The following is a 57671-nucleotide window of genomic DNA, read 5'->3' as shown; positions in this document are numbered from 1 at the left end:
TGAACAATTTGCAAAAATAGGGGTCACAATGCCACCCAAAGAAGTGATTGTGGAAGAATTACCTGAGCTATTACAACAAGAGAAACCAGGTGAAATTGTATGTCTTTGTCGTTCTATTACAAAAGGTGAAATAGAAAATGCTTTCAATAGACCTTTTGCCTCTTTTACTTTAGATGGTGTTAAAAGAAGGACTGGTGCAATGCTTGGTGAGTGTCAAGGTAACTGCTGTATTCCAAGTATAATAGAGATGATAAACAAAGCGAAGCCTACTAAACAAGAAATCTATAAAGGATTACAATCTTCAATTGTTTTGAAGAGGGGGAAAAAATAATGGATTATGATGTAGTCATAATTGGTGCAGGAATATCGGGACTTACTGCAGCAAAAGAGTTAAAAAAACAAGAAATTGAGAGGGTCTTACTTTTAGATTTTCAAAAAGATATAGGTGGATTTTTATCTCCATTATTTAATCAACCTGAGTTCCATGAAGAAAAACAATTGCTGGAATGGGCAAAATCATACCCTCCATATGAAGTTTGGTTTAACTCGACTGTCATTGGATTTTTCCCTGATGAAACGAATAAAGAAAAACATGAATTATATGTTCAAACCCCAAATGAAACCATCACGTTAAAAGCTTCGATTGTGATTATAGCTTCAGGTTCTTTACAGCAGCCTAGGGAAAGTATGAAAATTCCTGGATCAAGACCTTTAGGAGTGATGACTTCTTTACTAGCTTTAAAATTAATGAGTAAAGATTATATACCTGGAGAAAAGATGGTTCTATTTGAGAAAAACCGAATCGATAAGGCTGTCTATTCTATTTTGGTCGATGACGGAATGGATGTAAAAAAGTTACCTTATCATGATAATCGTCTGATTAGAGTTGAGGGAAAAGAAAAAGTTATATCAATAGAAGTGGAGTGTGATTCAAAAGGTACTACCGAAAAAATAAAGTGTGATTCTGTTCTTTATTCAGGAGGAAGAATTCCTTGTACGATTTTTCTTAAGCAGACTCCTATAGAAAGAAGTTCGAATAACGAAATCATCGTAAATGACATAGGCGCGACTTCGATTCCAGGGATTTATGCTCTCGGAAGTTGCACGATATTAGGAAATGATGATCATCTTCATTCACAACAAATAGTAAAGGAAGCTATTTTAGATGCTACAAAACGATTAAAGAATAACCAAAATATATAGTTGAGGTGAAAACAGTGAGAGTACAAGATTCTTTTTTACTTTCGGCGACTATTGAAGATGTATGGCAATTATTTATGAATGCAGAAAATTTAGGGAGATGTGTCCCCGGCTGTGAGGAGGTTACTTCCATTAGTCCGACTGAATATAAAGCCAAAATGGAAGTGAAAATTCAATTTATGAAATTGACTTTTGACGCAAAAGGTGAACTGAAAAATTCCATTTTACATGAGAGTATTGAAGTTGAAATGATTGGGAAACCATTAGCTCTAGCTGGTTTATTTCGTAGTCAAATGAAATTAAAATTAGAAGAAATTGAGCCACAAGTAGTTAAGGTGTTTTATGACATGGATTTACAAATGACTGGTCGCTTGGCAACAATAGGTGACGTATTATTAAAGGGAACGATAAAAAAGAATGCAGAACAATTTGTTGAAAACGTACAGCAATTCTTTATCGAAGAAAATGTATAGATGGGTTTAGTAAAAACTGATATTGATATAATCGAATACACACCAGATAAGGGTTAATATTTAATTTTAGGTTTGAAAGTACTTCAATTACAAATACTGTACATGATACTATTTTTAAAAGAGGAGCGATAAAATATATGGCAAAAATTGAAATAGGCGAAGTTTTTACAATTAGTGATGAAAATAATGAAGAACAAGAAGTAGAAGTTCTGGCATCACTTGAAATGGATAACACTGCATATGTTGCAGTTAGTTTTGTCGAAGATTTAAAGGAAGATACGGATGAAGATATCGACATCTTCTTTTTAAAGGTTGATTCAGATGGTGATTTTTCGGCTATTGAAAGTGACGAGGAATTTGATAAAGTATCAGCCGCTTTTGATGAAATACTTGAAGATGCTGAATAAAAAAAAGAACATTTAATCATAGTAAACAAAATAATTAGAGGAAAAGCCATCTAGAGAATATTAGATGGCTTTTCGTAGAGGTTTTAGAAATTATTTTACTCTAGCAAAACCAAAGCCAGAAGCATTATCGTCTCCAGTAGTTGCATAGTATCCGCCTTTAATATCATATAGTTTAGCTCTTCTTTGTAATTCTGCACGAAGCTGGGCATTTGACCAAGCTAAATTAGATGACCAAATTTTTGCAGCTAGACCTGAAACGTGAGGAGTAGCCATCGAAGTTCCACTAATTGTGTTGTAATTTCCATCATACCAAGTAGATTGAATGTCTTTACCAGGAGCAGAAATTTCTACATCACGCTCTTGAATGACATAATCGCCATCAGTTGCAGAATTACCACGTGAGGAGAAGTCAGCAACGCGATACGTACCGTTTTGCTGAACATTTTCTAAAGCTGCTACGGCTACTGCGTTTACAAGTGCGCCAGGATATCCAATTGTATTATCAGCATAACCGCTATTGCCTGCAGCTGCTACCACAAGAAGTCCTTTGTTATATGCATAGTCTACTGCACTAGCAATCATGCTATCCTTTCCGCTTGAACCTAATGACATAGAAATGACTACCTTTGAACCTGTTCTGACTGCTTCATCAGCTGCATGACGAATAGCTCCGGAAATGTCATCAGAGTATCCTGATCCGCTGTCAGTTAAAACTTTATATGCCCAAAGTTTTGCCTGAGGGGCTACTCCATAGATTCCTAATCCATCAGATGCTCCATGTGCAAGGACTGTTCCGGCGACATGGGTACCATGTCCGTTTCGATCGGTACATGTTCCATTAACCATTGAGGAAGAACTTTGCGTAAAATCTTTACATTGCTCGCCTTGTCCTTGTAAATCATAATGATTAATGTAAACACCTGTATCTAATACAGCAACTTTGATGCCTGAACCACCAGAAGTACTTGTAATATATGGATCATTATAAATGGCTTGAATTCCCCATGGAGTGCGATCATCAGGAAGAGAGGTAATGGCTGTGGCCCCGATTTTGTCTTTTGATGCATTTTCAATTCGATCCAAGTGAACTTCTGGAACTTTATCCACACTTAAGTTTTTATTTTTTAATAATGCCTCATATTGTTGTTCATTTACATTTGTCGTAAAACCATCTGCTCCAAAATCCCAGCGTACTCCAAAATTTTGCTTAGCTTGAGACATCTCCGAACCTGGACCTTTGATAACTACCCTGAATGATTCGTTTTTATCAGTGACTTGACCGTTAGCACCAGTTGCAAACATTGAAACCCCCATTGATAACGCTAATAAAGCAGAACCAAGCATTTTTCTTTTTTTCATTTTGTTTCTCCTCTCCACTTTGGTATGTACAGCATTTGTTTGGCTGCAATAATGAGTTTATTTTGAAATTTCAAATAAATCAACGGGAATATGGCGTTTCCAAGTTGGGAAAATTTTTGTGGTAATAAAAAAGAAGGTAGAAAAATTATATTGATATATTGATAGAAAAGACGCTATAAGAAAAAGGAAATCAAAATTGATTTCCTTTGAGTAATAAATTTATTTTTTAGAGTTCATGTTTTCTTTTGAAGCAAATAAGTTTCTGTTATTTAGTACATCATAAATAACGGAAGTTAAACTATATTGCCCTTTGGCATCATGACCTGCTTCCCACATCATCATGCCACCAAAACCATGATCTAAAGCTAATTTAGTCTTTTTCTGAACAGTTGTATCCCCGTTGTAATAGTATGTTGTTCCGTTCATTTTTACCGTATCTTTATGAGCATTAGCAGGGTTATTTTTAATAATAGCTGAATAAGATACCTGATTTATTGCAGGATTGACAGGTTGTGCATAAAAAGGGACTCCAAGTACCAGTTTTTCTTTTGAAAGCTTGTTTCTATCAAAAAGTTTTGTCCAATAGTTTACAATATTCTCTGTATAAGGGTAGGGTGAAAGATTGGCTGCATTGTATCCCCCGTCCCACTGTCCATCATAGGCCATGATGTTTACATGATTAACATATTGAAACATAGTTGGATTGTACACCACATTGTTAATTTCCGTACCTGCCACACTATGAACCTTTGCGTTTACAGCGATTGACAATTCTTTATTTCTAGAATGGAGCTTTTGGCTTAACTCTTTTGTAAAAATCATTAAGTTCTTAGCATCAGTACTTGAACGAGGATGTTCAAAGTCAATATCGATACCATCTAACTTTTCCCGATCGGAAATACTTACTAGCTCATTAACAAGTTTTGTGCGCGAAACAGGTTTAGAAATGGCTGCTTTAAAATAGCTATATGATTCCCCGCCAGAAATATGAAACCATCCACCTACTGCTAACATTACTTTTGTGTCATGTTTATGTGCTTTTGCTACCATCGTTCTTAAGTTTTTGATTGCAAGCTCGCCATTAAGTAAAATATCACCATTCTTTGATGGATGAGCGAATGAGAAAATAATATGAGTTAGTTTAGAGTAATCTACCATGTTTGGGTCTCGGTAATCTTGTATATATCCAATTAATACTCTATCATTTGGTTTTTCTAATTTAGGTTTTTCTTTTTGAATAGGATTTTTGATAGACTTTTGGGCTTGTTTAACTGTAATGTATGGTTTTGATTCATGTTTATTAGTATAGAGAACTCCTGAAAAAAATCCTCCCGTAAAGGTAAAGATTATGATAATTGTAAGGAGGATACCACGTTTCTTATTCATCAATAACTTAACCTCCACTATTATTCTTCAACTATAAAATTGTATCAAAAATAAGAGAGAAGAAGGGGTGGTAATATTATCCTTAACTTATATTTTAGGTGACTTTTTAAAAATAGGAAAAGTTCTTGATCAAGGTGAATATACATTTAAAAAATAAGAAATAGTATTTATCTATTTTTTATTCAAAATGAGAATCAATACTTATTTATAATAATTATAAAAAAGTATTGATTTTTGTTTAATAAGTGTTATCATGTAAACAAGACAATCGATATGAGGTGATGTTAATGAGTACGAATAATAACAGGCTGACAACGTCATGGGGAGCACCAGTAGGTGACAACCAAAACTCAATGACAGCTGGTTCACGTGGTCCAACATTAATTCAAGATGTACACCTTCTTGAAAAACTTGCTCACTTCAACAGAGAACGTGTTCCTGAAAGAGTTGTTCACGCAAAAGGTACAGGAGCACATGGATATTTTGAAGTAACGAACGATCTTAGCAAATATACAAAAGCTAAATTTTTGTCAAAAGTAGGAAAAAAAACTCCGATGTTTATCCGTTTCTCAACAGTAGCGGGTGAGTTAGGTTCAGCTGATACAGTACGCGATCCTCGAGGATTTGCGGTAAAGTTTTATACAGAAGATGGAAATTATGATTTAGTTGGAAATAACACACCAATCTTCTTTATTCGCGATGCAATAAAGTTTCCTGATTTTATTCATACACAAAAACGCCATCCGCAAACACATCTAAAAAATCCAAACGCTGTATGGGACTTCTGGTCATTGTCTCCTGAGTCATTACATCAAGTTACATACTTAATGGGTGACCGAGGTATCCCTGCAACACTAAGACATATGAATGGATATGGCAGCCATACATTTAAATGGGTGAATGAAGATGGTGATGCAGTTTGGGTGAAATATCATTTTAAAACTGAACAAGGCGTTAAGAATATGACGAATGAGGTAGCATCTAAACTTGCTGGAGAAAATCCGGATTATCATACAGAGGATTTATTTAATGCTATTGAAAATGGTGATTTTCCTGCATGGACGCTTTATGTTCAGATTATGCCTTTTGAAGATGCAAACACCTATCGTTTTGATCCATTTGATGTAACGAAAGTATGGTCACATAAAGACTATCCATTAATCGAAGTTGGAAGAATGGTTCTTGATCGTAATCCTGAGAACTATTTCGCTGAGGTGGAACAGGCAACCTTCTCACCAGGAACACTTGTGCCTGGTATTGAAGTATCTCCAGATAAAATGCTTCAAGGCCGTATTTTTGCTTATGCAGATGCGCATCGCTATCGTGTTGGGGCTAACCATAATGCTTTACCTATTAACAGACCACATAGTGAAGTGAAAAATTATCAGCGTGATGGTCAAATGCGATTTGACGGCAATGGAGGAAAATCAGTCTATTATGAGCCAAATAGTTTTGGAGGACCGACTGAATCTGCAGAGAACAAGCAATCAGCATTCCCACTTACAGGTGTAGCGGAGTCAGTAGCGTATGATCATAATGACCACTATACCCAAGCAGGTGACTTATATCGCTTAATGAGTGTAGATGAAAGAACACGTCTAGTTGAAACAATAGTTGGAGCAATGAAGCCTGTTGAAAGTGATGAAATTAAACTTCGTCAAATTGGCCATTTTTATAAAGCAGACCCAGAATACGGTACACGTATTGCAGCTGGACTAGGTTTATCGATACCACAGGAAGTTAAGTAGTTTAGAAAATTTAAAGATTTATATCATTGGTATTCCTAATTTGGATACCAATGGTATATTAATAATAAAGGTGGAACAACAATGGTTGTAACTCGTAATATTTGTCCGAAATGTCAATCTGAAATTAGATTTCTTAAACATTCAATCACATGTAAATGTGGAAGTAAATTCAGAAGAAGAATTCAATAAGGACTTTCCCAACACATGACAGGTCTCATGTGTTTTTTTTTTTGAATTTTAGAATAAGAAAACTCTACAAAATAAGAATTGTATGATCGTCTTTTGATATAATGATAAAAAATGTAGTGCACTAGAATAGAGGTAAGAAAATGAACAAAACAATTGGGATATTAGCTCATGTAGATGCTGGAAAAACAACCTTTTGTGAACAACTTTTATATCATACAAATAGTATTAAACATAGAGGTAGAGTCGATCATAAAGATGCATTTTTAGATAGTCATGAAATTGAAAAGCAAAGAGGTATTACCGTCTTTGCTGATCAAGGAATGTTTGAGTATAAAGGTTCTCGTTATTTTTTAATAGACACCCCGGGCCATGTTGATTTTTCACCAGAGATGGAACGGGCTATTCAAGTGATGGATTATGCCATTATCCTTATTAGTGCTGTTGAAGGGATAGAAGGGCATACAGAAACTGTTTGGCAATTGCTTAGAAAATATCAAGTTCCAACCTTTTTCTTCATCAATAAAATTGATCGGGTAGGAGCGGATGTCAAAAGAGTTATTGAGGAAATACGTCTTAATTTGACTGAGGATGTTTGTGATATTACTGATTCCAATTTCAGTGAAGAGATGGTAGAGAATCTCATTGAATTTATTGCTGAACGAAATGAGGGTCTTTTAGAATTTTATATAGAAAATGGCTACCAAAAAGAAATATGGTTAAACCATTTGCAACAAATGGTGATGGATAATTTAATTTTTCCTTGTTTAAGTGGCTCTGCTCTTCAAGACATTGGAATAGATAACTTTCTAGAGAAATTTAATTTATTGACTGCGACACTATTTTCCGAGGAAGGTCAATTCTCTGGGAAAGTTTATAAAATTCGTCATGATTCAAATGGAACAAGAATTACTTTCATTAAAGCATTAAGTGGAAAATTATCAGTTAGAGACGAGGTAAGCTACGGAAGTTTGGAGCGTCAAACATCAGAAAAGGTAACACAACTTCGTGTATACAACGGAAACAAATTTAAGGTGGTTGATGAAGTATTAGCAGGAGAGCTTTTTGCTGTAATAGGTTTATCGAATACCGCTGTAGGTGATGGAGTAGGAAACATTAAAGAAAAAGTAGAATATGAAATGGTTTCGGCCTTAAGGTCTAAAGTCATTTTTGAACCTACAGTTAATAAGAAAGAGGCTTTAAAATATTTTAGAATGTTAGAATCAGAGGATCCATCCCTAAATGTCATCTGGGAAGAAAAATTTCAAGAAATTTATATTCATGTTATGGGTTTAGTTCATTTGGAGGTACTTGAGGAGATTATATTAGACCGGTTTCAACTAAAAGTGGATTTCGACCAGCCAGAAATTCTTTATAAAGAAACTATTGCATCTGAAGTAATTGGATACGGTCATTTTGAACCTTTAGGACACTATGCTGAGGTTCACCTTAAATTAGAACCAGGGAAGCGAAATAGTGGAATTACCTTTGCAAATGTCTGTCATGCAGATGATTTGTCTATAGGAAATCAAAACCTTATTAAACATCATCTTTTTGAAAAGGAACATCATGGTTTATTAACAGGCTCTCCCATCACTGATATGAAGATTACCCTGAAAACAGGAAGAGCACATAATAAACATACCTCTGGTGGGGATTTTAGAGAGGCAACATTAAGAGCGTTAAGACAGGGTTTAGAAAAAGCAAATAATATCCTACTAGAACCCATCTATCAATTTAATATTAAGGTCGATTTAGACGTTATGGGACGCGTATTGTCAGATATTCAAACAGCCCATGGGAAATTTGATACCCCAAAAACCGAAGGAAATAAAGCTATATTAACAGGAAAAGTACCTGTTGCAACATTTATGACCTATAGTAGTCAACTGGCATCATTTACTCAAGGCAGAGGAGTCATCAGCTTAGTATTTGCTGGATATGAACAGTGTCACAATGAAAAAGAAATAATTGATCTGCTTGATTATAATAAAAATGCAGATCCTGAATATACTTCTTCCTCCATTTTTTGTTCAAAAGGACAAGGGTATACCGTTCCATGGGATGAAGCAGAGGGAAAAATGCATTGTCATTAAAGTTTTAAAAAGGAAAAAGTGATAAATGTTGTTGAAGGAGATCATGACGTGTGTTAATTTTGCATAAAATGGTCACTTATTTAGACTAACCTGAATAAAGCAGGTGAGATTATTGCCAAAACTAACGTATCGTTTAACCAATTTAACGGCTTTTCTTGGTCTTCTATTAATGATACCCTCAAACACACTAAAAGTACTTTTTTATTCTAAAATATTAATGATCCACGTTTTAGCAGGAGTCATTTTATCAGTTACTTTAATTAGTTTAATGTATACTCATGTTCCTGTTGAATTAAGCAACCCGTTTAAGCGTGGTGTAAAAAAATGGAATGGTTTTAAAACTTTACTTTATTTAATACTAACGATTCTATCTGGCATCATAATATCTATTTTTTATATACATTGGATGACATATTTTCATGGATTTATAGGCTTATGGGTTTTGTTAGTTGCCTGGAAACATAAAAAATAAAGACCTTAACTCCTAAATATGGATTAAGGTCTTATCCTTATGAAGCTAAAAATTCACTCTAATAATTTAGGCTAACATTTCCTTAATTTTAGTGATAACATCTTTAGGGCTGAATGGTTTTAAAATATATTGATTTACTCCTAAATCGTATGCATGCTGGATGTCGTTTTCTCCACCCTTTGCTGAAAGCATGATTACTGGTGTGTTTTTTCTCTTTCTTAACTCTTCAAGAACAGTAAAACCATCTTTACCAGGCATTAATACATCTAAAATAATTAAATCATATTCCTCGTCAATCGCTTGTGTTAAACCAGCGTCTCCATTGTCTTTTATATTAATAAAAAAGTTTTCTCTTTCTAGATACATTTTTAATAAGTTACTAATTCTTATTTCATCTTCAATGATTAATATTTTTTTTCTCATAGTCGCCCCCACATGACTAAATAAAGATAACTTGACATAGAACGATAATAATTTAACTTATATATAGTATATATGTTTTTTTCTTATGGAATAGAAAATTTTCTGGAAAGTACGTTAATAAACTTAGAGGAAATACTGAAAAAAGTGCAACAAACATTCAAAAATAAATTAAAATTAATAAAAGGAATATTTGTTTCGCTTATCGAAGTATATGTATGTATAAAGTATTATAAAAGTAGCATTAAATAGAAGATGGAGGCCAACCAATGTATAGTTTCAAAAACGATTATAGTGAAGGAACACATCCTAGAATACTAAACGCTTTAATGGAATCTAATTATGAACAAGAAGCAGGATATGGTGAAGATCGTTTTACACTAGGAGCAATTGAACTATTAAAGCAAAAAATCGGGAGAATGGACGTGGACATTCACCTTTTGTCCGGAGGAACACAAACAAATCTTACAGCACTTTCAGCTTTTTTAAGACCTCATGAAGCTGCTATCGCTGCTAATACTGGACACATTTTAACACATGAAACAGGTGCGATAGAAGCGACAGGACATAAAATCATTTCAATCGAAGTAGAGGATGGAAAATTAACACCTTTACATATAAAAACGGCAATTGACGCTCATACGGATGAACATATGGTAAAGCCTAAGCTTGTCTATATTTCTAATTCAACTGAAATTGGGTCCATTTATTTGAAGAAAGACTTGGAGGAGTTAAGTGATTTTTGTAAGAAACATAATCTTATCTTGTTTATGGATGGTGCGAGACTTGGGTCAGCGCTCTGTGCTACCGAAAATGACCTTCAATTAAGTGACCTTCCTTCTCTTGTAGATGCCTTTTATATTGGTGGTACTAAAAATGGGGCGCTTATAGGTGAAGCATTAGTCATTTGTCGTGATTCACTTAAAGAGGATTTTCGATTTCATATGAAACAAAAGGGTGCTCTTCTTGCAAAAGGTAGATTATTAGGTATTCAATTTTTGGAACTTTTTAAAGATGACTTGTTCTTTGAGCTTGCGTTACACGCCAATAAGATGGCAGGTATGCTAAGAGATGAGATGATTAAAGCGAATTTTAAGTTTTTAACTCATTCTCCTTCAAATCAGATTTTCCCAATACTACCTAATTCATTAATTTCAGAACTTCAAAATAAATACGCTTTTTATGTTTGGGAAAAGGTAGATTCAGATTACTCTGCTATTCGGTTAGTAACCTCTTGGGCAACAAAAGAGGAAGCAGTCCTTGCATTTATAGAGGATATGAAAAAGTTATTGAAATAGCAACTTTTACACCAACGTATATGGAGCTTTATCCATATACGTATTTTTATTTAGTATCTCTAACTTTTTTATTGTCATATTTTCACTATCATGGTATTGTAAATATTAAGTTGTGAACATTTTGTGAACAATTTGAATTTTACATAATTTGATTACTTTTAACACGAGACAGCGCTCCTGTTATCGGTTATGAGCGATCATTTCAAAAAACTTTTGACTGTTGGTGCTTTGCAGCGTTCCTGTGTAAGACAAACCGTCGTAAGGATTTCATCGTGTCCTCTTATTTTCTATTGGACCCTATTAAATCATTACGACGGTTTTTTTATTATAAAAAAGAATCACAATTAAGGGGGAAATTTTTGAATGAAAAGTAAGAAAAATCGTTGGCTTATTGCCTTATCAGGAGTAGGGATCCATATATCAATTGGTTCCGTATACGCTTGGAGTAATTTCACTACACCATTAAAGGACATGTTTGGCTGGTCCGATTCAGAAGTGGCATTAACTTTTAGTATTGCCATCCTATTTTTAGGATTATCTGCCGCTTTTTTAGGACACTTTGTTGAAAAACACGGTCCTAGAAAATCAGGATTATTAGCAGCTATATTTTTTGGAGTAGGGATTGTTGGGTCTGGATTAGCCGTACATTTAGGTTCAAAATCATTATTATATCTTTTCTATGGTGTACTTGGCGGTATTGGATTAGGGGTAGGTTATATTGCACCGGTTTCTACTCTAGTGAAATGGTTCCCAGACCGAAGAGGTTTAGCGACAGGATTAGCGATCATGGGCTTTGGATTCGCTGCTGCGATTAGTAGTCCAATTATGAACAATCTTATTCAATCTGTAGGTGTAGCAAATACGTTTTATATTTTAGGATTATCTTATTTTGTTATTATGACCTTATCATCTCTTTATCTTGAAAAACCCGAAGAAGGTTGGCTGCCTGAAGGTTATAAAGAAAAGATTAATAGTGGAAAATCTAAGCCAAATATGGATTTATCACAACTTACGGCTAATGAAGCAGTTAAAACAAAACGCTTCTGGTATTTATGGCTGATGTTATTTATTAATGTAACATGTGGTATTGCCATTTTAGCAGTAGCAAAACCACTTGCTATGGAAAGTATCGGAATTGATATGGCAACAGCAGCAGCACTTGTAGGGGCAATTGGCATTTTTAATGGATTAGGAAGAATTGGTTGGGCTTCATTATCTGATATTATCGGAAGACCGAATACATATACAACATTCTTTGTTTTGCAGATTGTGATTTTCTTCTTTTTACCAGCAGTGTCCATTAAATGGTTATTTATGGTGATGCTAACGGTTGTTTATACGTGCTACGGTGGTGGTTTCTCTTCCATCCCAGCCTATATCGGGGACCTTTTTGGCACAAAACAACTAGGCGCTATTCATGGTTATATACTAACTGCATGGGCTGCCGCTGGTCTTGTAGGGCCATTATTTGCAGCTTGGATTAAAGATACTACAGGAAGCTATGCAGGAAGTTTAACCTTCTTCTCTGGAATGTTTGTTGTTGCACTAGTCATTTCATTCTTAATCCGCTTAGATATTAATAAATTAAAGGCAAAACTTCCTTTAAAAAAGGCAGTTTAAAAGATTAATGTAAATAGAATGTTTGCATTAAACGGTTTATGTGTTAAAGACTAACTAACTACCAAGGGGATATTCTTAATTGGAGAATATCTCTTAGGTGGTTTTTTACTGATAAGCTCGAATAATTCGATATTTTAGGAGGAACCAAAATGGGAAAAACCAAACATCCAGGACCACAAAAAAAAGCATGGTTACCGGCACCTAAACATTGGGTAAGCCCTATTCCTTTTGGACTAGGAAAAATAAAGCCAAAACATATTCGGGATACAATGAAAATAGCATTTGAAAATAAAGATAATTTTGCTTACGCGACAAGAATTATCACAAAAGGTGTTTGTGATGGTTGTGCTCTTGGTGTATCCGGGCTGTATGACCAAACTTTAGAGGGACCACATATTTGCACCACTAGATTAAATGTCCTTCGATTAAACACAGCACCTGCCATTAAACCTGAAATCCTACATGCGGACATTGATGTGTTAAGAAAATATGATAGCACAGAACTTCGAAAGCTAGGTCGTATTCCATATCCAGTGATTCGCCGACAAGGAGAACGGAAATTTTCTCGTATTACATGGGATGAAGCAATGGATTTAATAGCTGATAAAATGAAAAAGATAGACCCAAAACAATATGCCTTTTACTTAACTTCTAGAGGGATCACAAATGAAAGCTATTATGTAGCAGGAAAAGTGGCTCGTTTTTTAGGTGCCAATAATATTGACAATGCCTCTCGTATTTGTCACTCTCCAAGTAAAACGGCGTTAAAACGTTCGATTGGAGTAGGGGCATCGACAGCTAATTATTTGGATTGGATTGGAACGGATGTTTTATTGTTCTGGGGTAGCGTTGCTTCGAACAGTTCTCCGGTTTCTACAAAATATATGTTAGAAGCAAAGAAAAAAGGAACCAAGATAATAGTAGTTAACCCTTACCGGGAACCTGCTATGGATAAGTATTGGATTCCTTCCAACCCTGAGTCAGCTCTCTTCGGAACAAAGGTTGCGGATGACTTCTATCAAGTTAATATTGGTGGCGACATTGCCTTTATGCATGGAATAATGAAGCATTGGTTTGATATGGAAGAAAAGCAACATGGATCAGCTATTAATCATGAATTCGTGCAAAAACATGTTAATGGCTACGAAGAACTTAAAGCAAAAGTTCATGAGCAAAATTGGGATCATATTGTGCAATCATCTGGTGTTTCAAAAGAACGTATTATGGAATTATCTGAAATATTAGCAAAAGCAAAAAATGCAGTATTTGCTTGGGCATTAGGTTTAACCATGCATTCTTTCGCAACGGATAATATTTCACAAGTTGCTAATTTAGCACTCCTTCGCGGGTTCTTAGGTCGCAATAATTCGGGATTAATGCCATTTCGTGGACATTCATCTGTTCAAGGATCAGGAGAAATGGGAGCTGACCCGTTTGTCCTGCCAGGCGGAGATTTTCACGGTGAAAATATTGAACGCATTGAAAAAATATGGGGCTTTAAACTTCCACAATGGCAAGGGGACATTGTCGGGGTTACACTTGAAAACATCCTTCTTCCTGAAAATCATGAACGAAAGGTTAGGCTTTATTATTTAAGTGGAGGAAATTTCTTAGAGACGATGCCAGATCCTGAGTTTGTGGAAAAGGCTTTATCTGAACTTGAAATTCGTGTTCATCAGGATATTATATTAAATACTTCAACATTGGTGGATGCAAAGGAAGCTGTAATCGTACTTCCTGCAAAAACGAGATATGAACAAGAAGGTGGAGGAACCTCTACTTCTACAGAAAGAATGGTTTATTTCTCTCCAGAGATCGATGGCAACCTTAATCAAATTGAAGAAGCACGTGCTGAGTGGAAAATCTATGTTGACTTAGCTAAACGAGTTAAACCAATGACAGCTCATTTAGTTGACTTTAGAAATGCGGATCAAATACGCGAGGAAATCGCTTTGGCAAATCCAAATTATGATGGAATTCAACATTTGAAAAAACAAGGTGATGTATTCCAATGGGGTGGTGCATGGTTGTGTGAGGATGGAATTTGTCCAACCCCTGACGGAAAAGGTAATTTAATCCAAGTTGATATTCCAGACTTAAATAAAAAGGAAGGTCAATTTCTCTTAACAACTCGTCGAGGCAAACAGTTTAATTCTATGGTCTATAACGAAGTTGACCCAATGAATGGTGCTGAACGTTATGACGTTTTAATAAATTCTGAGGATGCAAAAGAGCGCAGTATTGCTGAAGGAGAAGGAGTGGTTGTATACAACGGATTTGGTGTCTTCCAAGGTAGAGCAAAAATCGCCAATATCTCTAGAGGCAACCTTGGTGTCCATTTCCCTGAGGGCAACTTTCTACTTCCAAAAGGAAGATATGAAAAATATGCGGGAATCCCAGACTATAATATTGCGGTATCCTTGGAAAAAGCGGAACGTTTTAATGCCCGTAAGGACACTCAATATTTAGAAAAAAACATTCCAGACCTTGAAACAGAGGTCAGTTAATGAAGCGAAAGAAACAACATGAAAGGGGGAACTCATGTGGTAAATTCAGTAGATGAAATTATGACATCACGCAGTATTGTTCGATATAATGGGCAAGATTTTTTAGAGGAAGATGATGATATTGCTGTAGAATATCCCTTAACCATTATCTTAGATGGAAAAGAATTTGCGACATTGGTGTGTACCCCAGCAGACATGGAAGAATTAGTTGTAGGTTTTCTGGCATCAGAAGGAATTATACGTGTATACGAAGATATTAAAACGATGAATATAGATGAAGCAAAAGGCTTTGCATATGTTGACTTAGTAAACGTACATTCTGTTCAAAAAGATCAACATTCTAAAAGATTTATAGGCTCCTGCTGTGGAAAGGGCCGTCAATTTTACTTTTATAATGATATGAAAACCGCGAAGACTATAGTTTCAAAACTAACGGTAACCACTGAACAATGTAAAGACTTAATGAGAAAAATGCAAGAAGGTTCTTCCTACTTCCAACAAACTGGTGGTGTACATAATGCTGCCTTATGTACAAAAGATGGAGTTGTTGTATCCCGAACAGATATTGGACGACACAATGCGTTAGATAAACTGTATGGATATTGTATTCTTCATCGAATTCCCTTAAGAGACAAATTAATTGTTTTTAGTGGGAGAATATCATCTGAAGTTCTGCTTAAAGCTGCTAAAATTGGGGTCGGAATCGTCTTATCAAAGTCAGCTCCTACTAACCTTGCTCTAGATTTAGCAAATGAACTTGGAATTACAGCTGTTGGCTTTATTCGTGGCCAAGGCTTCAATGTCTATACTCATCCATCTCGGATTATTAAAAACTAAAAGTAAAATGCCTCATTCGTAAATGAATGAGGCATTTTTATTGGAAAACTGTTTACTAGGTGAGGTGAATAAAGGTTATTACTTTTTATAAGATCTGGCTACAGATATCCCTTTTTATTAGGGTGGGTATGTCGTGCATAGTACATGTTATCTAAGAGTATTTATAAGTTAAGGTTCCTATTCTTTAGAAAACGTACATTTGAGTTGAAATATTAATGATCAAATAGGAGGAGTTTCCTTTGTATCATCATATTTTGAGAATCTCACAAATTATAAAAATATTAACCGAGCAGTTTCCTGTAAATAAAAACCCTATTGAAATGAGAATGGGCCCACTTTTAATGGAAATGGAATGGGCCGTTAAACAACTGTTATCTATATTGGAAGCTCCAACCTTAATAAAAGAAAATCTAAAGTCTGTCGTCTCCATCTTATACCGTGATGATGAAGCGACGGACCCTTTGATGAGGGCTTGGGTAAGAGCCTCAACTTGGATGGGAAGTCCAAAATTACAAGAGGTGAAGAAGGCCCAAAAAATGTATGAGTCAATAAAAGAAGAGCTCAAAAACATGGTTCCCCATGTTGAAGCCATTTTCGGGGAAGAGGAATCACGTTATATTATTCCTCCTTTATTTAGACCAAAAAAGGGGTGAGGTGCTCTAATGTCATGGAATAATGAATCAAGAGTTGATATGAATATATATTCTCAAGGGGAAGTCGATAAATGGGTATATAATACCTGTAATATTTGCTCCATCGGTTGTGGCTGCTTTGTGGCAGTCAAAGATAATAAAATTGTTGGGATAAAAGGTAATGCTGAACATCCAATTAATAGAGGTAGATTAGGACCGAAAGGCGAAAACCAATGGTATGCCAATAATAGCCCAGACAGACTCATGACACCGCTTATCCGAAAAAATGGAACACTTGTAGAAGCTAGCTGGGATGAAGCTTTTAGCTTACTTACGACAAAAGTAAAAGAAGCCAATAAAACAATGGGTCCCAATGGGGTAGCTATATATTCGACTGGCCAAGGAACTCTTGAAACTTATTATACGATTGGAAAAATAGGAAGAGCTGGTCTGCGCTCTCATCTCCTAGACGCAAATACCAGACTATGCACCGCTACAACAGAATGGGCTTTACTTCAGTCTTTTGGTGCAGATGGTGTTCCTGCTTCTATGGATGATGTCGATGTGACAGATACCATTATGCATTTTGGGCATAACCCTGCAGAAACAGGTACAGTTTTTTTCGAAAGAATTATGAAACGTAAAATAGAAACAGGTACTCCGTTTATGATTGTGGTGGACGTTAGAAAAACATTAACGGCGAGTGAAGCAGATTTATTCTTACAGTTAAATCCAGGAACTAATTTAGCTCTATTAAACGGGATAATTAACTTAATCATAAAGAACGGACAATTAGATCAAGAATTTATACAGAATCATACTATACGATTTAATGAAGTTGTAAAGTCAGTTGAACCATGGACCACAGAATTGACATCTCAGGTAACAGGTGTTCCAATTGACATGATTGAGAAAGCAGCGGAAATACTCGGGAATACACCTTCTCTTATTTCTACTACACTTCAAGGAACCTATCAAAGTGTGGATGCGACAAGTTCATGTGTAGCCATCAATAATTTACACTTAATGAGAGGATTAATTGGAATGCCGGGTAGCGGACCGTTTCATATGGCAGGACAGCCTAGTTCATCAGGTAATAGAACGGTAGGAGGAGTTGGAACTTATCCAGGAAATCGTAATCCTGATAATCCGAAACATATACAAGAAATAGCCAAACTCTGGAATGTAGAGCCCGATCAGCTAGAAGTAGGTCCAGAAAAGGGGATTGAAGAAATTCTTTATCTAATGGAACAAGGAAAAGTTGGAGTGTTTTGGAATATATGCACCAACCCAATGGTCTCTCTTCCGAATAGAAATCGTGCTAAGAAAGCATTTGAAAAAACGTTTGTTGTGGTCCAGGATCCATTTTTGACAGAAACATCTGTATTGGCAGACCTTGTTTTACCTGTTGCCATCTGGGGTGAAAAAGAAGGAACAATGGAAAATACAGACCGAACGATTAATTTACTAACAAAAGCTGTTGACCCTCCAAATGGTATTCTTTCTGATTTTGAGATATTGATTGAATTTGCAAATAGAATGGGTTTTAAAGATAAGGACGGAAACCCTCTTATTTCCTATAAAACTCCAGAAGAATGTTTCGAGGAATGGAAGGAAATATCGAAAGGGAGACCTAGTGATATGTCTGGTATTACTTACGAAAAACTTATGAAACATAATGGTTTAAGATGGCCCGTTAATGAAGAACATCCATTAGGGACTACTCGTCTTTATAGTCATTATAAGTTTCACACAACAGTTGATGATGCTCAAAGCTTCGGTAAAGAACTTTTTACAGGAAGACCACGAACCAAAGAGGAGTTCGAGAGGTTAAATGCAAATGGAAAGGCTATCATGTATCCAACACATTACGTTCCCCCAGCGGAGCAGCCAAGAAAAGAATTTCCGTTTTGGCTAACCACAGGTCGTCTTGTATGGCACTGGCATACTAGAACAAAAACAGGTAGATCCCCTTATTTACAAATGGTAGCCCCTCAAGGATATGTGGAAATAAATATCGAGGATGCCAAAGAACTGGGATTAGTTCCAGGTGAAGTGGTGAAAGTATCTTCACCAAGAGGTTCTATAGACGTTCCGACGCGTATTGTTGATACAATCAAATCGGGTGTGGTATTTGTCCCATTTCATTTTGGGAGCTGGGAAAATAATCAGGCTGCCAATGAATTAACGACAGATTTTACAGATCCTCTTTCCAAGCAGCCAACCTTTAAACATGCTTCCTGTAAAATAGAAACAATCAGAAAGAAGATTCAAGTTAGCCAGGATCATTCTTTTGAGCAGATTGCTGATGCAAATCATCTTACAATGGATGAACTAGCAAGAATCAATAAAATGATGCCTCCCTATCGGGCAGATGTTGGTAGAACAGTAGAGGTTCCCCTATCTAGGATTGATGTAAAGATTCCTCCATATATGCCATATCGAAATATTGATAGACTTCCACACTTTGGTCAGTCAAGTTTGCCATATACAAAGCTAGATATAGAAAAAAGATAAAAAAAATCATAGTTACCAAAGGGTAACTTTATTTTTTTATAGAGATAGACAATATTAGGATAATGTATTTAATAGACAATATTAAAATCTACTTTTATACTTAAATGTAACAATTATCATTTATGGTGAAATAAGGGATAATCTTGTTCAAAGGAGTTGTAATAGTGAATTTGGTTGAAGGTTTTAAGGAATATTTGATTCAGTATGCTGAAAAAATTAGTATAGAAATTGTTAATTATAATTTAGGAAAGTTGGATATTAAACTACCAGAGGAAATTGTTCAAAAGGCTATAAAAACAAATAAAGAATTTTTGGAGTTCCTTGGAAGTACGTTAAACAAAACAGATGAAAATGTGTCTGTGGACTTTATTCAATGGCATAAAAAGAGTGAAGAGGAAAATGAGTCTAGCTATACAGAGGACATTTCTAGTCTTATAAAACCTTATGCTGAAACACGTCTCCAGTTAATTAAAATGCTTACTAAAATCTCAATTGAACAGGGTTTATCAACCGAGGAAGTTGTTTATATCAATAACCGTATTAGCTATCTCCTCGATTTAAGTATAACAAGAATTATACAACTAAGGGAAAATTCAGCAAGAGAAGTAAATAAGAAAAATCAAAAGGTGATAACTGAGTTATCCTCTCCAGTGGTTCCTATTCAAAATGGTAGGGCTATCCTTCCATTAATAGGAGAATTTGATTTAGATAGAAGTGAGCATATTTTAAACAGTGTAATACCAAAGATTAATGAACTTAAAATTGAAACCATCATTATAGATTTCTCTGGAATTGTGACGATTGACAATGTTGTTGCTAATCGCATTTTAAATATTCATGAGGTTCTGCAATTACTAGGAATTAGTACAATCTTTACAGGTATTCGACCTGACTTAGCATCTAAAATTGTTAATTCAGGAATTGACTTCTCAGATTTTCATACTTTTGGTACTGTACAACAAGCTATTAAAAGCATGGGTTAATAAATTCTTATATTCTTTTAGATAAAGGAGATATCATGCAGAAAATAAAAGATTGGGCGAAAAAGTTAAAGCGTAACATCTTTACTTTATACTTTGCCTATAAAGATGGAAGAGTTTCGTTATATGCTAAAATCTTTACTGCGTGTGTTGTAGCATATGCATTTAGTCCAATTGATATCATACCTGATTTTATACCTATTCTTGGTTATTTGGACGATTTAATCATTGTACCAATAGGGATTTGGTTAGCTTTAAAAATAATACCAAAAAGTGTGGTTTCTGATTGTGAAGTAAAAGCGGAGGAAATGATGAAAAATGGAAAACCAAAGAATTGGTTTGTCGGAGCCTTGATAATCATACTTTGGTTTCTACTGTTTACATGGTTACTCTTAAAAGTCTATCCACTACTATTTTAATGAAGAATAGGCTTTTGAATAAAAAGGTCAATTGGCTAAGTATTTAAAACTAGCCAGTTGGCTTTTTTATCACAATTAGGAGCTATCAAAAGATTGGAAAGAGCAATCCCTACAGATTAGAAAAAATAAAAAGGGGAAATTGAAAATGGTAACAATTAAATTAGTGCCTCATCATGAACAATATGCAGAAAGACTATTTGAACTATCTTCTGACCCACAAGTAAACGAACATTTAAGCTTCAAAGACGATTCAGTAGAAGACACAAAATGGTTTATCATTCACATCATAAATGAAGAAAAAGAAGGAAAATCAATTAGTCGCGTCATATTAAATCAGGATAATGAAGTAATTGGAGTTACTACGTTAATGAATATTAATCAGGAAAAGCGCCAATGTCATATAGGAAGCTGGATTGGTAAGGAATATTGGGGTAAGGGATATAATCAAAAAGCGAAGGAAGAGATACTAAAGGTTGCGTTTAAACAGTTAGATTTAGATGTAGTGTTAGCAGGCGCTAGAAAAGTAAACATTCGATCCCAAAAAGCTCAGGAGAAACTACCTTATATTTCTTTGAATGTTGAAAAACACTATCCGGAAGAGCATAAACAGCTGGAAGAAAAAGAAAAGGTACCATGTGTATTGAATTGTGTAACCAAGGAGAATTTCCTTAAGCATTTCTAGGGATAACTATTGAAAACTAGGAGGTCCAGCTAAGGAATGAGAACAGAAAAAGAAATGATGGATTTAATAATAAATACAGCACAGGAAGACGATAGAATTCGGGCTGTTTTGATGAATGGATCTCGAACGAATCCGAATGTAAAAAAGGATTTATTTCAAGATTATGATATCGTCTATATTGTAAAAGATATCCAATCTTTTACCAAAGATCATAGCTGGGTCGATTTATTTGGTGAACGTGTTATGATGCAGATGCCTGAAGATAAAGTAACCCCACCAGCCTTAAATGATGGCCGCTTTATGTACCTCATGCAATTCATGGACGGAAATCGGATTGACCTTGGATTAATTCCAATTGAAAAAAAAGATGAACTTCTAATTCCGGACAGTTTAAGTATCCTGCTTTTAGACAAAGATGGTGTACTTGGTGCAATACCACCTTCAAGCGATATTGATTATCACATTAAGCGTCCAACTGAAAAGGAATTCGATGATGTATGTAATGAATTCTGGTGGATTTGTATGAATATTAGTAAAGGAATCTGGCGAGAAGAATTAACCTATGCGATGTTTATGAAAGAGCAAATAAATCGAAATGTACTCATTCGAATGGTCGAATGGTATATCGGGGTAAACACAAATTTTTCGATTAGTGCTGGGAAATTAGGTAAGAATTTTAAAGATCTTCTAAAAAAAGAAGAATGGGAAGAGTTTGTATCCACCTACTCGGATTCTAATTATAAAAACATCTGGCAGTCCATGTTCAACATGTGTGACTATTTTAGGAAAGTCGCGGTTCAGGTTGCTAAACATTTAGAATTTCAATATCCATATGAAGATGATAAAAGAGTTACAGAGTACTTAACGAAGGTTAAAAAGTTACCTGAAGATTCTAAAATTTTTTAATAAGAATGATATGATATTTTTAAGTCTATTTTACTAGAGAGGTACAATATGAGAGAGATAGAAACGAATAGATTATTGTTAAGAACATTAAATACGAATGATTCAGAAAGAATTGAAGAGTTAGCTGGAGACTACGATGTAGCAAAAACCACTTTAACGGTTCCACATCCTTATCCTGGAGGTTCTGCTAAAAATTTTATTGAAAGTGTATTAGAAGCAGAAAAAAGCGGCAGATTAGTTATATTTGCTATTATTGAAAAAGAGCAGCAACAGTTAATTGGAATTATCAATCTAAGTGTTAATCCTACATACCGACGAGGGGAATTAGCATACTGGGTTGGAAAACCTTATTGGGGAAAAGGCTATGGTACCGAAGCAGCAAAATCTTTATTAGCTTTTGGCTTTGAAGAATTAAATTTAAATAAAATTTTTGCGCAATCTTTTACTAATAATCCAGGTTCTTACAAAATCATGGAAAAAATAGGGTTGAAATATGAAGGTACACTTAAACAACATGTTGCTAGATTTGGGGAATTTTATGATTTAGCACATTATGGCATATTACGAGAAGAATATAAAAGTTAAAGTTAGTTTGTTAGATAGTAAAAGTGTAAGAAGAATGGCGACAGTTTAAAAGCTATTCTTCTTTTTTGTTTAAATGATCATTTCAAAAAAAATTCTTTAATAATTCTTTTATGAAAAAGTATGAAACAATAGTGAAAATTATTTTGAAATTGGTGCATCTTATTATTGGAGGTGACTAAAATGAGAGAAAAAGAATTCAATATTCCTAACGTAAAATTAGGTGGGAAAATTGTAAAGGAAAAAGGAAGAAAAGATGGTGCAGGCGAACTTGGAAATGATGAGGATATCAATACAGGTAAAAGAAACAAAAAATAACAATTGGAAAGGGAAGTGGACCTATCATGACCAATAAGAATGACAATCGCGAACGCAAAAATAAGTATCCAAATAATAAAAGTCAAGATAATGCCTCGAAAGACGTAAATATCAGAAGTGAAATTACCCAAAAGGATATGCAAAAATAATAGATGGAGGACGGACTAATCCGTCCTCTTTGCATTTTTTGATAAAAATCCCTGTTATACCATCCATTATTCATAAGTCTTTATGGGTAATTTTATTGAAAATAAATAATTTTTAGAATATTATTTGACTTTATCCTTTATCCAAGTTAAATTTAGTGTTAAATAGCAGATGAAAAATATCGCGTCGGTAAAATAGCGTTATATGTTTCTGCTCTGTAATCTAACTTGGTTAGGGGGATTTGATGCATGATTATCCATGAAATTGAAACCGCTTCCAGAGAAGAGGTGGAACAACTTCAATTAATGAGACTTCAAGAGACGATTAATAGAGTTTACAAAAAGGTGTCCTTTTATAAAAAGAAGTTTGATGAATTAGGAGTTAATCCAGAAGATGTTAGTTCAATTAGAGATCTTATCAAACTACCTTTCACCCTTAAGAAGGACTTAAGAGAACATTACCCATTTGGCTTCTTTGCTGTTAATCAAAGCGAGGTGATTCGAATTCATGCCTCCTCTGGTACAAGTGGGAAACCTACCGTAGTGGGGTATACTAAAAAGGATATAAAAAATTGGTCAGAGCTTGTAGCACGTGCCATAAGTATTGCGGGCGGTAAGGCAGGAGAAATATTACATAATGCTTACGGATACGGTTTATTTACAGGGGGATTAGGATTACATTATGGTGGGGAAGAGTTAGGAATGGCTACTGTTCCTGTTTCTGGTGGTAATACCGATCGGCAAATTACCCTTATCGAAGACTTTAAACCAACTGTTATTTGCTGCACACCATCGTACTTATTAAATATTGCGGAGCGTATGGTAAAACAAGGAAAAGACCCAAAAAGAACATCCTTAAAATATGCCATTTTGGGAGCAGAGCCTTGGTCAGAGGAAATGCGCCGTACTATAGAGAAAATTTTCGATTTAAAGGCATGTGATATTTATGGGCTAAGTGAGGTCATGGGTCCAGGTGTTTCGATGGAATGTCATGAAGCACAAGATGGTTTACATGTAGCAGAAGACCATTTTCTAGTGGAGGTAATTGATCCAAATTCACTTTTGCCAGTTCCCGATGGAGAAGATGGTGAGCTTGTTTTTACAAGTTTAACAAAAGAAGCATTCCCTATTATCCGTTATCGTTCTGGTGATATTGGTTCGATTAACCGAACAAAATGTAAATGCGGACGTACAACGATTAGAATGTCTCGGGTAAAAGGCCGGATTGATGATATGTTGATTGTTCGTGGGGTAAATGTCTTTCCATCTGAAATTGAACATTTCTTATTGACTATTGAGGAAATCGAACCTCATTATCAGCTTCATTTATTTAAGAAGGGAAGTCTTCAGCAAATAGAACTTCAGGTGGAAGTGACCGAAGAAATCTTTAGTGAAATTCATGGTGATATGAACCATGGCAAAATTAATAAACTTAAAAAGGAAATCCAGAATTTAATTAAAAACCAATGCCTTGTTCACGTAGATGTTAATATTCTACAGCCGAAATCAGTGCCAAGATCAGAAGGTAAGGCAGTCCGAATTGTAAACCATAATGAATCTATAAAGATATAGAATTTATGATGAAATGATTTGTTAGCGTAATTTTTGCGATATATAAAAGTGGTTGACTATTGATTTAATCAACTTTTTCTATCGGAAAAGGAGATATAAAAATGAAAGAAGTTCTAATAGATAAATTACTTGCTGATCCGTTCGCAAAGTATTTAGGAATCCAAGTAAAAAAGGTTGAAGAAGGTAAGGCGATTGTTTCTGTTTTGGTGAAGGAAGATTTTCTAAATTTTCATGGAGCTGCGAATGGTGGGTTAATATTTTCTTTGGTTGATGTTGCATTTGCGATTGCAAGTAATTCATATGGTCAAACAGCAGTTGGGGTTAATGTAAATATCAATTATATGAAAGCAGGAATACCCGGAGATATTTTAACAACCACTGCGGAGGAAGTATCAAAAAATCACAAACTAGGATTCTATCGAATGCTTGTTCATAATCAGATAGGTGACCTAATCGCTACAGCTGATGGTATGGTTTATCGTAAAAAAGAAATGTTTGTATAATTAAAGAATAAGGCAGCCGGAAAGGCTGCCTTTTATGATGATTCATCTACCTTAATCCACTCAGTAAGTATTGATGGGTCCTCTATATGGAAATAGGTTTGTATAAACCGGAACCATTCTTGTGCATCTACTTCTTGGTAGGCATAGATGTTTACATAAGTTTTTAAGAAAGCTAAAGCTTTTTTCGTATCATGCTCTGAAAGATCCCATAGCTTAAGGGTAGGAACTTTATAATTTGCGCTAGAAAAGCCACCCGTAATATATTCATTTACGGGTAAGTGAGCAGGTTTTATTTTTTTATTAATTTCATCCTCTTTTATTCTATCTATAGCAAACCCGAACACTTCTTTTTCACTACGTCCTTTTTGTTCTAGAAAATAAAGATGAGTAGCAAAATCCGTAAAACCTTCATCGATCCAAGTATTTTGAAAAGGACTATTACTTACTATCCCATAAAACCATTGGTGAGCAATTTCATGGACAGTAGTATGTTCTGAAAACCCACCTTTACCTACAGTTACGATTCCTGGATATTCCATTCCGCCTTCGTCCATTATGACATCAAGCTGATTATAAGGATAACCGCCTAATTGTTTATTGAAAAATTGAAGTGAATCAACCGCTAATTCCAGCGTTTCATCAATATAAGGTTCATCAGATGGATGTGAGAATACCCGAACCTCAATCCCATCTATTACTTTAGAACGGACTTTCATATCCTTAATGATGGCTAGAAAAATTTCTTTACTATTCTTCAATTTAAGAATTCCTTTTTGACTAGGATAATATGGGTAAAACTCTTTGTTTTGATCAATCTCAAATTTTAATGTGTCTGTTTGTTTTATATTCTCATTTTCGGAGGAACTGATAAGGTTATATTCACCTGGAATCTCATAATGAAGGGTGAATTCACCAAAGCCTGTATGATAGGTCTCTCCTCCGTAAGAGTAATCATCTTTATCCCAACCTGAACGATAGGTTGCTAGCATTGGGTACCATTGGGCTAAATAAAAATTCCCATTGGCATGTGAAAAGCGATTACCATTTTCAGGGAGTTTGAACTTATATTGTATACTAGCATGGGCCATTTGATTTGGTGATAATGGCTTTTTTAGTAAAATCTGTAACGTATCATTGGCAAGCTTAAAATCTGCTTTTTCACCATTAATGGCCACTTTTTCCACCTCAACTTCAGAGGTATCGGTATAGTAATCAGATTTAGGCTTCCATTTTTCTGTAAATGCATTAGGAATTAAATAAAAAATAATATCTTCCCAGGAATTTTTTGAGAGATTTCTAACTTCAATATTACTCGTAACATAAAACGTATCATCACCACTTAGTTTAATAGTAAGGTCATATACAGCTTTATTTTCGGTATTCGTGAATTCAGGTTTAAAATTAGTAATGGATTTATCTTTCCTTATTAAATCAATTTTTCGGCTTATTGCTTTTTTAAAAGTAATCTCTTGATTGGGAGTTACTATTATTTGATTTTTAGATGATTTCTCATTTTCATTAACTTTTGTTGAAACTTGATTTTGTACACAACCTCCCAAAATGAAAAGAAGTGAAATATAAATTAAATAAGGTCTAAACACAAAATTCCCCCAACTATATGTCTATATTTCTTTAATATTAACATTTTTACCTTTTTTTAACAATTTTGTGAAGGTGTTTTATACTATTAAACTAGTTCAATAAAATAATAAAAACCCAAATCAATAAAGAAATGGGTTTTATGTATTGATATTTTATTATAGCCATTCATCGGGAATAGAACTGTTGTCAGCTATTGAGAAAGCTGCATTTGTAATAGCTATTGCTAATGTTTCACCAGTTGCACAAATATCATTAAAGCAAACTTCTGTAGGACTTTTAATTGTATAGGTAAAGCCTAAATTTTCTAATTTATTTACTATGAGCATTGCATGTTCTAGATTTTCCTCTGGCTGAAATTCAGAAACAAGAATGAAGACATTTTTTTCATAATCATACCATTTTTCCCAATTATTTAATTTCCAACCTAGGATTCTACGGGCTATTATTTCAACCTTATTCATAATCTTTTGACCTCTTTTCCTTGGATTTTTTAATTTTATCATTTTAGATAATCTGATTATGTGCAATTCATTACAAATTTTCGACATTTTGCCTGCATGGATTTTTTAATCATTTAAAAAAGCAGATGCTAAAGGCATCTGCTAGAACCAAAGGATTAATTATGAAATGTGTCCATCGAGCTTTTTATTTTTTGTTCTTCATATATTTTTTCGGATTCATCAGCGTTTACGGCTTTTTCTATTGGATCTAACCTTGTTCTTTTCTTTTTGGAAAAGAAATCGACAATTGCACCAAATAAAATCAATACACCGATACCAATTAGTAAGTAAGCCCAAAATGGCATAACTTAACCTCCTTATATAAATGCATGATTTTTTCCGTAATATTGCATGTAAATCTGTTTTATCATTAATTACTTATATAATAAATATCCCAATCTTTGGTTAACTAAACATATTAGATAATTTTCTGGTATTATGATTTTTTATACCTTGCAAACGTTATATAAGTAGAAAGGTTTAAATCATCACAAAGTAATGAAAAAACGAAGGAGGATGAACCCCTTCGTTTATTATACGGCCTTTTTTCGATATTGTTTTTTTAATTGATAAATCATCTGATCTGAAATAGCCATGTATCCAGAAGAATTAGGATGAACACCATCTGGTGCAATATTTTGCAGATGGTCACCGTTCATTACCTTTGTTGTTTCGATCACAACAGACGATGCATATTGATTGGCAACCTCGTATATTTTTATATTCCAGGTTGGAAGCAATTTATCTGCAATTGTATATATTTTTTCAGAAGGTTTTATTGGATTGTACAGCTCTAAAAATACGAGTGTAGCATCAGGATTTATTTTATGAATTCTCTCTGCTATTTCTGCTAGGTTTTTTGAAAATGTCAATTGTAATTGCTCAAAGGATTGTATCACAGTTTGAATATTTTGATTCTTCACCATTCGTAGAACATCATTACCGCCGACATTTATGGTCACGATATCAGCCTTTTTTATTCCATCATCGTAACGACCTTTTAACACTAAATCCTTTAATTCGCTACTCGTAATCCCATTAATGCCTTCATTTTCATATTGAATATTTTTTTTGGTTTGTTCCTGTAATTTACTAGAGAAACGATATACGAGATTTTCATTTTGTTTTGCACCAACTCCACGGATAACCGAATCACCTATTGCTAAATTGTAAATTTCCTTTTCTCTTAAATCACGAAAATAATCTATATACGAAATCTTTGAAGTATCTGCACTAACTTTAACTGCTTGTTTCTTCATTTTATGGATTTGGTATTGTGGATAATAGATCCACGTTGATATACCAAGGGCAATGAATAATACAAAAATCAACAAAAATTTAACCATTCTCATATTTTCACTCCTTAGAATTCTAATTATAACAAGGAATTCTTTCATATTATTTAGGAGTTTACTGCCAATTATACAGTCGAAAATTTGAAAATAGCTAACTTTTAGAGGAGAATTAATTGTGTTAAAAGAATTAAAAATAGTGAAAAATTAGTGTAAGTTAGGGTAAAACTCATTAACAAATAGATGAGGTATAGGAGAAGAAATGAGGGTATTAATTGGCTGAAGAACTTAGAAACGTTTACAATGAAATTTTTGTGACGCAATTAACCGATAACATTAAAAGGGTATATGATGATTTTAATAGTCAAAAATGTTTTGATCTTATTTTTAAAGAAGATTGGCAAACCCTTGCCTTAAAGGAACGAATGCGGAGAATTACGGTATCCTTACATCAAACATTGCCAGGAGATTACATTTCAGCACTTTCTATTTTATACAAAGTAGCACCCCAATTTTCTAATGGACTAACTGGAATTATATTTCCTGATTATGTTGAGCAGTATGGTTTAGAAGAATGGGAGATTTCTTTACAAGCATTGGAATTTTTTACTCGTTATTCTACATCTGAATTTGCCGTTCGTCCTTTCCTTATAAAAAATGTAGATGAAATGTTAAACCAAATGTACAATTGGTCAAAAAATGATAATGAACATGTCCGGCGATTAGCAAGTGAAGGCAGTAGACCAAGACTACCTTGGGGATTATCAGTACCTTATTTAAAAGCAAATCCTGAGCGAACAATACCCATTTTAGAAAATCTAAAAGAAGATGAATCCCTATATGTTCGAAAGAGTGTGGCTAATCACTTAAATGACATTTCCTATACGAACCCAGATTTAGTTATAGAAATTGCACGTCGATGGCACGGTAAACATCCATATACCGATTGGATCATTAAACATGCCTGTCGTACCTTATTAAAAAAGGGGGATCAACGAGCACTTTCACTATTTGGGTTTGAAGAAGATGAGAAAATCGAAGTTAAGGATATAGGACTTGAACGGGATACGATTTTAATTGGGGAAACTCTCGAATTTTCATTTACCATTGTAAGTCAAAAGACAATGCCAATACGTATAGAATATGGTATTGATTATGTGAAATCAAAGGGGAATCGTTCAAGAAAAATATTTATGATAAGTTCATTTACTATCAATCAAAATGAGGGTAGAACCTTTTCAAAAAAACAATCATTTAAGGACTTAACTACTCGAAAGCATTATAAAGGTATTCACACTCTTTCGATTATTGTTAATGGAATTGTGAAAGCTACCATAGATTTTGAAGTAAAATAATTAATATTAAAAAAGGGGGGCAAAAAAATTGATTCAATTTAAAAACCAAGATATTACCGTTTTTGAAAGCCAGCTATTTAAAACAACCTCAAGTGTTATACAATCTAAGGATTGTGTAATTGTAGTTGATCCAACTTGGCTTCCGACAGAAATAGAGGAAATCAAACAATTTGTATTTAAAATAAGAGGGAATCGGACCTTGTATCTGTTGTTTACCCATTCTGATTGGGACCATATTATCGGATACGGTGCTTTTCCAGATGCCAAGGTTATTGCTAGTGAAGCTTTTGAAAAACGTGATGATAAGGAACAGATTTTAGAACAAATTAGAGAGTTTGACGATAAATATTATATAGACCGAAATTACCCTATTAAATATCCAGAGGTAGATATAGTTATTCGTGAAAATGGACAAGTCTTAAGAATCGGTGACGTATCATTAACGTTTTATCTTGCTGAAGGCCATACAAACGATGGGATTTATACTGTTGTGGAACCTTTTGGAATCTGGTTAGCAGGTGATTACTTATCTAATGTAGAATTTCCGTATATTTATTTTAATAGTTATAAATATGAAGAGACCCTTGCTAAAACAGAAAACATTTTACAAAAACATGAAATACATATTCTTGTCCCTGGTCACGGACATGTAACAGAATGTAAAAATGAAATAAAAATACGTACACAAGCTTCCTTCCAATATATTAGAGAATTAAGAAAGGCTGTTGAAATGAGGAGTGATGGTGTTCATTTAATGGAAGGATACTCTTATATAAGAGGAATGCGTAATTTTCATCAGGGAAATAAAGATTTAATAGAAAAAGAATTAGGTAAATAGAAAAAAAGAATAGTTTATTATGGGATAATGTAAAAAAGCCACCTTATTTTTTAGCAGAAATGGGAACCTTTTGCCTTGATGGCGGAACTTGTGTCCGATACGAGTGTTGAAACACCTATATTTTTACAAATAAAAAGGATTGTAGGTATGGTAAATGTTTTCTCTCATTTTTTGCGGACACAGGGTACGTTAAATAGGTCTTTATTCAAAAGCTAATGCTATTTCGTGTTTTCTCCCTCTTACCCGAACGGGTTATTTTTAGAGGTGGCTAATATTTTTAAAAATCAGGGTTATTTTTTAAGTAATTTTCCCATGATAATTTGGTTCCTTCTCTAATTTCCTCCATTGTCCCACCACCTGTGATTAAAACGGTATTACCTGATAAATGCATTGTAAACCTCCTATTAATTTCAAATTTATGTCCTTAAACATCCTTCTATTGCCCAAAATTATACCCAAATTAAGTTTTAAGCATACTAATACGAAATGATGAATAGCCCATACTAACCAATAGAATATTGAAGGAGGAAATGGATTGAGAGATAAAAATGTATTAAAAGAAGAGATTCTAGAAGCTTTTCATTTTCGACACGCTACAAAACAATTTGATCCCAATAAAATAATCCCTGAAGATGATTTTCATTTTATATTAGAAACAGGGCGTTTATCACCTAGTTCCTTTGGGTTTGAACCTTGGCGCTTTGTGGTTATTCAAAATCCTCGTTTGCGTGAAAAAATTAAAAATACCTCATGGGGGACTTATGGAAAACTTCCTGAAGCAAGTCATTTTGTGATTATTTTAGCAAGAACCATAGTAGATACTAAATATGATTCAAAATATTTAATGAATCAATTGCTATCTGTTAAACATTTCCCAAAAGAGCACTTAGACAAATTTTTACAAAGAGTAGAGAAGTTTCAAAAGGATGATTTTCAATTATTAGATGGAAATCGACCTTTATATGATTGGGCATGCAAACAAACCTATATTGCTCTAGCGAATATGATGACGGCTGCAGCACAAATCGGTATTGATTCCTGTCCCATTGAAGGATTTTCACTAGAAAAAATGAATCAATTGCTGGATGAAGAAGGATTATTGGAAGATGGCCATTTCAGTATTTCTGTAATGGTGGCTTTCGGTTATCGGGTAACTGAACCTAATCATCCAAAAACACGGAGACCTTTAGAAGATATTGTAAAATGGGTTGAATAAAGAGGGCCCTAGTATAGAGTTTTTACAAAAAGAAGAAAATAAAAGTACTTCTATAAAAGGGGTAAAATCAAAATGATGAATTCAAACAAAGATATTGCTAAAAAAGACACGGAACAGCCATTAATGTCTACAGGAACAACAGAACCAGGTTTCGACTGGGATGCCAAAGATAAAAAAATAGTTACAGAACCAAAAATAGGCGAATCTTTAATAGGGGAAGCAGGAATATTAGGGGTTTTTGATAAATAAGAAAAGGAGATAAACGTATGAAAACAAAGGATAATTTTTTAGAAGGTGCAAAAATTACACAGGATAATCAGGTTTTACCTACTTCAGGTAAAGAAAAATCAACAAAAAAATCAAAAAAACGTTAACAGTCAAGATATTTTTTGACTGTTTTTTAGCTTAAAATCAAAACCAGGCGTCATTTAGACACCTGGTTTTGTTTCCATCTCCTGCTCCAACGAAGGACGTGTTTGCTTGATATAAAATAAAATAGTCGTTAATAGTGTTAAAATCCCAAAAAGGACACACATAAACTTTAGTCCAATTAAATCGAGAAGAAATCCTGTCAAAATTAAAACCATTTGAAATGCAATTCGGTCTAACATATTTCGGAAAGAGAAAAAGCGACCATGAAAATCTTTCGGCACCTTTGTTTGAAAAATAGTAGCTACAGTAGGGAAAAAGCATCCTACAGAAAAACCAAACACGAGAAAAGCCAAAAGAGAAATCACTGGAATGTTTGCAAAAAACAACAGTATTTGAGATATTCCAATTAATAAGGAACAACTAAATAAAATCATATTAGGTGAGATTTTAACACTAATTTTTTTAATAAAGAAAGCACCAACCATAAAAGAAATCCCTTCTGTAAAATAAATCCATCCTTTTATAGCAGAGCTATCCTGTAATTCACTAATATTAATAACTAATAAATTAAATCCTCCTAAAAACAATAGTGGAACTAACGCCATTAATAAGGTCATGTACACAATAGGCATTCTCTTAATAATAGGAAAAACATCTTTGAAACTTGTTTTTTCAACTTTCTTTTTAAAATCCTGTGCCACAAACTTTGATTCATCGAAATCTAAGAAGAAGGTTAGTAATAACAATGCGATATAGGCAATCAAAGAACCAATATATAGCATAGATAAGGGCATAATTACGAGTAAAATACCAGCTACTGCTGTACCAATAATTCTTGATAAAGTTGAAACATTCATATGTATACCGTTTAATTGGAGTAGGTCTTTTTCCGCTACGATAAGTGGTATGGATGCCTGTAAAGCGGGAAAATAAAAGGCAGCAGAAAGTTGAATAAGGACAAAGAAAATAAGCATCCACCAAATGGAACCGGTACTAATTGCAATAAGCATAAAAATAACGCTTATGGCTCTAACTAATCCTGCCATTAACATAACGTTTTTTTTGCTAACCTGATCGGTTACTTTTCCAGCGTATGGGCCAGCTAATATCCCAGCCACTAATCCTCCTGCAAGTAGGAGTGATTTTATGAAATCCGAAGGTACTTTTTCTTGCATGAATTCTAAATTTCCAATTATGCCTAGCCATAAACCAAGACCGGCAATAAACTCTCCACTTAAAATAATCCATACATTTCTGTTTTTCCACATAAATTGTGCCCCTTAAGTTAAGATTCTTTTTATAACGAAGATACTATATTTACCCATATATGGGAAGAAATATATTTATTGATACCTCTTTTTAAAGTGAATGCTCGACAATGAAATATTAACGATTAATGGAAATTTTTCTAAGAGTACTTTAGTCCAAGTAATAGAATATGGGGTGGGGTGATAGATTGGCAAATCATTTTTGGTATGGACTTATAACCTTAATAAGTATCATTATTTTTATTATTACTTTTCATAAAACTCATGACAAAAAAGTAATACCTTTATATACTTTTCTTTCTGGTATTACATATCTTCTAGAATATGTCATTTTGGTTCTATTTAAGAGTTATGAATATCACCCTCATTTATTAAAAAACAACTATTATGATGGACTCTTAGGTTCCATTGCATCCAATGCTTTTTCTGTTCCGATGGTGGGTGCTTTTATTGGTGCATTAAACCTTAGTTGGAAATGGATTCTTTTTATTGTTGGTATTTTTCTCATAACAGAAAAATGGTTTGTACATATTCATGCTTATACTCAATTTTGGTGGGGAATCATTCACACTGGTATCGGGTTAATGATTTGCTTTTTTATTGCAAAAAGATGGTATCAGGAACTTCAGGGAAATATTTCTATACCAGTTCGGTTCATTACATTATTATTTACCAGTCTATTAATACAAGCGAGTACAGCTTTCGTTTTAGTTGCATTTTTTGATCTGTACCATTATGAAATTGGGTGGTTTAAGAACGATTCACGAGACCATGTTGCGTTTGCCACAGCCTATATTTTATTTTTAGCACTTATTTTTACATCTTTAGTTTCTTTTAAAATAAAATGGTTATGGAAAATCGTAGCGATATTGTTCATGTTACCTCTTAATTGGCTCCTTAAGGAAACTAATATTTTACATATGTCTGAAAATTGGACTTTATGGCATTTTCTAATTATGCGATTGGCTGTTTTAATTTTACTTGAGCTGTTTAATCACTTTTTACTTGATTCAGCGGATAGTAGAGATTTTCAAACCAAAAAAATAGATAATATGAAGCAGTCTCCTTAACAAAAGAGGACTGCTTTTTTATTCGTTTAAAATAGTTAATTTCAAATCTAAACTTTTTATTTAAAAACAGTTACATATAGTAAATAAAACCTTCTATTTCATTTCATTACACAATGGGAAGTGTGGTTTCTGTTTTTTATAATATAGAAAACAGAGTAAAGGTGAAAAAAATGAAAATACAGTTACAGGGGTTTACGTTTATTATGATGGCTTCAATAGGTTTTGGTGCTATGGGGACGATTGCTATTTTTGCTTATCAACAAGGGATTGATTCCAATACACTACTTTTCTTTCGCTTTGGTCTGGCTGCTATAGCACTGTGGTTAATCATCGCTATTAAGAAAATATCTTTCAAAGTAAAAAGTAAGGAACTTTTCATCCTGATTGTATTAGGGGCAGTTGGATATTCGTGTATGTCTACTTTATTATTTAAATCCTTTCAAATCATCTCACCTGCTATGGCGGTATTGGTGTTTTACACATATCCAGTAATGGTTATGATTCTATCTTTTTTATTCCATTTAGAAAGAGTTACCAAAGGGAAGGTGATTTCATTACTGTTAGCAGGTGTGGGTCTACTTTTAGTTTTGCAAACGAGTACAGACATCAAAATGATAGGCATATTTTATTCGTTTTTAGCAGCCATTATTTATGCGATTTTTATTTTAATTAGTAAGAATCGATTAGGTGAAAATTCTCTTGTCAATTCAGCTTATATAAGTTTATTTACCTCGATGACTCTCTTGATGGTTGGATATGGAAATCATCATATTCATATAAACTTTAGTTTTACTGCTTGGGTCATTATGATTTTACTAGCAGTCGTTTCTACTATCTTACCATTTCTTTTTTTCTTTGAAGGGTTAAAAAGAATTGGTGCATCCAAAGCGTCCATCATTAGTATTGTTGAACCTGTATTTGCCGTATTCCTGTCGAATACCATCTTTGACCAACATTTGACTATTCTACAATGGATTGGTTTATTGGTGGTGATACTAGCCATAATTGGGCTCAATATACCTTTTATTAGTATTACACCTAAAAGTACTGCAGCTTTATGTTTAAAAAATAATTATAATGGAGTGAATGAATGATGTTACAACTTGTAAGACATGCAACAGTCAAATTTAAAATGAATGAATTAATGTTCCTAGTGGACCCTATGCTAAGCTCTAAAGGAGTAATGGCACCAGTCGGTAATGCAGCAAATGAATATTTAAATCCTCTTGTTGAGTTGCCAATTTCTATTGAGAAGATAATGGAATCTGTAGATGCTATTTTACTTACCCATAGTCACCGTGATCACTTGGATGAAAAAGCTATTGAAACTGTTCCCAAAAATCTACCTATATTTTGTCAGCCAGAGGATGAAGAAAAGCTGTTTTCATTAGGATTTACCAACATACAAAAAGTTGATCAAAGTGTTGTTTGGAATAGTATTCATATTATTAGGACGGCAGGGCAACATGGGACGGGTGAATTAGGGAAACAAATGGGACCAGTATCTGGATTTATATTAAAAGCAGAAAATAATAACCCGACGATCTACATTGCAGGTGATACTATCTGGTGTTCGGATGTTGAAGTGGCTATAAACCAACATACACCTGAAATAATTATTTTAAATGGAGGAGAAGCCCAATTTTTAACAGGTGATCCTATTACTATGGGTTCAACCGATATTAGGAAGGTGAGTGAACTGGCTCCTAATTCGAGAATTTTTGTAACCCATATGGAAGCATGGAATCATTGCTTGTTATCTCGGAAAGAATTGCAGCAGTATCTTCTTCAACAACAACTAGATAATGTTAAAGTTTTAAAAGATGGAGAATTGTTCGAATTCTAAATGGATAAAAAAGATAAGAGAGTTTTTCTCTTATCTTATTTTATTTTTGAAAGGGAAATATTAACGCGGTAATTGCCAAAAGCAAGAATTTTATCAAGAATTTGGACTAAGTCATCTTGCGTCGCAGTATTTATTTTTAAGGAATAACATCCTTCACCACTAACACGAAACGCTTCTTTTATTTCTGAATGTTCGTGAATAAATGTATGGAAGGCTGAATGATTCGTTGTCTTCATAAAGACTAATACGATAGCAAGAATCGGGTAGCCCAGTTTCTCTGCATTAAGTTTGACCGTATATCCTTCTATAACTCCGAGATCTTCTAGTTTTGTTATACGAGCAGCAACTGCTTGGCCGGTCATATGGACGATATCACCTATTTCTTTCCATGTCATTCTTGAATTTTGCTTAAGTAAATCGATAATTTCCAAATCAACATGGTCTATAGCTGCCATTGTGTTCACCTCAAAAATAAAAAAATAATTCGTTATATTAAATATTGTAATAGTTCTATTACACAATTAACATATTAAGAAGAAAATTTTTCCTATTTGAAGAATTTAACAAAAGTGTGACAACGTTAGAGATACTTTAGAAATGGTAGAATTGACTCGAATTTCGCGTTTTACGATAATTAGATGTATAAGAAACAATAAGGGGAGAATAGTATGTACTTAAAAAAGAGGTACTGGATCATAGGAGGAATACTAACCATTGCATTATTTTTAGGTATTTTTAATGATAAGGAACAAACAGCAAAACAAAAACCTTTATTTACAGATAAAAATATCTATGAAACAAATATTATAAAAAGCTGGAAAACATTTAAAAAGGAATATAAAGTTACTGACGATGTAAAAATTGATAATGTTTCCATTGTTTTAAATAATAAGGGAGATTTTGAGTCTGTTAAGTTTATCTTAGTTGAAAAGGATGGGGATTCATATAAAACGCTTCACCATCAAAGTTGTGTATCTTGCCCAAATCTACAAGATGATGACAATACGATTTGGTCTGAAGCCGTTGAAGAATGGCCATCTTATAATAAGATTCTTGATGCTGATACATTTTTTGAGCAGTTACAGACCCTAAATCAAAATATGAAACTCACTAAAGATAATCTTAATGCCTTCTTCCAAATTCGTACGCGGGAATATAGTGATGTAATAATCGCCCTTCCAGGACAATATTTTCGTATAGAAGGAGATAATGTGAATCCAATAAAAGCTCCAAGTGAAGAGGTAGCATATAAGGGTTTCAACTTGCAAATAATTGAAGGGAATCAGCAAATATTTCAGTCGGATGAAAATACCAGAAATATAATTATTACAGAAGAGAAAAATAATTCCAACCCCTAGAATTTATATTCTAGGGGTTTTTTAGTTAGTTTAATAAATGATATTAGTATATGGATACTATAAAATTATTATGTAAACTAATAAGGTTTATATCTACAAATGTGATACATTAAAACAAATAAAATTTTTAGTGAGGGTTAACATGGCATTTTTAACGAAAGAGCTTGCGCAAGAAATTGTGGAGCGGACAATGAAAATATTGAACCAAAATATTAATGTTATGGACGAGAATGGGATTATCATAGGCTCTGGTGATAAAGTAAGGTTAAATCAACTTCATGATGGCGCTCTTTATGTACTAAAGCAAAATGAAAGTATAGAAATTGAAGAAGACGATGCTAAAAAAATGAAAGGAGCAAAGCCAGGTATAAATCTGCCCATCCGATTTCATAATCAAACAGTTGGAGTGATTGGAATCACCGGAGATCCGAGCAAGATTCGAAATTACGCACAGTTAGTGAAAATGGCTGCTGAACTTGTTTTGGAGCAATCGTTTTTATTAGAGCGTATGCAATGGAAACAGAGATTACAAGGTGAAATTGTAAACCAACTCATTCATGAAGATGAAATAAATGAGATGTTAGTGAAAGAGCGTGCCAATATACTGGGAATGGACCTAGATCTACCGAGAATGGTGATATTACTAGAGAGTAGAGAAAATAATCCTACTATTGATTACCCAAAGTTAATGAGAAGTCTCCAATATGAGCTTGATAAATCAGATCTAATTGCTTTAACCTACAATAATAATATTGTCATCCTAAAGTCTATGTTAGCTAGAGAAAACGATATAACGCCTTTCTTAAAGAGGATTTATAAACACATAACAGAGCATTCAAACAATTTGATAGAAATAGCTAGTGGTTCGTATGTAACTTCGATAAAAGATATAAGGTTTTCTTTTATAAATGCACAAAAAACGTTAATAGTGGGGAAAAAAATAAATCAAAAACAAGGAATTTATCAATTTGATGAATTTTACTTAGAGGTAGTACTTTCACAATTGGATCAGGTTAAGCAATTTTCATTTTATGAAGAACTCCTAAAAAATGATAAAAATGGTGAACTCCGTGCCACCTTACATACTTTTATTAAAGAAAACGGAGAATTAAACAAGGTAGCGGAAAGTTTGTTTATTCATCGAAATACACTCCGATATCGATTAGATAAAATAACTGAGCAAACTGGTAAAGACCCTCGGAAAATGAAAGATATAATTGAATTATACGTAGCAAAATTATTATATGAAATTCATTAATTTGTGCGTTTGCACAAAAAATGTATAAAAAAGAAAGCATTATTTTATCGCCTGTTACAATGATTCTCCTTTAGAAAACGCTTACAATTTACTTAAAGCAAAATTTAAACTTTAGGAGGTAAATATGATGGATGTTACTGTAAGCGCTTTAGGAGCTGTAAGTGCGTTAGTTATTGCTATTATTTTGATTTTAAAGAAGGTTCCACCAGCGTACGGAATGGTTGCGGGTGCTTTAATTGGCGGATTGATAGGTGGAGCCGATATTACCAATACAGTTACTCTAATGATGGAAGGCGCAAAAGGTATTATCCCTGCTGTTCTTCGTATTCTAGCAGCGGGGGTTTTAGCAGGTGTCCTTATTGAGTCAGGAGCAGCTTCTTCGATAGCGGAAACGATTGTTAAAAAATTAGGAGAAACACGTGCCTTATTAGCATTGGCAGTTGCTACAATGATCTTGACAGCAGTAGGGGTATTCATTGATGTTGCTGTTATCACGGTTTCACCGATTGCGTTAGCAATTGCAAAACGTGCGAAATTATCTAAAACAGCTATATTATTAGCGATGATTGGTGGAGGAAAAGCAGGGAATATTATGTCTCCAAATCCAAATGCGATTGCCGCATCTGATGCTTTCCATGTTCCATTAACATCTATTATGGCAGCAGGAATTATTCCAGCAATTTTTGGTTTAATTGTTACTTATGTTATTGCCAAAAAACTTGTTAATAAAGGTTCGGCTATTACAAGTGCAGAATTGGATACTACTAATCAAACAAATATGCCATTATTTATAACAGCTATCATAGCACCACTAGTTACAATCATTTTACTAGCACTAAGACCAACTTTAGATATCGCCATTGATCCAATGGTAGCACTTCCAATTGGGGGGATCATTGGTGCAATTGCTATGAAAAAGACGAAGAAAATTAATGAATATGCGATTTCAGGTTTAAGCAAAATGTCTGGCGTTGCCATCATGCTATTGGGAACTGGAACATTAGCTGGAATCATTGCTAATTCCACACTAAAAGATGTTGTTATCAATGCTCTAACGTCTTCTGGGTTACCAGCTTACTTATTAGCACCTGTATCCGGTATCTTTATGTCAGCGGCAACTGCTTCAACTACAGCAGGAACAGCCGTAGCAAGTGGTGTCTTTGGACCAACGATTTTAGGACTTGGTATTTCTGCATTAGCAGGTGCTGCGATGATTCATGCAGGGGCTACTGTATTAGATCACTTACCACATGGAAGCTTCTTCCATGCAACAGCTGGTAGTGTGAACATGGATATCAAAGAGCGTTTAAAAGTAATGCCGTATGAAACATTAGTTGGTTTAACGCTTGCTATTATTTCCACTCTTGTATTCGGAGTCTTCAAACTGTTTAGTTAAGGAAGGGGTGTCTGTAAGATGAAAATAATTATTGCACCAGATTCGTTTAAAGAGAGCTTATCTGCACTGGAAGCTGCTATTGCTATTGAAAGAGGCTTTAAAGAAATTTTTCCAGAAGCTGAATATAAAAAACTTCCAATGGCGGACGGAGGAGAAGGGACAGTTCAATCTTTGGTTGACGCTACTGGTGGTAGAATAGTAGATAAGGTAGTTACCGGACCGTTGGGTGAACCTGTTCAGGCATTCTTTGGAATACTAGGCGATCGGCAAACCGCTGTCATTGAAATGGCGGCAGCATCAGGTTTACACTTAGTTCCTGTGGAAAAAAGAAATCCATTGATTACAACTACAAGAGGTACAGGAGAACTAATACTTGCTGCATTAGATTTAGGGGTAAAGGACTTTATCATTGGAATTGGTGGAAGTGCAACGAATGATGGAGGAGCTGGAATGGTCCAAGCCCTTGGTGCTAGACTTTTAAATCATGAAGGAGAAGAGATCGGCCCTGGTGGAGGAGCTTTGGCTGACCTAGCATCCATTGATTTATCGGAATTAGATTTAAGAGTACTAGATGCAAAAATTGAAGTAGCTTGTGATGTTGATAATCCTTTGACAGGTCCAAAAGGTGCATCTGCTATATATGGACCACAAAAGGGTGCCACACCTGAACTTGTGGTGCAGCTGGATGCCAATTTAACCCATTATGCCGATATTGTTGAAGAACAATTGGGGAAATCCTTCCGAGATATTCCGGGTGCAGGTGCGGCTGGTGGTTTAGGTGCCGGACTAATGGGATTCTTATCTGCTAGTTTAAAACGTGGTGTTGATATTGTGCTTGATGCGGTGCAATTTGAAGAGCATGTAAAGGATGCTGACCTTGTGATAACTGGTGAAGGACGAATTGATAGTCAGACTATATACGGAAAAACACCTATTGGGGTGGCAAAAGCCTCTAAGAAGTTCAATGTTCCTGTTATTGGTGTAGCAGGTTCCATTACCAAAGATAGTCATATAGTCTATGAACATGGTATCGATGCTCTTTATAGCATCATACCGGGAGTAGTTACTCTACCCGAAGCGTTTGAGAATGCTGCTGTTTTTATGCAACAAACAGCAAGAAATATTGCTGCTACCATGAAATTATGGAAATAGAATAAAAGAGAAGAAGCTACCTATAAGAGGGGGAGCTTCTTCTCTTTAGTTAATGTATTTGATAATGTTCGATTCCTCATATTATTTCTCGGGAAAGCGCAGAATCAGACATTTCCTACGCTGAAGTTGTCGTAAATTGCATAATTAAAAGAATATCCCGTAAAAATTGTCGTTTTTATGCCTTAAAGAGCTTGCTAGCCTAATATTTCCATTGAAAATAAAATGATAAACTCACGCTTAATCTCTTTCTCTTGCCCTCTGTGTATCTCTAATATTCTTCTGGACCGTTATAGCTGCAAATAAACTAAGAACAAATGACATTCCATAAAATCCCTTTTCGCTTAAAACAATACTGCCTGCATTGTATAAACCGATAGCCATTAATGAAATAGAAACAATAAGTGCAAACCAACTAATACCATAATAAATATTAGTAACTGGTATTCCCTCTTCCTTATCTCTAACTGCTTTTTGCAATGATACAGCCGAATAGAGTCCGAATACTAATACGGCAAAGTAATATCCTTTTTCATTCAGTTGCATCGTTGCATTATACAATCCTATAAGATAAGACGTAATACCAACTAACAGGGCTGCCCAAGAAGCCCCTTTGAAAGCTGCAGTCGGTTCTCCTTCTTTTCTTTCTACTTTCAGTTTTGTATCATGTTGTTTTCCTTTATCTAATAAAACCTCGTTATCATTAGACATTGAATGTTTCGCCTCCATCATTTTTTGATAAATATGAAGCACCGTGGATACATTATTTAAAGTACTTCCATATAAATCTATTATATAGAAATTTCTTACAAAAAATAGATACTTTATTCTTAATTTTCAATGTTTTATATCTTGCTAAACTAATCTGAATTCATGTTAAGTAATCATGTTGTAGCAGGAAGTACACTCATGAATTCATACGGATACACTTTTTATTAAAGCTCTGTTAAACAAGAATGTTGATTTCCGCTGCAGGCACTCGCTTTCCGGGGAAGAATTATGAAAAAGCCCTACTGCCGGTTTTTTCAAAAACCAAATTCTTCCTTGGGGCGTGCGGTGAGCCTCCTCGTCGCTATCGCTCCTGTGGGGTACAAATGATCCCTCTTGTGGATCATTTTACTAGGTCTCACCTGTCCCGCTGTTCCCGCAGGAGTCTCGCGCCTTCCGCTCCAATCAACATAGTTAATAATCAACACCACTCTTTAACAGAACCTTTATAAAAGTACTAATTGAAGATCTTATTTCAAAAACTACCCTTAATGAGTTCTTTTATCATGAATACGGAGGACTACAAATGAATTTTTTAACTATTGATCAGTGGGATGAAGAAATATGGAAACAAGTAGGATTTATTTACAATCAAGCTTTTGGACAAAGTGGGGCGAAGCCGGAAAAAATAATCCGCAATATGTTCGCTAAGCAAATGTGTTTCTTACATGTAGCTACAGTCAAAAGTGACATAATTGCGATGGCTCTAACAGGAAAAATCGAGGGGACAAAAACTCTACTTATTGATTATATTGCAGTAAGAGAAGATTTGAGGAAACAAGGTATCGGGTTTAAACTTCTAGAATACATAAAAACTTGGTGTTTACAGAAAAAGCAATTAGACAGTTTGGTTATTGAAGTGGAAGCGGAAAAAACAATTGAAAACCTTAATCGAATCCACTTTTGGGAGAGAAATAATTTCCAGCTAACCGATTATATTCATCAATATATTTGGGTTCCTGAACCATATCAAGCTATGTATTTGAAACTATTGCCTGACGCGCAAATACCAACGAAAGGCGAACAACTTTTTCCATACATCGTTCAATTTCACAAAGAATCCTTTCGGTTGAAATAAAAGAATGATCCACTGAAAATGAAGGAGTTTTTATGTAATGAATCACTTTAAAAGGAGGCAAGGATGAAAATCTTTGTCTGTTTTTTTGTTGCAAAAATAGATGAAAAGGCATATATTAAAATTAACAAATAACAAATTGTTAATTAATAAAAGGATAAAATTTCAAAATAAACCTATATTAACAAATAGATAACTTCTCTAGAAGGGAGAGGACGATGGATAACAATACAAAAAAATATCGTACACCTGATGGTTATACCAGTGATATCGCCATTTTTACAATTATTTCAGAGCAGCTGGAGTTATATAAACCACCAGTAAAGACATTAAAACTTATGCTTATACAACGAGCTTTAACCAATGCAGAGGGACTACCGAATATTGAAGGTGGGAAATGGGCATTGCCGGGAGGATTTATTCAAGAAAATGAATCAGCTATTGAAGCGGCTAAGAGAGAATTAGAAGAAGAAACAGGTGTATCAGATGTGCATATGAAACATTTCGGTGTATACGATACACCTGGTCGCGACCCAAGAGGATGGATTATATCGAATGCTCTATATGCCATTGTTACCGAAGATTACTTATCTAAAAGAAAAGCTGCCGATGATGCTGCTAAAGTTGAACTTTTTAATTTAAATGAGGTTTTTCAATTAGAACTTGCGTTTGATCATCGCCAAATTATAGATGATGCACTTTGGTTTATCAAAAAGGATATGGCTTTAACCACTTTAGCTAAAAATTTCTTACCAGATGAATTTGTCCTCTCCGAATTGCAAGGAGTCTTGTTAACTGTATTGGATGATCCATCCATTAAATTAGATGCAGCTTTTTTTAGAAAAGCTCCTACATTACCTTTCTTAGAGAAAGTCGTGGAAGAAGGGAAGCCTAAGAAAACGAGCAGGTATTCTAAAACACCCGCTCAACTTTATCGGTTTACTGATTTTCAACCATTCGTATCTGTTTATCAAGGTAAATTCTAATTTTTAAAAAGGGAGAGTATGAAAAATGGGTAAAAAAGCTTTAATAAATATCGATTACACCTATGACTTTGTTGCAGATGCAGGAGCTTTAACTTGTGGAAAGCCAGGGCAAGAGATTGAAAATGAAATGGTTCGCTTAACAGAAGAGTTTATTCAAAATGGGGATTACACAATCTTTGCTATTGATATGCACCATGAAGGGGATGAATTTCATCCAGAAACGAAGCTTTATCCACCACATAACATTAAAGGTACTAGCGGAAGAGAATTATTTGGTCGACTTGAACAGGTGTATCAAGATAATAGAGATAAAGAAAATGTGTATTATATAGATAAAACAAGATATAGTGCATTTGCTGGAACAGATCTAGAAATCAAATTGCGTGAAAGAGGAATAATAGAGCTACATTTAATAGGCGTTTGTACAGATATTTGTGTGTTACACACTGCAGTGGATGCTTATAATAAAGGTTTTCAAATTGTCATTCATGAAAAAGCGGTTGCAAGTTTTAACCAGGCAGGACATGACTGGGCTCTTGGACACTTTAAAGGAAGTATGAATGCAACAATCTTATAGAAATACAAAAAAGTGGATGGAGGTCTATTTAATGCGAAAAGAATTTCCGGATGACGGTTTAGTTTTACATACGGATGCATACCAAATAAATATGGTAGAAACGTATTGGCATGACGGAGTTCATAAGCGAAAAGCAGTTTTTGAATTGTTTTTTAGAAAGCTGCCGTTCGGTAATGGTTATGGCATATTTGCTGGTCTTGAACGAATTATTCATTATATAAAAAATTTTAGATTTACAGAAAGTGATATCAATTATTTACGTGATGAATTTGGTTATGAAGAAGAGTTTTTGAACTTTTTAAAGGAAATCAAATTTACTGGTAAAATCCGTTCGATGAAAGAAGGGGAACTAGTATTTGGGAATGAAACGATTCTCCAAGTTGAATCTACTCTTGCGGAGGCACAGCTTGTCGAAACAGCTCTTTTAAATATCGTTAATTATCAAACTTTAGTTGCAACTAAAGCATCAAGAATCAAGCAAATAATCGGAAATGAAAAAGCTATGGAATTTGGAACAAGAAGAGCACATGAAATGGATGCTGCGATTTGGGGTACTAGAGCTGCCTTCATTGCGGGCTTTGATTCCACAAGTAATGTAAGAGCAGGCAAGATATTTGGGATACCAGTATCTGGTACTCATGCCCATTCGATGATTCAGGCATATAAAGATGATTATTTGGCGATGAAAAAATATGCAGAAAGTTGTCTTCGTCGAAAGAATAAAGTCTTTATCCCGCTTGTTGATACGTATGATACCCTTCGCTCTGGTGTTCCAGCTGCAATCAAAGTTGCAAAAGAATTCGCAGGAGAGATCAAGTTTGAGGGAATTCGACTAGATAGTGGCGACATGGCATATCTATCAAAAGAAGCTCGAAAAATGTTAGATGAAGCTGGTTTCCAAGATGCAAAAATAGTAGCATCTAATGATCTAGACGAGTACACGATACTACATTTAAAAGCACAAGGTGCCAAAATTGATGTCTGGGGTGTAGGAACAAAATTGATTACCGCTTTTGAACAACCTGCATTAGGGGCTGTTTATAAAATCGTTTCCATCGAAAACGATCAAGGAGAAATGGAAGATACCATTAAAATCTCAGGAAATCCTGAAAAGGTAACGACTCCTGGTTTAAAAAAGTTATATCGAATTATTAACTCTACTAATCAAAAGTCTGAAGGGGATTATATTGCCCTTCAAAACGAAAATCCTAACCTAGAAGATCATCTAAAAATGTTCCATCCCATTCACACTTATATTAGTAAATTTGTTTCTAATTTTGAAGCACGTGAACTACATCATGATATTTTTGTAGACGGTCAATTAGTGTATGAATTACCTAATATCTTTGAAATTCAACAATTTGCCCTAAAAAATATGGAAGTGCTATGGGACGAATATAAACGAACCATGAATCCAGAAGAATATCCAGTAGACTTAAGTCAAAAATGTTGGGATAACAAAATGGCTATCATTCAAAAGGTGAAGGAACAAGTCGATAAAATGAAGGCTTAGCAATTGAATTATCAATAAAACTAGTAGGTAGAAATGGCAATAGGAAGGAATGTTCATCTATATGAGTAGTTTACAAACAGAAGTAATTAAAGCGCTAAAAACGAAGCCGGAAATAGATGCGAAAGAAGAAATTCGAAAAAGTGTAAATATGATGAAAAATTATCTAAAGAAATATTCCTTTTTAGAATCAATGATATTAGGAATATCTGGAGGGCAGGATTCGACTTTAACAGGAAAATTGGCTCAAGTGGCGGTAAATGAATTAAATGAGGAACTTGGAACAAATAAATATAAATTTATTGCTGTTCGTTTACCGTATGGTATTCAAGCAGATGAGGATGACTGCCAGGATGCGATTCAATTTATTCAGCCGAGTGAAGTTGTTGTAGTGAATATTAAAGATGCTGTAGATGCTAGTGTAGCAGCAGTTGAAAAGGGTACGGGAAAAAAGCTAACTGATTTTTTAAAAGGAAATGTAAAGGCTAGACATCGAATGGAAACTCAATATAGCATTGCTGGTACTTATAAGGGCATTGTGTTAGGGACTGATCATTCAGCAGAAGCCATCACAGGTTTTTATACAAAATTTGGAGATGGCGCAGCCGATATGGTACCAATTTTTAGACTGAATAAACGACAAGGTAAATTGCTTTTAAAAGAATTAGGATGCCCAGAACATCTATATTTAAAGGTTCCAACCGCAGACCTAGAAGACGATCGTCCATCCTTACCAGATGAAGTTGCCCTAGGTGTGACGTATGATGAAATTGATGACTATCTAGAAGGTAGGGAAGTAAATAAAACTAGCAAAGAAAAAATTGAAAACTGGTATTTAAAATCAGAGCACAAAAGACAAGGACCTATTACAGTGTTCGATGATTGGTGGAAGTAAAAATAAAAGTGTTGTTCATCATGAACAACACTTTTATTTTAAACTTAATATTGATAATTTTTTGAATAGTACATATAATTAAATAAACTGAACAGTCGGTATACTTCTTGGGTAATGAATAAGAGTAAAGGGGGAAGAAAATTGATCACGATTAAACGATTAACAGAATGTACGATAGAAGAAGGGGTTCAAGCATGGAATGTAGGTTTTGAGGGATATTATTTTGATGCAACAACCACAGCTGAAAAATTTGTAAATCGTCTAGTTTTAGAGGGTTTATCACTTGATTTATCGATTGTAGCCTTTCAAGAAGGTGAACCAATTGGAATCATAAAAAATGGAGTTCGCCTATTCAATAAACAAAAAATAGCTTGGAACGGAGGCACTGGAGTTGCCTCTCATTTACGGAATAAAGGCGTCGGCAGAGAATTAATGGAAGCCACACTTTCGATTTATAAAGAGGAAGGGGTCCATTTTGCAACTTTAGAAGCAATCAGCGATAACAAAAGAGCCATTGCCCTCTATGAAAAAATGGGTTACCGAATAGTGGACGACTTAGAATATTTAGAATTAAAGGGAATAGTCCCTGAACTCAGTACTCCTGAAAATAAGAACTTTATAATAGAAAGGGTGATGCCACAACAAATCGGTCATCTTTCATTCTATAAAGGGATGCATCCATGGCAAACAAGTTGGCAGAGTGCAAAGGATGGAGAAGGCTTACTATTAAAAGATTTTTCTGGTGAAGTACTTGCATATGCCTATTATCGTCGAAATTTCGATGAGCAGGGTAAACATGTTAGTACAGTATTGTTTCAGTGTGAGGCTAATCCTACCATACAGGACGGAGAAAAAGTCATTAATTATTTAATTCACCAGGTATTTTCTTCATTCCATCAGGATATTCGAAGAGTAATCCCTAATTTACCAACTCACCAAAGTAATCAGACATATAGTGTATTAAAAAATCTTGGTTTTAAGCCGTTCGTGAATCAAGTATTTATGATGAAAGAAATGTAGTCACGGAAAGGTGAGGTTAAATGATGAAAAGTATAATTAGAAAATTAGATGTGACTGAAATTCCTAAGTTTGTTGAGATTGCACTAAATGCCTATCCTGCTGTTGTCCAAAACACACCAGAATTTAAGGAACGAATGATAAACAATATGACTCAGCTTCAAGGAAATGAAGATGCCATTGAGTTTTATGGTTTATTTCGTGAAGGAAAAATAGTAGGTGGCATGAGGTTACATTACTTTAAAATGAATTTATATTCTCAAATAGTAGATGTTGGTGGGGTAGGCCAAGTAGCAGTGGATTTACTTCATAAAAAAGAGCATGTAGCAAAAGAGTTAATTGAGTATTTTATCGATCATTTTAAAGAAAAAAGAACTTCATTGCTTTCTTTATATCCTTTTCGACCTGATTTTTATAAAAAAATGGGATTTGGTCATGGAACCAAAATGAACAAATACCATATTAAACCATCAAGTTTTCCAAAAGGAAATAATAAAGATGGACTCATGTTTCTAGATCAGTCTCATAAAACTTTCATCAAAGACTGCTATAACCGTTATGCAAAAGAGACTCATGGAATGATGTTTAAAACGGATCGTGATATTGAGTTAATGTTTAGGAACCCTGATCATAAATTGGTTGGTTATATGAATGGAGATAGGCTAGAAAGTTATATGCTATTTTCTTTTAAGAAAATGAGTGAGAGTAATTTTATTTACCATAATCTCGTTGTACACGAAATGATTTATGAGAACCCAGAAGCGTTATCTAAATTAACTTATTTTTTACATACACAAGATGATCAAATAAATAGAGTGACACTTACAACTCAGGATGATGCAATCGAATATTTGATCTCAGATCCTAGGAATGATTCTAATCATCTCATACCCAGTGTCTATCATGAAACAAACACTTCTGGTACTGGTTTAATGTACCGGATTATCGATATGGATACTTTTATTGATCATTTAAGTAATTATTCCTTTCATTCAGAAACCTGTACAGTTGGCTTTTATATTGTAGATGACTTTATGCCGCAGGAATCTAAAAAGGTCATTTTAGATTTTAAAAATGGTACAATATTTAAATCTGATTCTACCGTATCCGAAGTTGAAGTTGAATTAAAGATAGCTGAATTTTCCTCTCTCATGTTGGGGGCGGTAACTCCGCGGACTCTATATGATTTTGGTAAATTAACGATAAATGATCTAAAATATTTAACCGTTTTACAACGAATCTTTGTTCATTTGCCAAAGCCGTTGTGTGTAACAGCATTTTAAAGATGGTCTAAAAACGACAGTGATGATACTGTCGTTTTTTTATACAATTCTTTCTAATCTTGAACATCCAACAGTATTTTCCCTGTACTTTTTCTACTTTCCATCCACTCGTGTGCATGGGCAGCTTCGCTTAAAGGGAAATTGGCACCGATTTTTATAGATAATTGTCCATTGGCAATAAGAGGGAGTACCTGCTCAGCAACGTTTTTTAAGGTATAGGGCCTCAACTTACGTGTAGTTCCAAAACTAAATCCCATTACTGAACGACAGCTTGAATGAAGATCCTTTGTTTGGATATTCCCTACACTACCGCTTGAATTTCCAAAATGAACTAAACGCCCATAAGGAGCAAGACAATTTAGGCTTTCTTCTGTTATTTTTCCTGCAAGGGAGTCTAATACAATATTTACACCATTTCCATCGGTAATTTCATTTACTTTATCTGAAAAATTTCCCTCCGTATAGCAAATGACCTCGTCAGCCCCAGCATCTAAGGCAACATTTTTTTTACTAGAATTGCCAACAGTACCGATAATTTTACTTGCACCTAGTAGTTTTGCCAGTTGTATGGCGGTTGTGCCGACCCCTCCGGCAGCTGAATGGATTAAAACGGTTTCACCTTTTTCCAATCTAGCAATATCCATAAGTAATTGATAGGAAAGAAAAGAGACAATTGGACAGGCAGCAGCCATGCCAAAATCAAGTGAATCTGGAATAACAAAAGTAAGTGCTTCATCTGCTACTACATACTCTGAATATGATCCACCTTGAGGGAAAGCAATAACTCTCTGACCTATTTGAAGGGATTGAACAGCTTCTCCAACACTTTCGATTATTCCTGTAGCATCAATACCAGGAATATACGGTATGTTTCCGCCCCCTTTTTTTCCATACCTAGATTTGATATCCGCAAAATTAACAGAAGTCTTTATTACACGAATTAAGACTTGATTAGGTTTTATAGTAGGCAAAGGAATATCGGAATATTTCATTACCTGTGGTCCACCAAATTCAGTTACTAATATAGCTTTCATTGTAAACAACCTCCCCAAAACCGTTCATTCATTTGCTTATAAACTCTATATATTCCATAAACAATTTAAACATCCTTTTTGTTAGATAATTATTAAAATAGAAACGAACTATCAAATTTATATCATGCTGCTAGCTAACTGATATAATATGGATTCTATTAAAAAGAAGCCAAGAAGGCTCCTGATTTATATACTTTCCTTTATATTGTTTTCCACGCTTATTTCTTTTTTTATTTTTTCTAGATGACTTTTTCCCCATGTACTCATAAAGGTTAATAAAGGCTTTAATTCTTGACCATATTCTGTAAGGGAATATTCTACTTTTAAAACTTTTTCATTAAATTCAGTTCTTATAATCAATCCGTCATTTTCAAGTTCTCTTAATGCTTGGGAAAGCATCTTTTTTGTTATCTCAGGAATTAACTTTTTTAACTCTCCGTATCGATAGTTACGCTGACTTAAATGCCATAATATACGTGACTTCCATTTTCCTCCTATTGTATCCACTGTGACCTCTACGGGACAATAATACTTTTTCATACACCAGCCACCTTCCTTTACAGCTAATATTATTATAAATGGTATTTATTCCAATGAGTACCATTTTTGCAGAAAAGTGGATACAAAAAAGTGCCTACTTGTTGTGGGGATTATTCCTTCTTAAGATTAAGTATAGAAGGGAGAGGTATGAATGAAAGTACGATCGTTTCAAAAATATAATTTTAATCAATCTCTTAAATTGATTCTGTTATGGAATGTCCTATTTTGTTTAGGTTTAAGTGTGTATAGTGTTTTATATAACCTATATTTAATGGAATTTATTTCATTAAATATGATAGGGAGAATTTCGGGGACAAGTTATTTTTCCTATGCAATCTTTTCGGTAATAGGTGGATTAATGGCTGATAAATTCGGTCCGAAAAGGGTTTTACAAGTTGGAATCGTTGTTTTAATTATTGGCTATATTGGTGGATTAACAACCTCTTCACCTCTTTTACTTTGCATGTGGGGAATTGTTATTGGCATGGGACAGTCTTTTACCAATACGATGTTTGTTCCACTATTAACGGAGCATTCTTCGGAACAGGAACGAGTAAAGCTTTTTAGCTTAGCATTTGGATCAGGAAATTTATTCATGTTTTTTGGTACTCTTGGTTCAGGAATCATAGCTGATAAGTTAGCTTCCACATTCTCTCTTACAGCAATTCATAGTTTTCAGATGGTTATTATTTCTGCATCAGTCGTTCTTTTTATGAGTGGAATCCCATTAATGATGGTTAAACCAAATAAAGAAAAAAATCAAACAGTAAGGAAACGTTTACTTTCTCCATTTTCTTGGAACACTCATCATTTTGTAGTCAAATTTACTGGGGTTAAACTAATTGAGGGGATTGGAAACGGTTTAAGTATTCCTTATATTAATTTATTTTTAGTGAATCGTTTTGACTTAGCTTCTTCACACATAAGTTTGTTTATGTCAGGTGCTGTTTTGATGACAGTCATCATGATTTTTATCAATCCATACATTACAACAAAATATGGTGAAATGAAAGTGATATTTATTCTCCAAACTATAGCGATTCCTTGTCTTATTACGCTAGCCTTTTCGGTAAACATTTGGATATGTGCAATCTCCTTTTTATGTTTCCGCGCTTTACTATTTGCGATGAGCCCGATTCAATCCAAAATAGTCATGGGGAAGACGTCTCAACATATTCGGGGACTTACCCATAGTGTTGGCTTTATGGCTTCTATGGTGGGAATTGGGATAGCAGGCCCATTAAGCATGCAGATGGTTTCTTCACTAGGAAATTATTATGGGTATGGCTTAGCATTTACGATTGCAAGTTTGTGTTTAGGTGCGGCAGTTTTACTCTTTAATTACTTTTTTGGAACGCCTCAAAAAGTATTTAATGAATCCTTACATTTAGAAAAAGAAATGGCATAGAGTATTGTGATTTGTCACAAAATCCACTTCTAAATCGTTTTATTTAAAATAATCAATTTAGGAGTGAGTTGATATTATGAATACACAAAAGACGATTGTTATTTTAGGTGGCGGTTATGCAGGAATTAATCTTATCAAACAATTAAAAAATGAATTTTCTGGTCGACTTAATAATGAAATAAAAATAATACTAATTGATAAAAATAGCTTTCATTTTAAAAAGGTAAAGTTGTTCAAGGCAATCGTAGAGGACAATATAAGTTCATTACATGTACCATTGGAATCCTATTGTGGATCTGAAATAGAATTTATCCAGGGTGAGTTAACTACTATTCAACAACTAGATCAAGAAATCACAGTTAAATTGAAATCAGATGAATCGATTACCATTCATTACGACTATTTGGTTCTTGCTTTAGGAAGTATTGTATCTGAAGTTTACCCTAATAGAGGCGGTATCTCTCTTTGTAGTATTCAAAATGCACAAAAAACCAGAGAGGATTTACTTCAACTAATTTCAGGAAAAGAAAAACTTCGTGTGGCCATCGTTGGTGGAGGAATTACTGGAATAGAAACCTCTGCCGAATTATTACATTGGCTAAAAAAAGAGGCATATAATAAAGGAATATCTCCAGAAAATATTGAAATAATGCTATTTAATAAGAATCAAAGATTATTAAATGACCTCCCATTTAAAGTTAGCCAACGTTTACAAAATAGATTAAAAGGATTAGGAGTATCCATTCATCATTATGCCGAAGTTAAAGAATTTCAACAGGATAAAGTTTACCTAGCTGACGGTGGAATGATGGAAGCAGATTATTGCATTTGGACAGTGGGATTAAAACCAAATCCCTGCCTTAAAACAATGGGGCTTTCATTAAATAGAGATGGAAAAATTGAAACAGATTCAAGCTACCATTTTAGTCATAACAAAAATATTTATGCCATTGGGGATTGTGCATTTATTGTTGATCCTAAAACAGGTGTCGCTGCAGGAATGACTTGTAAAGAAGCCATTGCGCAAGCTCAAAAACTCGCAAAAATTATTAAGGATGATTTAAAAGGAATTCAAGCGAGTAAGCACAAGTCCATGCCAAATCTATATTGTATTGGTCTGGGTCCAAATGATGGGTTTGTTTGGACTCAGAGATGGGGAATTAATTTTACCATTACCGGTAAAATCGGAGCGGAAATTCGGGAGTATACTTGGGATCTAGCAAGTTTATTTTTTAAATAGGTAGGAAGGGAGGTATATAAAAATGGGATTAACAGAACTCTTTTTAGGGAATCAACCACTACTCTTTTCTATTGCCTATAGAATGACTGGAACTGTTTCAGATGCTGAAGATATTTTACAGGATGTATACTTACACGCAAGAGAGAAAGATGTTGAAAATCTTGATAATCCAAGAGCATACCTCTGTAAAATGGTAACCAATCACAGTCTAGACTTTCTTAAATCAGCTAGGAAAAAACGGGAAGTTTATATTGGTCCTTGGTTACCGGAACCGCTCATTATTCAAGAAAATCATCCTTATTCAGAGCTAATAAAGGAAGAAAGCATTTCTTTTGCGCTATTAGTTTTATTAGAAAAATTAAATCCAATTGAAAGAGCTGTTTTTATCCTTCGCGAAGTGTTGGATTACAATTATAGTGCTATTGCTGAGATTGTTGGTAAGAATGCGAACAATTGTAGAAAAATTTTTAGTCGGGTTAAAGATAAATTACCACCATTAAGTTTAGAAAACACCGGAATACCAAATGAAAGTCATGAAACGATTATTCATACCTTTATATCCGCATTAAATAATGGTAACATCCAGCAAATAGAAGATCTATTAGCTCGAGACGTTGTATTATTTTCTGATGGTGGAGGAAAAGTTTATGCGGCTCTTAAACCAGTAGTTTCAAGCAAACTTGTCCTACGTTTTATAACCAATCTTCTTCAACAGTATAATCAAACTACTACTTATACGGACCCAACCCTTAAGCTTGTTAATATTAATGGTCAAACAGGGCTGCTAACAATTGACCAAAACCATATCAAAACAGTCATTTGTTTTCAAGTTGATAATCAACAAATGAAAGAAATATATATTGTTAGAAATCCGGAAAAACTTAAGCATGTTAAAGAGATTACGAATTAATCCTGTGTTCTTTTGAATGCAGGTTTTTTTATGTTAGGGAACAGTCTTGAGACGGAAAGAAGCGATAAAAAATATCCAACTTTAAATGGAGGTACAATCGTCTTTTAGTGCGGAGGCATTTTATTATTAGTAAACTATTATTAGATATATAGATATGTAAAATAATAAAAATTTCCAAAATTAAAAAAATATTATAAAATAGAATATATAGTCTATTTTATAATTGATTTTATTAAATATAAGTGAAATGGGGAATAAGATGAGAAAATATTCATTTCGAACATTTTTGATGATATGGGTGGGGCAATTAGTCTCAGTTATTGGAACAGGTCTAACTCAGTTTGGCCTTGGTGTCTGGGTTTTAAAAGAAACGGGGTCCATTACACAATTTTCATTGATCATTATGTTTGCCAGTGTTCCTGCCATACTAGCTTCACCATTTGCTGGTGTCATCGTTGATAAATGGAAACGAAAATGGGTGATGATCATCAGTGACACAATCTCTGGATTAAGTACTTTTACTATTTTTATACTAATATATTTAAATTTATTTGAAGTTTGGCATTTATATATTGCGGCAGCCATTTCATCATTTTTTAGCTCATTTCAGTTTCCTGCCTATCAAGCAACCATCCCTTTACTTGTTTCTAAAGAACAATTAGGACGTGCAAATGGAATGATTCAAATGGCCGAAGCACTTTCGGTTGTGTTTGCACCCGTAATGGCTGGTTTCTTAATTGTTGCAATTGGAATTAAGGGGATTCTATTAATCGATTTCGTAACCTTCTTAGTTGCTGTTTCCACTTTACTAATTGTTAAGTTTCCTGAACTATTAGTAAACGAAAAAGATCAACAAAAGATTTCATTCTTCCAAGATGCAATATATGGATGGAAATACATCATGGATCGCCCGGGTTTACGCGGTTTTCTTAGCTACTTTGCAATAGCGAATTTATTATTAGGATTTTTTAATGTACTGCTACAGCCATTACTTTTGTCTTTTACAAATGAAAAAATGTTAGGGATTGCGTTATCCATTACAGGGATTGGGATGCTAATAGGTGGCACAACAATGAGCATTTGGGGTGGAGCTAAAAGACGTGTATTATCCGTGCTTGGCTCAGGAATGGCAGGTGGAATATTTCTTATCCTAGTCGGTTTGAAAGAATCTGTTGTTTTAATTACGGCAGCCACCTTTTTTATTTTTATTGTTCTGCCAGTTGGAAATGCTGCCAGCCAAGCCATTTGGCAGAGTAAAGTTCCGCTAAATGTTCAAGGGAGAGTATTTGCTCTCCGCCGAATGATTGCCATGTCTCTTTCACCCATCGCATATATTAGCGCAGGTCCACTTGTGGAGAGAGTTTTTAATCCAATTACGAAAGATAGCAGCTTTTCACCATTGATTGGAAGAATGATTGGTATTGGTGACGGCCGCGGGATAGGCTTGCTGTTTATCGCATTAGGTATGATATGGACAATATCATCCATTCTTATTTATTTAAATCCTCGGGTGCGTGATCTCGAGGAGGAAATTCCTGACGCAATACCAAGTGAAGTTGGTAATAAAGGAGAAGAAATCATAGCCACTACCCATTAAAGATTGGTCGCCATAATAAACATGGCGACTATTTTTTTAGGAAAGGTGTGAAAAAACTTAATCTTTATGTGTAACAAGTATGAGAAGATTCTCGTCAAATACAAAAAGAAGAGAATTGTACATAAATGAGGGAGAATAATGGTGAAGAAAACGGCATGTACTTTGAAGTTATTCAGTAAGTTGATAGCGAATAATACAATGGTTATGACAACGTCAAAAATCAATCAACTTTACAAAAGACAATCAATGAATACCTACCAAGATTTAAAGATTGTTAGCACGGCTGCTCTACAATGTTGGTCTGGTCTATCTATTTCGAAGGATAGTAATCTTAAACACAATAATATGAAAAATATGACTAAAAAGTAATCTGCCTCGTTGGATGAGGCAGTTTTTTTTTACCTTTTCTAAGGTGGTAAGGTCAATGTAAAAAGATCATTTTTTATTTTTGTTATTTAAATAGGTTAAAAGAATATGTTATAATGACACGTATGTAATTTTATAGTCAGAGGTTCTAGCTACCCTCTATAAAAAACTAAGGATAAACAGTACTACTGTCTTAGTGGTGCTGTTTTTTCCGTTTAAAGGAGTTTTAGACAATGAAAAATGATAAAGCGATTGTTGTATTTAGCGGTGGTCAAGATAGCACAACATGTTTGTTTTGGGCTTTAAAACAATTTAAAGAAGTTGAAGCAGTCACATTTAATTATAATCAGCGTCATAGCTTGGAAATTGAATGCGCAAAAAATATTGCTAATGAATTAGGTGTTAAACACCATATTTTAGATATGTCATTATTAAATCAATTAGCACCTAATGCCCTAACTCGACCTGATATCGAGGTAACGGATGGTGGAGAAGGTGAACTGCCATCAACCTTTGTTCCTGGACGTAATCTCGTATTTTTAACCTTCACAGGAATTTTAGCACGCCAAGTAGGAGCCAAACATTTAGTTACAGGTGTCTGTGAAACGGATTTTAGTGGTTACCCTGATTGTCGTGATGTGTTTGTTAAATCTCTTAATGTTACCTTAAATCTCTCAAT

The 57671-nt window shown here is 34.3% G+C and carries 57 protein-coding genes and 1 riboswitch (2 of these 58 only partly in view); of the genes, 45 read left to right on the top strand and 12 right to left on the bottom strand.

Annotated elements, in window-relative coordinates; genetic code table 11:
* The 4 genes from ACSBPO_RS12735 to ACSBPO_RS12720 form a co-directional block, all read left to right on the top strand.
* Positions 1-331 carry the 3' end of an NAD(P)/FAD-dependent oxidoreductase gene (locus ACSBPO_RS12735; protein WP_442593798.1) on the top strand. The gene continues 1067 nt to the left of window position 1, outside the view, so the window shows 331 of its 1398 coding nt (coding positions 1068-1398); its start codon lies off the left edge, out of view; its stop codon occupies positions 329-331.
* A complete protein-coding gene (locus ACSBPO_RS12730) occupies positions 331-1203 on the top strand; it encodes an NAD(P)/FAD-dependent oxidoreductase (protein ID WP_442593796.1) in 873 nt (290 codons plus the stop codon). Before ACSBPO_RS12735 ends, ACSBPO_RS12730 begins: the two co-directional genes overlap by 1 nt.
* Before the next feature lie 14 nt (positions 1204-1217).
* On the top strand, positions 1218-1673 hold the full coding sequence (locus tag ACSBPO_RS12725) for a CoxG family protein (RefSeq protein WP_442593794.1): 456 nt from the start codon (positions 1218-1220) through the stop codon (positions 1671-1673).
* Between the two features lie 137 nt (positions 1674-1810).
* Positions 1811-2080: a DUF1292 domain-containing protein gene (locus tag ACSBPO_RS12720; RefSeq protein WP_442593792.1), complete on the top strand. Its 270-nt coding sequence runs from the start codon at positions 1811-1813 to the stop codon at positions 2078-2080.
* A 90-nt stretch (positions 2081-2170) separates the two neighbouring features.
* Here the strand turns inward: ACSBPO_RS12720 and ACSBPO_RS12715 are convergent, their stop codons facing one another.
* Positions 2171-3439 (bottom strand): S8 family peptidase, encoded by a 1269-nt coding sequence (locus tag ACSBPO_RS12715; protein ID WP_442593790.1) that lies wholly within the window; start codon positions 3437-3439, stop codon positions 2171-2173.
* Between the two features lie 219 nt (positions 3440-3658).
* Complete coding sequence (locus ACSBPO_RS12710) at positions 3659-4825, bottom strand: glycosyl hydrolase family 18 protein (protein ID WP_442600361.1); 1167 nt, start codon at positions 4823-4825, stop codon at positions 3659-3661.
* 287 nt (positions 4826-5112) lie between these two features.
* On the opposite strand from ACSBPO_RS12710, the gene katA reads away from it, so the two are divergent.
* The 3 genes from katA to ACSBPO_RS12695 all read left to right on the top strand — a co-directional run bounded on the left by katA (position 5113) and on the right by ACSBPO_RS12695 (position 9327).
* Entirely contained in the window at positions 5113-6573 is a 1461-nt protein-coding gene (gene katA / locus ACSBPO_RS12705; RefSeq protein ID WP_442593788.1) for a catalase KatA, read from the top strand.
* Between the two features lie 329 nt (positions 6574-6902).
* The gene (locus ACSBPO_RS12700; RefSeq protein ID WP_442593786.1) at positions 6903-8855 is read left to right on the top strand and encodes a GTP-binding protein; all 1953 of its coding nucleotides are present in this window, start codon (positions 6903-6905) and stop codon (positions 8853-8855) included.
* Positions 8856-8967: 112 nt separating this feature from the next.
* Positions 8968-9327, top strand: a complete 360-nt coding sequence (locus ACSBPO_RS12695; RefSeq protein WP_442593784.1) for a hypothetical protein — start codon at positions 8968-8970, stop codon at positions 9325-9327.
* A gap of 66 nt (positions 9328-9393) precedes the next feature.
* Here the strand turns inward: ACSBPO_RS12695 and ACSBPO_RS12690 are convergent, their stop codons facing one another.
* Entirely contained in the window at positions 9394-9750 is a 357-nt protein-coding gene (locus ACSBPO_RS12690) for a response regulator transcription factor (protein ID WP_442593782.1), read from the bottom strand.
* A gap of 266 nt (positions 9751-10016) precedes the next feature.
* On the opposite strand from ACSBPO_RS12690, the gene ACSBPO_RS12685 reads away from it, so the two are divergent.
* The 15 genes from ACSBPO_RS12685 to ACSBPO_RS12615 all read left to right on the top strand — a co-directional run bounded on the left by ACSBPO_RS12685 (position 10017) and on the right by ACSBPO_RS12615 (position 25266).
* The gene (locus ACSBPO_RS12685) at positions 10017-11045 is read left to right on the top strand and encodes a threonine aldolase family protein (RefSeq protein WP_442593780.1); all 1029 of its coding nucleotides are present in this window, start codon (positions 10017-10019) and stop codon (positions 11043-11045) included.
* 363 nt (positions 11046-11408) lie between these two features.
* The gene (locus ACSBPO_RS12680; RefSeq protein ID WP_442593778.1) at positions 11409-12665 is read left to right on the top strand and encodes an L-lactate MFS transporter; all 1257 of its coding nucleotides are present in this window, start codon (positions 11409-11411) and stop codon (positions 12663-12665) included.
* A 149-nt stretch (positions 12666-12814) separates the two neighbouring features.
* Entirely contained in the window at positions 12815-15172 is a 2358-nt protein-coding gene (locus ACSBPO_RS12675; RefSeq protein ID WP_442593776.1) for an FdhF/YdeP family oxidoreductase, read from the top strand.
* A 60-nt stretch (positions 15173-15232) separates the two neighbouring features.
* A complete protein-coding gene (fdhD, locus tag ACSBPO_RS12670; protein ID WP_442600360.1) occupies positions 15233-16009 on the top strand; it encodes a formate dehydrogenase accessory sulfurtransferase FdhD in 777 nt (258 codons plus the stop codon).
* 239 nt (positions 16010-16248) lie between these two features.
* The gene (locus tag ACSBPO_RS12665; protein ID WP_442593774.1) at positions 16249-16662 is read left to right on the top strand and encodes a hypothetical protein; all 414 of its coding nucleotides are present in this window, start codon (positions 16249-16251) and stop codon (positions 16660-16662) included.
* Positions 16663-16671: 9 nt separating this feature from the next.
* Positions 16672-19158 carry a molybdopterin oxidoreductase family protein gene (locus tag ACSBPO_RS12660; RefSeq protein ID WP_442593772.1) on the top strand — a complete coding sequence of 829 codons (2487 nt, stop codon included), beginning with the start codon at positions 16672-16674 and terminating at the stop codon, positions 19156-19158.
* Positions 19159-19322: 164 nt separating this feature from the next.
* Complete coding sequence (locus ACSBPO_RS12655) at positions 19323-20141, top strand: STAS domain-containing protein (RefSeq protein ID WP_442593771.1); 819 nt, start codon at positions 19323-19325, stop codon at positions 20139-20141.
* A gap of 35 nt (positions 20142-20176) precedes the next feature.
* Entirely contained in the window at positions 20177-20557 is a 381-nt protein-coding gene (locus ACSBPO_RS12650) for a YkvA family protein (protein WP_442593769.1), read from the top strand.
* 145 nt (positions 20558-20702) lie between these two features.
* Positions 20703-21239, top strand: coding sequence for a GNAT family N-acetyltransferase (locus ACSBPO_RS12645; RefSeq protein WP_442593767.1), 537 nt, complete (start codon positions 20703-20705; stop codon positions 21237-21239).
* Between the two features lie 36 nt (positions 21240-21275).
* The gene (locus ACSBPO_RS12640; protein ID WP_442593765.1) at positions 21276-22145 is read left to right on the top strand and encodes an aminoglycoside 6-adenylyltransferase; all 870 of its coding nucleotides are present in this window, start codon (positions 21276-21278) and stop codon (positions 22143-22145) included.
* A gap of 48 nt (positions 22146-22193) precedes the next feature.
* On the top strand, positions 22194-22730 hold the full coding sequence (locus ACSBPO_RS12635; RefSeq protein ID WP_442593763.1) for a GNAT family N-acetyltransferase: 537 nt from the start codon (positions 22194-22196) through the stop codon (positions 22728-22730).
* Between the two features lie 180 nt (positions 22731-22910).
* Positions 22911-23045, top strand: coding sequence for a hypothetical protein (locus tag ACSBPO_RS12630; RefSeq protein ID WP_442593761.1), 135 nt, complete (start codon positions 22911-22913; stop codon positions 23043-23045).
* 26 nt (positions 23046-23071) lie between these two features.
* Complete coding sequence (locus tag ACSBPO_RS12625) at positions 23072-23194, top strand: hypothetical protein (protein ID WP_442593759.1); 123 nt, start codon at positions 23072-23074, stop codon at positions 23192-23194.
* Positions 23195-23440: 246 nt separating this feature from the next.
* Positions 23441-24763, top strand: a complete 1323-nt coding sequence (locus tag ACSBPO_RS12620; RefSeq protein WP_442593757.1) for a phenylacetate--CoA ligase family protein — start codon at positions 23441-23443, stop codon at positions 24761-24763.
* A gap of 101 nt (positions 24764-24864) precedes the next feature.
* Positions 24865-25266 carry a PaaI family thioesterase gene (locus tag ACSBPO_RS12615; protein WP_442593755.1) on the top strand — a complete coding sequence of 134 codons (402 nt, stop codon included), beginning with the start codon at positions 24865-24867 and terminating at the stop codon, positions 25264-25266.
* A 32-nt stretch (positions 25267-25298) separates the two neighbouring features.
* Here the strand turns inward: ACSBPO_RS12615 and ACSBPO_RS12610 are convergent, their stop codons facing one another.
* The 4 genes from ACSBPO_RS12610 to ACSBPO_RS12595 all read right to left on the bottom strand — a co-directional run bounded on the left by ACSBPO_RS12610 (position 25299) and on the right by ACSBPO_RS12595 (position 28720).
* Positions 25299-26867, bottom strand: coding sequence for a M1 family metallopeptidase (locus tag ACSBPO_RS12610; RefSeq protein ID WP_442593753.1), 1569 nt, complete (start codon positions 26865-26867; stop codon positions 25299-25301).
* Between the two features lie 156 nt (positions 26868-27023).
* Positions 27024-27329 carry a BC1872 family protein gene (locus ACSBPO_RS12605; RefSeq protein ID WP_442593751.1) on the bottom strand — a complete coding sequence of 102 codons (306 nt, stop codon included), beginning with the start codon at positions 27327-27329 and terminating at the stop codon, positions 27024-27026.
* A gap of 155 nt (positions 27330-27484) precedes the next feature.
* A complete protein-coding gene (locus ACSBPO_RS12600; RefSeq protein ID WP_442593749.1) occupies positions 27485-27673 on the bottom strand; it encodes a hypothetical protein in 189 nt (62 codons plus the stop codon).
* A 228-nt stretch (positions 27674-27901) separates the two neighbouring features.
* Positions 27902-28720 (bottom strand): GDSL-type esterase/lipase family protein, encoded by an 819-nt coding sequence (locus ACSBPO_RS12595; RefSeq protein ID WP_442593747.1) that lies wholly within the window; start codon positions 28718-28720, stop codon positions 27902-27904.
* A 215-nt stretch (positions 28721-28935) separates the two neighbouring features.
* Between ACSBPO_RS12595 and ACSBPO_RS12590 the strand changes: the two genes are divergently transcribed.
* From ACSBPO_RS12590 to ACSBPO_RS12575, 4 genes are all read left to right on the top strand, one after another.
* A complete protein-coding gene (locus tag ACSBPO_RS12590; protein ID WP_442593745.1) occupies positions 28936-30015 on the top strand; it encodes a DNA alkylation repair protein in 1080 nt (359 codons plus the stop codon).
* Positions 30016-30043: 28 nt separating this feature from the next.
* Complete coding sequence (locus tag ACSBPO_RS12585; RefSeq protein WP_442593743.1) at positions 30044-30853, top strand: MBL fold metallo-hydrolase; 810 nt, start codon at positions 30044-30046, stop codon at positions 30851-30853.
* Between the two features lie 535 nt (positions 30854-31388).
* Positions 31389-32069 (top strand): NAD(P)H-dependent oxidoreductase, encoded by a 681-nt coding sequence (locus ACSBPO_RS12580; protein ID WP_442593742.1) that lies wholly within the window; start codon positions 31389-31391, stop codon positions 32067-32069.
* A gap of 72 nt (positions 32070-32141) precedes the next feature.
* Positions 32142-32318, top strand: a complete 177-nt coding sequence (locus ACSBPO_RS12575) for a hypothetical protein (protein WP_442593740.1) — start codon at positions 32142-32144, stop codon at positions 32316-32318.
* A 179-nt stretch (positions 32319-32497) separates the two neighbouring features.
* On the opposite strand, the gene ACSBPO_RS12570 is transcribed toward ACSBPO_RS12575, so the two are convergent.
* A complete protein-coding gene (locus ACSBPO_RS12570; protein WP_442593738.1) occupies positions 32498-33709 on the bottom strand; it encodes an MFS transporter in 1212 nt (403 codons plus the stop codon).
* A 188-nt stretch (positions 33710-33897) separates the two neighbouring features.
* Between ACSBPO_RS12570 and ACSBPO_RS12565 the strand changes: the two genes are divergently transcribed.
* From ACSBPO_RS12565 to ACSBPO_RS12555, 3 genes are all read left to right on the top strand, one after another.
* Positions 33898-34779 (top strand): hypothetical protein, encoded by an 882-nt coding sequence (locus ACSBPO_RS12565; protein ID WP_442593736.1) that lies wholly within the window; start codon positions 33898-33900, stop codon positions 34777-34779.
* 170 nt (positions 34780-34949) lie between these two features.
* Complete coding sequence (locus ACSBPO_RS12560; RefSeq protein ID WP_442593734.1) at positions 34950-35873, top strand: DMT family transporter; 924 nt, start codon at positions 34950-34952, stop codon at positions 35871-35873.
* Positions 35870-36625, top strand: coding sequence for an MBL fold metallo-hydrolase (locus tag ACSBPO_RS12555; RefSeq protein WP_442593732.1), 756 nt, complete (start codon positions 35870-35872; stop codon positions 36623-36625). Before ACSBPO_RS12560 ends, ACSBPO_RS12555 begins: the two co-directional genes overlap by 4 nt.
* Positions 36626-36660: 35 nt before the next feature.
* Here the strand turns inward: ACSBPO_RS12555 and ACSBPO_RS12550 are convergent, their stop codons facing one another.
* Positions 36661-37080 (bottom strand): Lrp/AsnC family transcriptional regulator, encoded by a 420-nt coding sequence (locus ACSBPO_RS12550; protein WP_442593730.1) that lies wholly within the window; start codon positions 37078-37080, stop codon positions 36661-36663.
* Positions 37081-37293: 213 nt separating this feature from the next.
* Here ACSBPO_RS12550 and ACSBPO_RS12545 point away from each other — a divergent pair, with 213 nt between their 5' ends.
* From ACSBPO_RS12545 to ACSBPO_RS12530, 4 genes are all read left to right on the top strand, one after another.
* On the top strand, positions 37294-37983 hold the full coding sequence (locus ACSBPO_RS12545; protein WP_442593729.1) for a hypothetical protein: 690 nt from the start codon (positions 37294-37296) through the stop codon (positions 37981-37983).
* Positions 37984-38125: 142 nt separating this feature from the next.
* A complete protein-coding gene (locus ACSBPO_RS12540) occupies positions 38126-39241 on the top strand; it encodes a sugar diacid recognition domain-containing protein (RefSeq protein ID WP_442593727.1) in 1116 nt (371 codons plus the stop codon).
* Between the two features lie 127 nt (positions 39242-39368).
* Positions 39369-40637: a GntP family permease gene (locus tag ACSBPO_RS12535; protein WP_442600359.1), complete on the top strand. Its 1269-nt coding sequence runs from the start codon at positions 39369-39371 to the stop codon at positions 40635-40637.
* An 18-nt stretch (positions 40638-40655) separates the two neighbouring features.
* On the top strand, positions 40656-41789 hold the full coding sequence (locus ACSBPO_RS12530) for a glycerate kinase (RefSeq protein ID WP_442593725.1): 1134 nt from the start codon (positions 40656-40658) through the stop codon (positions 41787-41789).
* A 237-nt stretch (positions 41790-42026) separates the two neighbouring features.
* Here ACSBPO_RS12530 and yiaA read toward each other — a convergent pair whose 3' ends face one another.
* Entirely contained in the window at positions 42027-42497 is a 471-nt protein-coding gene (gene yiaA, locus ACSBPO_RS12525; protein ID WP_442593723.1) for an inner membrane protein YiaA, read from the bottom strand.
* A gap of 583 nt (positions 42498-43080) precedes the next feature.
* Here yiaA and ACSBPO_RS12520 point away from each other — a divergent pair.
* The 7 genes from ACSBPO_RS12520 (at position 43081) to ACSBPO_RS12490 (ending at position 49897) form a co-directional block, all read left to right on the top strand.
* Positions 43081-43632 (top strand): GNAT family N-acetyltransferase, encoded by a 552-nt coding sequence (locus ACSBPO_RS12520; protein ID WP_442593721.1) that lies wholly within the window; start codon positions 43081-43083, stop codon positions 43630-43632.
* A 215-nt stretch (positions 43633-43847) separates the two neighbouring features.
* Entirely contained in the window at positions 43848-44615 is a 768-nt protein-coding gene (locus ACSBPO_RS12515) for an NUDIX domain-containing protein (protein ID WP_442593719.1), read from the top strand.
* Positions 44616-44640: 25 nt separating this feature from the next.
* Positions 44641-45192 carry a cysteine hydrolase family protein gene (locus ACSBPO_RS12510; protein WP_442593717.1) on the top strand — a complete coding sequence of 184 codons (552 nt, stop codon included), beginning with the start codon at positions 44641-44643 and terminating at the stop codon, positions 45190-45192.
* A gap of 31 nt (positions 45193-45223) precedes the next feature.
* The gene (locus ACSBPO_RS12505; RefSeq protein WP_442593715.1) at positions 45224-46705 is read left to right on the top strand and encodes a nicotinate phosphoribosyltransferase; all 1482 of its coding nucleotides are present in this window, start codon (positions 45224-45226) and stop codon (positions 46703-46705) included.
* 61 nt (positions 46706-46766) lie between these two features.
* Entirely contained in the window at positions 46767-47597 is an 831-nt protein-coding gene (gene nadE / locus ACSBPO_RS12500) for an ammonia-dependent NAD(+) synthetase (RefSeq protein WP_442593713.1), read from the top strand.
* Positions 47598-47738: 141 nt separating this feature from the next.
* Positions 47739-48617 carry a GNAT family N-acetyltransferase gene (locus ACSBPO_RS12495; RefSeq protein ID WP_442593711.1) on the top strand — a complete coding sequence of 293 codons (879 nt, stop codon included), beginning with the start codon at positions 47739-47741 and terminating at the stop codon, positions 48615-48617.
* Positions 48618-48637: 20 nt separating this feature from the next.
* The gene (locus tag ACSBPO_RS12490; protein ID WP_442593709.1) at positions 48638-49897 is read left to right on the top strand and encodes a GNAT family N-acetyltransferase; all 1260 of its coding nucleotides are present in this window, start codon (positions 48638-48640) and stop codon (positions 49895-49897) included.
* A 53-nt stretch (positions 49898-49950) separates the two neighbouring features.
* Here ACSBPO_RS12490 and ACSBPO_RS12485 read toward each other — a convergent pair whose 3' ends face one another.
* Both ACSBPO_RS12485 and ACSBPO_RS12480 read right to left on the bottom strand, forming a co-directional pair.
* Positions 49951-50931 (bottom strand): quinone oxidoreductase family protein, encoded by a 981-nt coding sequence (locus ACSBPO_RS12485; RefSeq protein WP_442593707.1) that lies wholly within the window; start codon positions 50929-50931, stop codon positions 49951-49953.
* Positions 50932-51117: 186 nt separating this feature from the next.
* Positions 51118-51471, bottom strand: a complete 354-nt coding sequence (locus ACSBPO_RS12480) for a winged helix-turn-helix transcriptional regulator (RefSeq protein ID WP_442593705.1) — start codon at positions 51469-51471, stop codon at positions 51118-51120.
* Between the two features lie 151 nt (positions 51472-51622).
* Between ACSBPO_RS12480 and ACSBPO_RS12475 the strand changes: the two genes are divergently transcribed.
* The 5 genes from ACSBPO_RS12475 to queC all read left to right on the top strand — a co-directional run.
* Positions 51623-52879, top strand: coding sequence for an MFS transporter (locus ACSBPO_RS12475; RefSeq protein ID WP_442593703.1), 1257 nt, complete (start codon positions 51623-51625; stop codon positions 52877-52879).
* 76 nt (positions 52880-52955) lie between these two features.
* Complete coding sequence (locus ACSBPO_RS12470; RefSeq protein WP_442593701.1) at positions 52956-54119, top strand: NAD(P)/FAD-dependent oxidoreductase; 1164 nt, start codon at positions 52956-52958, stop codon at positions 54117-54119.
* A gap of 22 nt (positions 54120-54141) precedes the next feature.
* Entirely contained in the window at positions 54142-55029 is an 888-nt protein-coding gene (locus ACSBPO_RS12465) for an RNA polymerase sigma-70 factor (RefSeq protein WP_442593699.1), read from the top strand.
* Between the two features lie 259 nt (positions 55030-55288).
* On the top strand, positions 55289-56626 hold the full coding sequence (locus tag ACSBPO_RS12460; protein ID WP_442593697.1) for an MFS transporter: 1338 nt from the start codon (positions 55289-55291) through the stop codon (positions 56624-56626).
* A gap of 502 nt (positions 56627-57128) precedes the next feature.
* A riboswitch (PreQ1 riboswitch) is annotated at positions 57129-57171 on the top strand.
* Between the two features lie 54 nt (positions 57172-57225).
* Positions 57226-57671: the 5' portion of a 7-cyano-7-deazaguanine synthase QueC gene (gene queC / locus ACSBPO_RS12455; protein ID WP_442593695.1), read on the top strand. The gene runs 223 nt beyond the window's last position; 446 of the gene's 669 nt are visible here — the first part of the coding sequence; it begins with the start codon at positions 57226-57228; the stop codon falls past the right edge of the window.

Source organism: Neobacillus sp. D3-1R (assembly GCF_052180215.1).
Lineage (GTDB): Bacteria > Bacillota > Bacilli > Bacillales > Cytobacillaceae > Pseudoneobacillus.
Note: the sequence above shows the minus strand (reverse complement) of the source record. Positions and strands in the feature narration are given on the sequence as shown.

What these genes read in the sequence shown, in the direction of transcription:
- ACSBPO_RS12730 (WP_442593796.1), top strand. Translation starts at nt 331, where the DNA reads ATGGATTATGATGTAGTCATAATTGGTGCAGGAATATCGGGACTTACT.
- ACSBPO_RS12720 (WP_442593792.1), top strand. Translation starts at nt 1,811, where the DNA reads ATGGCAAAAATTGAAATAGGCGAAGTTTTTACAATTAGTGATGAAAAT.
- ACSBPO_RS12715 (WP_442593790.1), bottom strand. Translation starts at nt 3,439, where the DNA reads ATGAAAAAAAGAAAAATGCTTGGTTCTGCTTTATTAGCGTTATCAATG.
- ACSBPO_RS12710 (WP_442600361.1), bottom strand. Translation starts at nt 4,825, where the DNA reads ATGAATAAGAAACGTGGTATCCTCCTTACAATTATCATAATCTTTACC.
- katA (WP_442593788.1), top strand. Translation starts at nt 5,113, where the DNA reads ATGAGTACGAATAATAACAGGCTGACAACGTCATGGGGAGCACCAGTA.
- ACSBPO_RS12700 (WP_442593786.1), top strand. Translation starts at nt 6,903, where the DNA reads ATGAACAAAACAATTGGGATATTAGCTCATGTAGATGCTGGAAAAACA.
- ACSBPO_RS12690 (WP_442593782.1), bottom strand. Translation starts at nt 9,750, where the DNA reads ATGAGAAAAAAAATATTAATCATTGAAGATGAAATAAGAATTAGTAAC.
- ACSBPO_RS12685 (WP_442593780.1), top strand. Translation starts at nt 10,017, where the DNA reads ATGTATAGTTTCAAAAACGATTATAGTGAAGGAACACATCCTAGAATA.
- ACSBPO_RS12680 (WP_442593778.1), top strand. Translation starts at nt 11,409, where the DNA reads ATGAAAAGTAAGAAAAATCGTTGGCTTATTGCCTTATCAGGAGTAGGG.
- ACSBPO_RS12675 (WP_442593776.1), top strand. Translation starts at nt 12,815, where the DNA reads ATGGGAAAAACCAAACATCCAGGACCACAAAAAAAAGCATGGTTACCG.
- fdhD (WP_442600360.1), top strand. Translation starts at nt 15,233, where the DNA reads ATGACATCACGCAGTATTGTTCGATATAATGGGCAAGATTTTTTAGAG.
- ACSBPO_RS12660 (WP_442593772.1), top strand. Translation starts at nt 16,672, where the DNA reads ATGTCATGGAATAATGAATCAAGAGTTGATATGAATATATATTCTCAA.
- ACSBPO_RS12650 (WP_442593769.1), top strand. Translation starts at nt 20,177, where the DNA reads ATGCAGAAAATAAAAGATTGGGCGAAAAAGTTAAAGCGTAACATCTTT.
- ACSBPO_RS12645 (WP_442593767.1), top strand. Translation starts at nt 20,703, where the DNA reads ATGGTAACAATTAAATTAGTGCCTCATCATGAACAATATGCAGAAAGA.
- ACSBPO_RS12640 (WP_442593765.1), top strand. Translation starts at nt 21,276, where the DNA reads ATGAGAACAGAAAAAGAAATGATGGATTTAATAATAAATACAGCACAG.
- ACSBPO_RS12635 (WP_442593763.1), top strand. Translation starts at nt 22,194, where the DNA reads ATGAGAGAGATAGAAACGAATAGATTATTGTTAAGAACATTAAATACG.
- ACSBPO_RS12630 (WP_442593761.1), top strand. Translation starts at nt 22,911, where the DNA reads ATGAGAGAAAAAGAATTCAATATTCCTAACGTAAAATTAGGTGGGAAA.
- ACSBPO_RS12625 (WP_442593759.1), top strand. Translation starts at nt 23,072, where the DNA reads ATGACCAATAAGAATGACAATCGCGAACGCAAAAATAAGTATCCAAAT.
- ACSBPO_RS12620 (WP_442593757.1), top strand. Translation starts at nt 23,441, where the DNA reads ATGATTATCCATGAAATTGAAACCGCTTCCAGAGAAGAGGTGGAACAA.
- ACSBPO_RS12615 (WP_442593755.1), top strand. Translation starts at nt 24,865, where the DNA reads ATGAAAGAAGTTCTAATAGATAAATTACTTGCTGATCCGTTCGCAAAG.
- ACSBPO_RS12605 (WP_442593751.1), bottom strand. Translation starts at nt 27,329, where the DNA reads ATGAATAAGGTTGAAATAATAGCCCGTAGAATCCTAGGTTGGAAATTA.
- ACSBPO_RS12600 (WP_442593749.1), bottom strand. Translation starts at nt 27,673, where the DNA reads ATGCCATTTTGGGCTTACTTACTAATTGGTATCGGTGTATTGATTTTA.
- ACSBPO_RS12595 (WP_442593747.1), bottom strand. Translation starts at nt 28,720, where the DNA reads ATGAGAATGGTTAAATTTTTGTTGATTTTTGTATTATTCATTGCCCTT.
- ACSBPO_RS12575 (WP_442593740.1), top strand. Translation starts at nt 32,142, where the DNA reads ATGATGAATTCAAACAAAGATATTGCTAAAAAAGACACGGAACAGCCA.
- ACSBPO_RS12570 (WP_442593738.1), bottom strand. Translation starts at nt 33,709, where the DNA reads ATGTGGAAAAACAGAAATGTATGGATTATTTTAAGTGGAGAGTTTATT.
- ACSBPO_RS12560 (WP_442593734.1), top strand. Translation starts at nt 34,950, where the DNA reads ATGAAAATACAGTTACAGGGGTTTACGTTTATTATGATGGCTTCAATA.
- ACSBPO_RS12555 (WP_442593732.1), top strand. Translation starts at nt 35,870, where the DNA reads ATGATGTTACAACTTGTAAGACATGCAACAGTCAAATTTAAAATGAAT.
- ACSBPO_RS12550 (WP_442593730.1), bottom strand. Translation starts at nt 37,080, where the DNA reads ATGGCAGCTATAGACCATGTTGATTTGGAAATTATCGATTTACTTAAG.
- ACSBPO_RS12545 (WP_442593729.1), top strand. Translation starts at nt 37,294, where the DNA reads ATGTACTTAAAAAAGAGGTACTGGATCATAGGAGGAATACTAACCATT.
- ACSBPO_RS12540 (WP_442593727.1), top strand. Translation starts at nt 38,126, where the DNA reads ATGGCATTTTTAACGAAAGAGCTTGCGCAAGAAATTGTGGAGCGGACA.
- ACSBPO_RS12535 (WP_442600359.1), top strand. Translation starts at nt 39,369, where the DNA reads ATGGATGTTACTGTAAGCGCTTTAGGAGCTGTAAGTGCGTTAGTTATT.
- ACSBPO_RS12530 (WP_442593725.1), top strand. Translation starts at nt 40,656, where the DNA reads ATGAAAATAATTATTGCACCAGATTCGTTTAAAGAGAGCTTATCTGCA.
- yiaA (WP_442593723.1), bottom strand. Translation starts at nt 42,497, where the DNA reads ATGTCTAATGATAACGAGGTTTTATTAGATAAAGGAAAACAACATGAT.
- ACSBPO_RS12520 (WP_442593721.1), top strand. Translation starts at nt 43,081, where the DNA reads ATGAATTTTTTAACTATTGATCAGTGGGATGAAGAAATATGGAAACAA.
- ACSBPO_RS12515 (WP_442593719.1), top strand. Translation starts at nt 43,848, where the DNA reads ATGGATAACAATACAAAAAAATATCGTACACCTGATGGTTATACCAGT.
- ACSBPO_RS12510 (WP_442593717.1), top strand. Translation starts at nt 44,641, where the DNA reads ATGGGTAAAAAAGCTTTAATAAATATCGATTACACCTATGACTTTGTT.
- ACSBPO_RS12505 (WP_442593715.1), top strand. Translation starts at nt 45,224, where the DNA reads ATGCGAAAAGAATTTCCGGATGACGGTTTAGTTTTACATACGGATGCA.
- nadE (WP_442593713.1), top strand. Translation starts at nt 46,767, where the DNA reads ATGAGTAGTTTACAAACAGAAGTAATTAAAGCGCTAAAAACGAAGCCG.
- ACSBPO_RS12490 (WP_442593709.1), top strand. Translation starts at nt 48,638, where the DNA reads ATGATGAAAAGTATAATTAGAAAATTAGATGTGACTGAAATTCCTAAG.
- ACSBPO_RS12485 (WP_442593707.1), bottom strand. Translation starts at nt 50,931, where the DNA reads ATGAAAGCTATATTAGTAACTGAATTTGGTGGACCACAGGTAATGAAA.
- ACSBPO_RS12480 (WP_442593705.1), bottom strand. Translation starts at nt 51,471, where the DNA reads ATGAAAAAGTATTATTGTCCCGTAGAGGTCACAGTGGATACAATAGGA.
- ACSBPO_RS12475 (WP_442593703.1), top strand. Translation starts at nt 51,623, where the DNA reads ATGAAAGTACGATCGTTTCAAAAATATAATTTTAATCAATCTCTTAAA.
- ACSBPO_RS12470 (WP_442593701.1), top strand. Translation starts at nt 52,956, where the DNA reads ATGAATACACAAAAGACGATTGTTATTTTAGGTGGCGGTTATGCAGGA.
- ACSBPO_RS12465 (WP_442593699.1), top strand. Translation starts at nt 54,142, where the DNA reads ATGGGATTAACAGAACTCTTTTTAGGGAATCAACCACTACTCTTTTCT.
- ACSBPO_RS12460 (WP_442593697.1), top strand. Translation starts at nt 55,289, where the DNA reads ATGAGAAAATATTCATTTCGAACATTTTTGATGATATGGGTGGGGCAA.